This is a genomic window from Bradyrhizobium sp. USDA3516 (assembly GCF_057651995.1).
The window spans coordinates 229168-285605 of record NZ_JBYGYN010000012.1 but is presented as its reverse complement, the minus strand read 5'-3'; the positions used below and the strand labels follow the sequence as shown (position 1 = coordinate 285605).

The 56438-nt window shown below is 65.3% G+C and carries 51 protein-coding genes and 1 pseudogene (1 of these 52 running past the window's edge); 20 read left to right on the top strand and 32 right to left on the bottom strand.

The genetic code is table 11. The features are described 5' to 3' along the window. The 5 genes from AC24YW_RS32000 to sdhC form a co-directional block, all read right to left on the bottom strand. Positions 1 to 257: the 5' portion of a hybrid sensor histidine kinase/response regulator gene (locus AC24YW_RS32000; protein ID WP_487486451.1), read on the bottom strand. It extends 1897 nt beyond the left edge of the window; only the first 257 of its 2154 coding nucleotides appear in the window; the start codon lies at positions 255 to 257; its stop codon lies off the left edge, out of view. 185 nt (positions 258 to 442) lie between these two features. After that, positions 443 to 1225, bottom strand: a complete 783-nt coding sequence (locus tag AC24YW_RS31995; RefSeq protein WP_487486450.1) for a succinate dehydrogenase iron-sulfur subunit — start codon at positions 1223 to 1225, stop codon at positions 443 to 445. A 107-nt stretch (positions 1226 to 1332) separates the two neighbouring features. Continuing rightward, the gene (gene sdhA / locus AC24YW_RS31990; RefSeq protein ID WP_487486449.1) at positions 1333 to 3168 is read right to left on the bottom strand and encodes a succinate dehydrogenase flavoprotein subunit; all 1836 of its coding nucleotides are present in this window, start codon (positions 3166 to 3168) and stop codon (positions 1333 to 1335) included. Between the two features lie 3 nt (positions 3169 to 3171). Then, entirely contained in the window at positions 3172 to 3588 is a 417-nt protein-coding gene (gene sdhD / locus AC24YW_RS31985) for a succinate dehydrogenase, hydrophobic membrane anchor protein (protein ID WP_487486448.1), read from the bottom strand. After that, positions 3585 to 3983, bottom strand: a complete 399-nt coding sequence (sdhC, locus tag AC24YW_RS31980) for a succinate dehydrogenase, cytochrome b556 subunit (protein ID WP_487486447.1) — start codon at positions 3981 to 3983, stop codon at positions 3585 to 3587. Before sdhC ends, sdhD begins: the two co-directional genes overlap by 4 nt. A gap of 522 nt (positions 3984 to 4505) precedes the next feature. On the opposite strand from sdhC, the gene AC24YW_RS31975 reads away from it, so the two are divergent. Continuing rightward, positions 4506 to 5366 (top strand): sulfite exporter TauE/SafE family protein, encoded by an 861-nt coding sequence (locus AC24YW_RS31975; protein ID WP_487486446.1) that lies wholly within the window; start codon positions 4506 to 4508, stop codon positions 5364 to 5366. Between the two features lie 134 nt (positions 5367 to 5500). Here the strand turns inward: AC24YW_RS31975 and AC24YW_RS31970 are convergent, their stop codons facing one another. Together AC24YW_RS31970 and AC24YW_RS31965 are read right to left on the bottom strand one after the other, a co-directional pair. Next, positions 5501 to 5998, bottom strand: coding sequence for a DUF3658 domain-containing protein (locus tag AC24YW_RS31970; protein ID WP_487486445.1), 498 nt, complete (start codon positions 5996 to 5998; stop codon positions 5501 to 5503). Positions 5999 to 6028: 30 nt separating this feature from the next. Next, the gene (locus AC24YW_RS31965) at positions 6029 to 7558 is read right to left on the bottom strand and encodes a malonate--CoA ligase (RefSeq protein ID WP_487486444.1); all 1530 of its coding nucleotides are present in this window, start codon (positions 7556 to 7558) and stop codon (positions 6029 to 6031) included. 86 nt (positions 7559 to 7644) lie between these two features. Between AC24YW_RS31965 and AC24YW_RS31960 the strand changes: the two genes are divergently transcribed. From AC24YW_RS31960 to AC24YW_RS31945, 4 genes are all read left to right on the top strand, one after another. Beyond that, the gene (locus tag AC24YW_RS31960) at positions 7645 to 8406 is read left to right on the top strand and encodes an SDR family oxidoreductase (protein WP_487486443.1); all 762 of its coding nucleotides are present in this window, start codon (positions 7645 to 7647) and stop codon (positions 8404 to 8406) included. A gap of 327 nt (positions 8407 to 8733) precedes the next feature. Further along, entirely contained in the window at positions 8734 to 9288 is a 555-nt protein-coding gene (locus AC24YW_RS31955) for a fasciclin domain-containing protein (RefSeq protein ID WP_487486442.1), read from the top strand. 182 nt (positions 9289 to 9470) lie between these two features. Beyond that, positions 9471 to 10100 carry a cytochrome b/b6 domain-containing protein gene (locus AC24YW_RS31950; protein WP_487486441.1) on the top strand — a complete coding sequence of 210 codons (630 nt, stop codon included), beginning with the start codon at positions 9471 to 9473 and terminating at the stop codon, positions 10098 to 10100. A 14-nt stretch (positions 10101 to 10114) separates the two neighbouring features. Then, positions 10115 to 10897, top strand: a complete 783-nt coding sequence (locus AC24YW_RS31945; protein ID WP_487486440.1) for a molybdopterin-binding protein — start codon at positions 10115 to 10117, stop codon at positions 10895 to 10897. A gap of 107 nt (positions 10898 to 11004) precedes the next feature. Here the strand turns inward: AC24YW_RS31945 and AC24YW_RS31940 are convergent, their stop codons facing one another. Beyond that, on the bottom strand, positions 11005 to 12195 hold the full coding sequence (locus tag AC24YW_RS31940) for a YbfB/YjiJ family MFS transporter (RefSeq protein WP_487486439.1): 1191 nt from the start codon (positions 12193 to 12195) through the stop codon (positions 11005 to 11007). 231 nt (positions 12196 to 12426) lie between these two features. Between AC24YW_RS31940 and leuB the strand changes: the two genes are divergently transcribed. Together leuB and AC24YW_RS31930 are read left to right on the top strand one after the other, a co-directional pair. After that, entirely contained in the window at positions 12427 to 13539 is a 1113-nt protein-coding gene (leuB, locus tag AC24YW_RS31935) for a 3-isopropylmalate dehydrogenase (protein WP_487486438.1), read from the top strand. Positions 13540 to 13667: 128 nt separating this feature from the next. Continuing rightward, positions 13668 to 14306: a DapH/DapD/GlmU-related protein gene (locus AC24YW_RS31930; RefSeq protein ID WP_487486437.1), complete on the top strand. Its 639-nt coding sequence runs from the start codon at positions 13668 to 13670 to the stop codon at positions 14304 to 14306. Between the two features lie 188 nt (positions 14307 to 14494). Here the strand turns inward: AC24YW_RS31930 and AC24YW_RS31925 are convergent, their stop codons facing one another. Beyond that, positions 14495 to 14896 (bottom strand): hypothetical protein, encoded by a 402-nt coding sequence (locus AC24YW_RS31925; protein WP_487486436.1) that lies wholly within the window; start codon positions 14894 to 14896, stop codon positions 14495 to 14497. Between the two features lie 156 nt (positions 14897 to 15052). Beyond that, entirely contained in the window at positions 15053 to 15841 is a 789-nt protein-coding gene (locus AC24YW_RS31920) for a hypothetical protein (protein WP_487486435.1), read from the bottom strand. Between the two features lie 120 nt (positions 15842 to 15961). Here AC24YW_RS31920 and AC24YW_RS31915 point away from each other — a divergent pair, with 120 nt between their 5' ends. Continuing rightward, a complete protein-coding gene (locus tag AC24YW_RS31915; RefSeq protein WP_487486434.1) occupies positions 15962 to 16996 on the top strand; it encodes an aspartate-semialdehyde dehydrogenase in 1035 nt (344 codons plus the stop codon). Positions 16997 to 17002: 6 nt separating this feature from the next. Here the strand turns inward: AC24YW_RS31915 and AC24YW_RS31910 are convergent, their stop codons facing one another. From AC24YW_RS31910 to murJ, 4 genes are all read right to left on the bottom strand, one after another. Further along, entirely contained in the window at positions 17003 to 17572 is a 570-nt protein-coding gene (locus tag AC24YW_RS31910; RefSeq protein WP_487486433.1) for a NifU family protein, read from the bottom strand. A gap of 298 nt (positions 17573 to 17870) precedes the next feature. Next, positions 17871 to 18365, bottom strand: a complete 495-nt coding sequence (locus tag AC24YW_RS31905) for a universal stress protein (RefSeq protein WP_487486432.1) — start codon at positions 18363 to 18365, stop codon at positions 17871 to 17873. A 106-nt stretch (positions 18366 to 18471) separates the two neighbouring features. Beyond that, complete coding sequence (trpS, locus tag AC24YW_RS31900; RefSeq protein WP_487486431.1) at positions 18472 to 19524, bottom strand: tryptophan--tRNA ligase; 1053 nt, start codon at positions 19522 to 19524, stop codon at positions 18472 to 18474. An 81-nt stretch (positions 19525 to 19605) separates the two neighbouring features. Beyond that, positions 19606 to 21138 (bottom strand): murein biosynthesis integral membrane protein MurJ, encoded by a 1533-nt coding sequence (murJ, locus tag AC24YW_RS31895; RefSeq protein ID WP_487486430.1) that lies wholly within the window; start codon positions 21136 to 21138, stop codon positions 19606 to 19608. Between the two features lie 124 nt (positions 21139 to 21262). Between murJ and AC24YW_RS31890 the strand changes: the two genes are divergently transcribed. Beyond that, complete coding sequence (locus AC24YW_RS31890) at positions 21263 to 22264, top strand: adenosine kinase (protein WP_487486429.1); 1002 nt, start codon at positions 21263 to 21265, stop codon at positions 22262 to 22264. Between the two features lie 140 nt (positions 22265 to 22404). Here the strand turns inward: AC24YW_RS31890 and AC24YW_RS31885 are convergent, their stop codons facing one another. Then, the gene (locus tag AC24YW_RS31885; protein WP_487486428.1) at positions 22405 to 24099 is read right to left on the bottom strand and encodes an AMP-binding protein; all 1695 of its coding nucleotides are present in this window, start codon (positions 24097 to 24099) and stop codon (positions 22405 to 22407) included. A gap of 99 nt (positions 24100 to 24198) precedes the next feature. Continuing rightward, a pseudogene (locus tag AC24YW_RS31880) lies at positions 24199 to 24701 on the bottom strand (serine hydrolase domain-containing protein). Positions 24702 to 25048: 347 nt separating this feature from the next. Here AC24YW_RS31880 and AC24YW_RS31875 point away from each other — a divergent pair. Together AC24YW_RS31875 and AC24YW_RS31870 are read left to right on the top strand one after the other, a co-directional pair. After that, positions 25049 to 25369, top strand: a complete 321-nt coding sequence (locus AC24YW_RS31875) for a hypothetical protein (protein WP_487486427.1) — start codon at positions 25049 to 25051, stop codon at positions 25367 to 25369. 178 nt (positions 25370 to 25547) lie between these two features. After that, positions 25548 to 27041 (top strand): NAD-dependent succinate-semialdehyde dehydrogenase, encoded by a 1494-nt coding sequence (locus tag AC24YW_RS31870; protein WP_487486426.1) that lies wholly within the window; start codon positions 25548 to 25550, stop codon positions 27039 to 27041. A gap of 190 nt (positions 27042 to 27231) precedes the next feature. Here AC24YW_RS31870 and AC24YW_RS31865 read toward each other — a convergent pair whose 3' ends face one another. Together AC24YW_RS31865 and AC24YW_RS31860 are read right to left on the bottom strand one after the other, a co-directional pair. Next, positions 27232 to 28146 carry a phosphoribosylaminoimidazolesuccinocarboxamide synthase gene (locus AC24YW_RS31865; RefSeq protein ID WP_487486425.1) on the bottom strand — a complete coding sequence of 305 codons (915 nt, stop codon included), beginning with the start codon at positions 28144 to 28146 and terminating at the stop codon, positions 27232 to 27234. A 63-nt stretch (positions 28147 to 28209) separates the two neighbouring features. Next, positions 28210 to 29127, bottom strand: coding sequence for a pirin family protein (locus tag AC24YW_RS31860; protein WP_487486424.1), 918 nt, complete (start codon positions 29125 to 29127; stop codon positions 28210 to 28212). 197 nt (positions 29128 to 29324) lie between these two features. Here AC24YW_RS31860 and AC24YW_RS31855 point away from each other — a divergent pair, with 197 nt between their 5' ends. Together AC24YW_RS31855 and AC24YW_RS31850 are read left to right on the top strand one after the other, a co-directional pair. Next, positions 29325 to 30380 carry a helix-turn-helix domain-containing protein gene (locus AC24YW_RS31855; RefSeq protein WP_487486423.1) on the top strand — a complete coding sequence of 352 codons (1056 nt, stop codon included), beginning with the start codon at positions 29325 to 29327 and terminating at the stop codon, positions 30378 to 30380. A 312-nt stretch (positions 30381 to 30692) separates the two neighbouring features. After that, the gene (locus AC24YW_RS31850; protein ID WP_487486422.1) at positions 30693 to 32120 is read left to right on the top strand and encodes a serine hydrolase domain-containing protein; all 1428 of its coding nucleotides are present in this window, start codon (positions 30693 to 30695) and stop codon (positions 32118 to 32120) included. Positions 32121 to 32313: 193 nt separating this feature from the next. Here the strand turns inward: AC24YW_RS31850 and AC24YW_RS31845 are convergent, their stop codons facing one another. Next, complete coding sequence (locus AC24YW_RS31845; RefSeq protein ID WP_487486421.1) at positions 32314 to 33681, bottom strand: MmgE/PrpD family protein; 1368 nt, start codon at positions 33679 to 33681, stop codon at positions 32314 to 32316. Positions 33682 to 33798: 117 nt separating this feature from the next. Here AC24YW_RS31845 and AC24YW_RS31840 point away from each other — a divergent pair, with 117 nt between their 5' ends. Together AC24YW_RS31840 and AC24YW_RS31835 are read left to right on the top strand one after the other, a co-directional pair. Then, complete coding sequence (locus AC24YW_RS31840) at positions 33799 to 34914, top strand: FUSC family protein (RefSeq protein ID WP_487486420.1); 1116 nt, start codon at positions 33799 to 33801, stop codon at positions 34912 to 34914. Between the two features lie 307 nt (positions 34915 to 35221). Continuing rightward, the gene (locus tag AC24YW_RS31835) at positions 35222 to 35716 is read left to right on the top strand and encodes a septal ring lytic transglycosylase RlpA family protein (protein ID WP_487486419.1); all 495 of its coding nucleotides are present in this window, start codon (positions 35222 to 35224) and stop codon (positions 35714 to 35716) included. Positions 35717 to 35731: 15 nt separating this feature from the next. Here AC24YW_RS31835 and AC24YW_RS31830 read toward each other — a convergent pair whose 3' ends face one another. Continuing rightward, a complete protein-coding gene (locus AC24YW_RS31830) occupies positions 35732 to 36241 on the bottom strand; it encodes a DUF2867 domain-containing protein (protein ID WP_487486418.1) in 510 nt (169 codons plus the stop codon). Further along, on the bottom strand, positions 36238 to 37638 hold the full coding sequence (locus AC24YW_RS31825) for an MATE family efflux transporter (protein WP_487486417.1): 1401 nt from the start codon (positions 37636 to 37638) through the stop codon (positions 36238 to 36240). Before AC24YW_RS31825 ends, AC24YW_RS31830 begins: the two co-directional genes overlap by 4 nt. Before the next feature lie 158 nt (positions 37639 to 37796). Here AC24YW_RS31825 and AC24YW_RS31820 point away from each other — a divergent pair, with 158 nt between their 5' ends. The 4 genes from AC24YW_RS31820 to AC24YW_RS31805 all read left to right on the top strand — a co-directional run bounded on the left by AC24YW_RS31820 (position 37797) and on the right by AC24YW_RS31805 (position 40037). Beyond that, positions 37797 to 38525 (top strand): outer membrane protein, encoded by a 729-nt coding sequence (locus tag AC24YW_RS31820; RefSeq protein WP_487486416.1) that lies wholly within the window; start codon positions 37797 to 37799, stop codon positions 38523 to 38525. Between the two features lie 80 nt (positions 38526 to 38605). Further along, on the top strand, positions 38606 to 39172 hold the full coding sequence (locus AC24YW_RS31815; RefSeq protein ID WP_487486471.1) for an RNA polymerase sigma factor: 567 nt from the start codon (positions 38606 to 38608) through the stop codon (positions 39170 to 39172). Continuing rightward, on the top strand, positions 39169 to 39597 hold the full coding sequence (locus AC24YW_RS31810) for a hypothetical protein (protein ID WP_487486415.1): 429 nt from the start codon (positions 39169 to 39171) through the stop codon (positions 39595 to 39597). Before AC24YW_RS31815 ends, AC24YW_RS31810 begins: the two co-directional genes overlap by 4 nt. Next, positions 39594 to 40037 (top strand): periplasmic heavy metal sensor, encoded by a 444-nt coding sequence (locus AC24YW_RS31805; protein ID WP_487486414.1) that lies wholly within the window; start codon positions 39594 to 39596, stop codon positions 40035 to 40037. Before AC24YW_RS31810 ends, AC24YW_RS31805 begins: the two co-directional genes overlap by 4 nt. A gap of 387 nt (positions 40038 to 40424) precedes the next feature. On the opposite strand, the gene murA is transcribed toward AC24YW_RS31805, so the two are convergent. From murA to rpsT, 11 genes are all read right to left on the bottom strand, one after another. After that, positions 40425 to 41717: a UDP-N-acetylglucosamine 1-carboxyvinyltransferase gene (gene murA, locus AC24YW_RS31800; protein WP_487486413.1), complete on the bottom strand. Its 1293-nt coding sequence runs from the start codon at positions 41715 to 41717 to the stop codon at positions 40425 to 40427. Positions 41718 to 41974: 257 nt separating this feature from the next. Beyond that, positions 41975 to 42442 (bottom strand): hypothetical protein, encoded by a 468-nt coding sequence (locus AC24YW_RS31795; RefSeq protein WP_487486412.1) that lies wholly within the window; start codon positions 42440 to 42442, stop codon positions 41975 to 41977. Between the two features lie 196 nt (positions 42443 to 42638). Next, complete coding sequence (gene gyrB / locus AC24YW_RS31790; RefSeq protein WP_487486411.1) at positions 42639 to 45074, bottom strand: DNA topoisomerase (ATP-hydrolyzing) subunit B; 2436 nt, start codon at positions 45072 to 45074, stop codon at positions 42639 to 42641. 282 nt (positions 45075 to 45356) lie between these two features. Next, positions 45357 to 45932: a hypothetical protein gene (locus AC24YW_RS31785; protein ID WP_487486410.1), complete on the bottom strand. Its 576-nt coding sequence runs from the start codon at positions 45930 to 45932 to the stop codon at positions 45357 to 45359. Between the two features lie 253 nt (positions 45933 to 46185). Continuing rightward, entirely contained in the window at positions 46186 to 48345 is a 2160-nt protein-coding gene (locus tag AC24YW_RS31780; RefSeq protein ID WP_487486409.1) for a hypothetical protein, read from the bottom strand. 131 nt (positions 48346 to 48476) lie between these two features. Further along, entirely contained in the window at positions 48477 to 49211 is a 735-nt protein-coding gene (locus AC24YW_RS31775; RefSeq protein ID WP_487486408.1) for a hypothetical protein, read from the bottom strand. A gap of 123 nt (positions 49212 to 49334) precedes the next feature. Further along, positions 49335 to 50471: a DNA replication/repair protein RecF gene (recF, locus tag AC24YW_RS31770; RefSeq protein ID WP_487486407.1), complete on the bottom strand. Its 1137-nt coding sequence runs from the start codon at positions 50469 to 50471 to the stop codon at positions 49335 to 49337. A gap of 89 nt (positions 50472 to 50560) precedes the next feature. Next, positions 50561 to 50926 (bottom strand): endonuclease domain-containing protein, encoded by a 366-nt coding sequence (locus AC24YW_RS31765; protein ID WP_487486406.1) that lies wholly within the window; start codon positions 50924 to 50926, stop codon positions 50561 to 50563. 210 nt (positions 50927 to 51136) lie between these two features. Continuing rightward, positions 51137 to 52255: a DNA polymerase III subunit beta gene (gene dnaN / locus AC24YW_RS31760; protein WP_172787964.1), complete on the bottom strand. Its 1119-nt coding sequence runs from the start codon at positions 52253 to 52255 to the stop codon at positions 51137 to 51139. Between the two features lie 380 nt (positions 52256 to 52635). Beyond that, entirely contained in the window at positions 52636 to 54045 is a 1410-nt protein-coding gene (gene dnaA, locus AC24YW_RS31755) for a chromosomal replication initiator protein DnaA (protein WP_197951872.1), read from the bottom strand. A gap of 1255 nt (positions 54046 to 55300) precedes the next feature. Then, positions 55301 to 55567 carry a 30S ribosomal protein S20 gene (rpsT, locus tag AC24YW_RS31750; protein WP_487486405.1) on the bottom strand — a complete coding sequence of 89 codons (267 nt, stop codon included), beginning with the start codon at positions 55565 to 55567 and terminating at the stop codon, positions 55301 to 55303. A 422-nt stretch (positions 55568 to 55989) separates the two neighbouring features. Here rpsT and AC24YW_RS31745 point away from each other — a divergent pair, with 422 nt between their 5' ends. Next, positions 55990 to 56307: a hypothetical protein gene (locus AC24YW_RS31745; protein WP_025033220.1), complete on the top strand. Its 318-nt coding sequence runs from the start codon at positions 55990 to 55992 to the stop codon at positions 56305 to 56307. Positions 56308 to 56438: the final 131 nt, after the last annotated feature.

Sequence of the window (56438 nt, the reverse complement as noted above, 5' to 3'; positions counted from 1 at the left end):
CGTTCGCGGATGTTGCCGTCGGGAAGGCCGCGCACGACTTCGTTGAGCTCGGCGATGCTGCGGTCGATGGTTTCGAAGACCTTGAGCGCGTGCTCATGCGCGACGTCGACCGTGCGCTCGATCTCGCGGTCGGCGGTATCGTTGGTCGATGTGTAGGAGATCGCGGCGGCGACGACGAACAGCCCAACTGGCAGCGCCAGGGATGCCGCCATCATCCACTGCAGCAGTCTCAGCGAGTTGCGTTGCGCCCTCTGCACAGTCGCTCCGTCCCTGACGGGAGCTTAACTGAATCCCGCGCAAGGAAGGAAGCAGCTTGTGCCGGAACCGCTGGTTGCGAGCCGGAAATTTGCGCGTCGAGCGGGTCAGAGAAAAATTCTGCTCGAATTGACGGCAAATGCAGGACGTCCCGGCCGGTTTGGCCGGGACGGAAGCGGACTTCGTCTCAGATCTGCCGCTCGACCATCTTGAGCTTGAGCTCGGCGATGGCTTCGGCCGGGTTGAGGCCCTTCGGGCAGGCCTTGGCGCAATTCATGATGGTGTGACAGCGATAGAGCCGGAACGGGTCTTCGAGATTGTCGAGCCGCTCGCCGGTCGCCTCATCCCGCGAATCCGAGACCCAGCGATTGGCCTGGAGCAGTGCGGCGGGGCCGAGATAGCGCTCGCTGTTCCACCAATAGCTCGGGCAGGAGGTCGAGCAGCAGGCGCAGAGGATGCACTCGTACAGGCCGTCGAGCTTCTCGCGGTCCTCGTGGCTCTGGCGCCATTCCTTCTGCGGCGTCGGCGAGGTCGTCTTCAGCCAGGGCTCGACCGAGGCGTATTGCGCGTAGAAATTGGTCAGGTCGGGAACGAGGTCCTTCACCACCGGCTGGTGCGGCAGCGGGTTGATCTTCACCGCGCCGTCCTTCACGTCGTGCATCGATTTGGTGCAGGCCAGCGTGTTCTGGCCGTCGATGTTCATGGCGCAGGAGCCGCAGACGCCTTCGCGGCAGGAGCGGCGGAAGGTCAGCGACGGGTCGATGTGGTTCTTGATCCAGATCAGGCCGTCCAGCACCATCGGACCGCAATCATGGGTGTCGACGTAATAGGTGTCGACGCTCGGATTCTTGCCGTCGTCCGGATTCCAGCGATAGACCTTGAACTCGCGCAGCTCGGTCGCGCCCGCGGGCTTCGGCCAGGTCTTGCCGCCTGATATCTTGGAGTTCTTCGGAAGTGCGAATTCAACCATTGCTCTAACCTTTCGTCATTCCGGGGCGATGCGGAGCATCGAACCCGGAATCTCGAGATTCCGGGTCTGGTCCTTCGGACCATCCCGGAATGACGGCTACTGTTCGATCAATACACGCGCGCCTTCGGCGGAATGTACTGCACGTCGTTGGTCATGGTGTAGTTGTGAACCGGGCGATACTCGATCCTGACCTTGCCGGCATCGTCCAGCCAGGCCAGCGTGTGTTTCATCCAGTTCTTGTCGTCGCGTTCGGAGAAGTCCTCGCGGGCATGGGCGCCGCGGCTCTCGGTACGGTTGGCCGCCGAGTTCATCGTCACCACCGCCTGCGAGATCAGGTTGTCGAATTCGAGCGTCTCGACGAGATCGGAATTCCACACCAGCGAGCGGTCCGACACGCCGATGTCGGTGATGCCGCTGTGGACCTTCGCGATCAGGTTCTGGCCTTCGCTCAGCACTTCGCCGGTGCGGAACACCGCGCAGTTGGTCTGCATCACATTCTGCATGCCTTCCCGCAGCTTCGCGGTCGGCGTGCCGCCGGACGCGTAGCGGTAATGGTCGAGGCGGCCGAGTGCCATCTCGGCGGAGTTCGCCGGCAGCTCCGGCTGCTTGCCGTTCGGCGTGAGCTTCTCCGCAAGGCGCAGTGCCGCGGCGCGGCCGAACACGACGAGGTCGATCAGTGAGTTGGAGCCGAGGCGGTTGGCGCCGTGCACGGAGACGCAGGCGGCTTCGCCGATCGCCATCAGGCCGGGGATCACCGCGTTGTCGTCGCCGTCCTTCTTGGTCAGCACCTCGCCGTGATAATTCGTGGGGATGCCGCCCATGTTGTAGTGCACGGTCGGCACGATCGGGATCGGCTCGCGCGTCACGTCGACATTGGCGAAGATCTTGGCCGATTCCGAGATGCCAGGCAGGCGCTCGGCGAGCACGGCGGGATCGAGATGGTCGAGATGCAGGAAGATGTGGTCCTTCTTCTTGCCGACGCCGCGACCCTCGCGGATCTCGATGGTCATTGCGCGCGAGACCACGTCGCGCGAGGCGAGGTCCTTCGCCGACGGCGCGTAGCGCTCCATGAAGCGCTCGCCCTCGGAGTTGACGAGATAGCCGCCTTCGCCGCGCGCACCCTCGGTGACGAGACAGCCCGAGCCGTAGATGCCGGTCGGGTGGAACTGCACGAACTCCATGTCCTGCATCGGCAGGCCCGCGCGCAGCACCATGCCGCCGCCGTCGCCGGTGCAGGTGTGCGCCGAGGTGCAGGAGGCATAGGCGCGGCCGTAGCCGCCGGTCGCCAGGATCGTGGTCTGAGCGCGGAAGCGATGCAGCGTGCCGTCGTCGAGCTTGAGCGCGATGACGCCGCGGCAGGTGCCCTGGTCGTCCATGATCAGGTCGATGGCGAAGAATTCGATGAAGAACTCGGCCGCGTGGCGCAGCGACTGGCCGTACATCGTGTGCAGCATGGCGTGGCCGGTGCGGTCCGCGGCGGCGCAGGTGCGCTGCGCCTGGGCCTTGCCGAACTCGGTGGTCATGCCGCCGAACGGACGCTGGTAGATCTTGCCGTCCTCGGTGCGCGAGAACGGCACGCCCCAATGCTCGAGCTCGTAGACCGCGTCCGGCGCGTTGCGCACCATGTATTCGATCGCGTCCTGGTCGCCGAGCCAGTCCGACCCCTTCACGGTGTCGTACATGTGCCAGCGCCAGTCGTCCTTGTGCATGTTGCCGAGCGAGGCGGAGATTCCGCCCTGCGCCGCGACCGTGTGCGAACGGGTCGGAAACACCTTGGTGATGCAGGCGGTGCGAAGGCCGGCCTCGCTGCAGCCGACGACAGCGCGCAGGCCCGCGCCGCCGGCGCCGACCACGACGACGTCGTAGGTGTGGTCTTCGATCGGATAGGCTTTTCCGTTGGTGGCGGGAGCGCCGTTGCCCTTGCCATTGGTCTCAGCGGCCATGGGTTACACTCCGGAAGAAAGTTTCAGGATCGCGTAGGTCGAGGCGAGCGCCACCGCGGCCGAGAAGAAATTGTTGAGCATGATCGCGGTGAGCTTCAGCTTTTCGTTGTGGACGTAGTCCTCGATCACCACCTGCATGCCGATCTTCATGTGCCAGGCGCTGGCGAGGATGAAGAGGAGCAGGATCACCGCAACAGGGATGGAGCTCAGGGTCTGCGCCGCGTAGACCTGGTTGCGGCCGAGCAGCATCATGATGATCACCAGCGCGGGGATCATCAGCAGCGTCATGGCGACGCCGGTGATGCGCTGGCGCCAGAAATCGGTGGTGCCGGAATGCGCGGCGCCGAGATTGCGGACGCGGCCGAGCGGCGTGCGCATCGAGGGACGTTTCGGGGAGCCGTGGGATTCGTCGAAACTCATCGGCCGCCTCCGTTCGCATAGGCGATGATCCAGATCAGCACCGTCAGCGCGATCCCGCCGATCAGGGCGCCCCAGGTCAGCGCTTCGCGCTCATTGGGCTTGAAGCCGTAGCCGAGGTCCCAGACGAAATGCCGGATGCCGCTGAGCATATGGTGCATCAGGGCCCAGGTGTAGCCGAACACGATCAGCCGGCCGATGATGCTGCTGGAGAACGCCTGGACGTGGGCATAGGCGGCCGGGCCGGAGGCCGCGGCAACCAGCCACCAGACCAGCAGCAGGGTTCCGAGATAGAGGGCGATACCGGTGGCGCGATGGAGGATGGACAGAGCCATCGTCAGCGTCCAGCGATAGGTTTGGATGTGCGGCGAAAGCGGTCGTTCGATCCGTGCGGTCATGGGCGGCTTTTGATGTTTGTTGCGGCCCAGCATGGGGCGCGCGGGGATCGCGAAAGGTGGGCTCTATTTACGGAGTCGATTTGGCCTGCGCAATCACCAAATCGCCATAAACCGAACTGTGGTTCAGCTCTATGGCCTTGATGAACCAAGGCCAATCAGGGTCTTGGTATACCAGCATCTCGGTCCGCCAAGGAGGATAAGAATTAGCATTCACTTCTTGGGCGAGGGACGTTACGGCGCATTGAAATCACTATTGGAACGCCTCTAAGCCAGGGTGGGGCTCGTCGTCGCAACTGCCCGTGAATGATGCCGCGTGCGAACCAGCGCGGCTGTTGCCCCATTGCAGTTCTCGGCCACGTGCACCGGTTCGCGCGCTGCGGGCCGATATGCGCAGCCTGCATTCCACCCCAGCCGGGCCCCGCGACGTGTCGACCGCCGAAATCGGATCGCCTACAGCTGCCGATGCGGTCGGCTCCGAACGTGCGTATCGGGCGGGCCGACCGGGTGCCGCGCAGGTCTGGGGTGATTGCAGGTCTTGAGATCAGGGACATCGTCGAGCTCGCGCTGCTGCTGATCGCAACCGGCGCGCTCTCGGGATTCCTCGCCGGCGTGTTCGGCATCGGCGGCGGCGCGATTCTCGTGCCGGTGTTCTACGAATGCTTCCGCATCGCCGGCGTGCCGCTGGAGGTGCGGATGCCGCTCTGCGTCGGCACCTCGCTCGCCGTGATCATCCCGACCTCGATCCGCTCGTTTCAGGCGCATTACAAGCGCGGCGCGGTCGACATGACGATCCTGCGGGTCTGGTGGCTGCCGATCCTGATCGGCGTCGTTTCGGGGAGCGTGGTTGCGCGCTTCGCGCCCGAGCGGCTGTTCAAGATCGTGTTCGTCGCCGTCGCCTGGTCAGCCGCGGTCCGGCTGATCTTTGCGCGCGAGACCTGGAAGCTCGGCGATGATCTGCCGAAGGGCCCGTTGATGCGCGTCTACGGCTTCTGCGTCGGCATCCTCTCGACCCTGATGGGCATCGGCGGCGGCCTGTTCTCGAACCTCTTGATGACCTTCTACAGCCGCCCCATTCATCAGGCGGTCGCGACCTCGTCGGCGCTCGCGGTGCTGATCTCCATCCCCGGCGCGCTCGGTTACATCTATGCCGGCTGGCCCGCCGCCGCGAACTATCCGGCTGTCGCCGCGCTGCAAATTCCTTTCGCACTTGGCTACGTCTCGCTGATTGGCGCCGTGCTGGTGATGCCGATGAGCCTCGTCACGGCGCCGCTCGGCGTGAGAGCCGCGCATGCGATGTCGAAGCGCACGCTGGAGATGGCGTTCGGGTGCTATCTGTTGATCGTCGGCAGCCGGTTTGTGCTGAGCCTGGTCGGCGGGCAGTAGCCGGCACGACCTCCGTCATTGCGAGCGAAGCGAAGCAATCCAGGCTTTCTCCGCGGAACGACTCTGGATTGCTTCGTCGCAAGTGCTCCTCGCAATGACGGGTGAGAGAGCAGAGCCTAGAATCGCAAGGCTGATTAGTCCTTCAGTCGCACTTCGCTGTGGAGCCAGGATTGGATATTGCCGATGCCTTCGATGCGATCGGAATCGGAAAGCACCTTCAATCGCGCAGCAATCACTTCGCCTTCGATCGGCAATCCAAGCTCTTTGCAGCGATCCATCACATAGGTGACCATCATCGCGGTTTTTCGCCAAGTCGGCTTCATGACCGACAAGATGATTTCATCGAACTGCTGCTCGGTTACTCCCGGCGGGAGCTGCACCTCGTCCCACGTGAGCTCGCAGATATAGCTATGAGGTTCTCGATTGGACTTCGGGGGCTCTAAGTCTGGATACTGATCATAAAGCGGCTGGAGCAACTCGTCTTCCAAAGTGCCGACAACTTCGTCGAGCCAGTCACCGAGTTCGATGCGCTCGGCCTTGGCAAGCCCTGCGATCGCCGTTCGAGCTCGATCCAGTGCCGCATAAGCATCGAGGAGCTCATCGTTGATCCGGATAGCCTGTTCGCGCTTCATGCGTCTCCCCACCCCGGAGCGATTGGGCCCCTATTTCTTCGCGTAAATATCCTTGTACGTCTCGCGCAGCACGTTCTTCTGCACCTTGCCCATGGTGTTGCGCGGCAGCTCGTCGACCACGAACACCCGCTTGGGCATCTTGAATTTCGCGAGGCGCCCGTCGAGGCCCTTCAGCACGGCCGCTTCATCGATGCTCGCGCCGGGCTGGCGCACCAGCACCGCGGTGACGCCCTCGCCGAAATCGGCGTGCGGTACGCCGATCACGGCGGATTCGATCACGCCGGGCATGGCGTCGATCTCGCTCTCGATTTCCTTGGGGTAGACGTTGAAGCCGCCGGAGATCACGAGATCCTTGCCGCGGCCGAGGATGTGCACGTAGCCCTTCGCGTCGATCTTGCCGAGATCGCCGGTGATGAAGAACCCGTCGGGGCGGAACTCGGCCTTGGTCTTCTCCGGCATGCGCCAATAGCCCTTGAAGACGTTCGGTCCCTTCACCTCGATCATGCCGATTTCGTCGCGCGCCAGCTCTTTCCCTGTGTCGGGATCGGTCACGCGCACGGAGACGCCCGGCAGCGGAAAGCCGACCGCGCCGGGCACGCGCTCGCCGTCATACGGGTTCGACGTGTTCATGTTGGTTTCGGTCATGCCGTAGCGCTCGAGCACGGCGTGCCCCGTACGCGCCGACCATTCGCGATGGGTGTCGGCGAGCAGCGGCGCCGAGCCCGAGATGAACAGCCGCATGTGCTTCGTCGTCTCGTGCGACAGCGCAGGGTTCTGCAGCAGGCGGGTGTAGAAGGTCGGCACCCCCATCAGCACCGTGGCGCGCGCCATCAGTTTGATGATCAGGTCCGGATCGAGCTTCGGCAGGAAGATCATCGATGCGCGCGCGAACAGCGTCACGTTGGTCGCCACGAACAGGCCGTGGGTGTGATAGATCGGCAGCGCGTGGATCAGGACATCCTTGTCCGTGAAGCGCCAATAGTCGACGAGCGAGAGCGAGTTGGACGCGAGATTGTCGTGGCTGAGCATCGCGCCCTTGGAGCGGCCCGTCGTGCCCGAGGTGTAAAGGATCGCGGCGAGATCGTCATTTGCACGCGGCACCGTCGTGAACTCGCGGCTTGCCTTCTCGGCGGCCTCCGTCAGCGAGCCCTTGCCGTCCGCCCCGAGCGTCTCGACCTTCGCCTTCACCTTCGCGGCGATCGGCGCAAGCCCTTCCGCCTTGGAGGGATCGCAGACCACGAGCGACGGCTCGGCATCGCCGATGAAGTAGTCGAGCTCGTTCAGCGTATAGGCCGTGTTCAGCGGCAGATAGACCGCGCCGGCACGCACCGTGCCGAGATAGAGCACGATGTTGGCGACCGACTTCTCCACCTGCACCGCGACGCGGTCGCCGGGCTTCACGCCGCGGGCGACCAGCACGTTGGCCATCTGGCCCGCGCGTGCGATCAGATCGCCATAGCTGATATGGACGCCGTCATGCGTCTCGATCGCGAGCCGCTTCGGATCGGCGAGGCCGTCGAACAGGCGGGAAAACAGGTTGGCGTTGGCAGCTTGGTTCATGCAACATTCCTCGCCGGCACAGGCCGGTCAAAACCGAGGGCTGGATTAGCAAAAACCGCCCCGATGAAGCAACGGAGACAGTTTGCATGTCAAAAAGCGGGAAACGCGTGGCCTGGGTCACGGGCGGTGGCAGCGGGATCGGGGAGGCCGGCGCCGAGGCGCTGGCTGCCGACGGCTGGATGGTGGTGGTGTCTGGCCGGCGGCAGTCAGCCCTGGATACCGTGGTGGCCAACATCACCGGGGCCGGTGGGGCGGCCGAGGCCATCGCACTCGACGTCTCCGACGCGGCCGCAGCCCAGAAGGCGGCCGACCAGATCGTCGCGAAGCACGGCCGCATCGACCTGCTCGTCAACAATGCCGGCATCAATGTTCCCAAGCGCAGCTGGAAGGACATGGAGCTGGAGGGCTGGGACAAGCTGGTCCAGGTCAACCTCAACGGCGTGCTCTATTGCATGCGCGCGGTGCTGCCGACGATGCGCAAGCAGCAGGACGGTTCCATCATCAACGTCTCGTCCTGGGCCGGCCGTCACGTCTCGAAGATGCCGGGCCCGGCCTACACCACCACCAAGCACGCGGTGCTGGCGCTGACCCATTCCTTCAACATGGACGAATGCGTCAACGGCCTGCGCGCCTGCTGCCTGATGCCGGGCGAGGTGGCGACGCCGATCCTGAAGCTGCGTCCGGTGGTGCCGAGCGAGGCCGAGCAGGCGAAGATGCTGCAACCGGAAGATCTCGGCCGCACCATCGCCTTCATTGCGAGCATGCCGGCGCGCGTCTGCATCAACGAGGTGCTGATCAGCCCGACGCACAATCGCGGCTTCATCCAGACGCCGAACAACAGGGATTGATTGACCCCGTCATTGCGAGCCACCGGGTCCGCGCGAAGCGCGGCCCGATGACAGGCTGCGCGAAGCAATCCAGGATGCGTCCGCGGACACAGTCTGGATTGGTTCGTCGCAAGGGCTCCTCGCAATGACAGTGGATGGACCTCACGAAAATCACCGCCGATAGTTTCACCCATCACAAAGAATTTTTCCTCGAAACCGTCCCGCAAACCCTCCCGTAGTTCGGTCCAACGACGGCACTGCTGCATCACCCTGAACTGTCGCAGGCGCCGTTGTTGCCCAACTCAACGCCGGCCATCGCCGGTCTCAATTCAATCGGGAGACTCTCTCATGTCGAATCGCATTGCCTATCTCGCTGCCGCCGCCTTCAGCGCCCTGGCCCTCACCGCGACCGTCGTCGCGCCGGTCAGCGCCGAGGAAAAGACCGTCATGGTCGGCGGCGCCGCGATGTACCCGTCCAAGAACATCGTCCAGAACGCGGTCAACTCAAAGGATCACACCACGCTGGTGGCGGCGGTGAAGGCCGCGGGCCTCGTGCCGACGCTCGAAGGCAAGGGCCCGTTCACGGTGTTCGCGCCGACCAACGCCGCCTTCGGCAAGCTGCCGGCCGGCACCGTCGACAATCTGGTCAAGCCCGAGAACAAGGCGACGCTGACCAAGATCCTCACCTACCATGTCGTGCCGGGCAAGCTCGCGGCGTCCGATCTCACCGACGGCAAGAAGCTGAAGACCGCCGAAGGCGAGGAGCTGACGGTGAAGAAAATGGACGGCAAGGTCTGGATCGTCGACGCCAAGGGCGGCACCTCGATGGTGACGATCACCAACGTCAACCAGTCGAACGGCGTGATCCATGTGGTCGACACCGTGCTGATGCCGGCGACGTAACACCGCGCGCGCCTGTTTCATCCCCGTACAGGACGTTCTCAGACCGCGAGCCGGGGATACCCGGCTCGCTGTTTTGTGACCACAATAGCCGTGCGGCATCGATTCGATGGCGGACGGGATGTAACGAAAGCCGAAACAAGGGCGTATAATCGCTGTCACACGACCTCAGAATGGAACCCGCCATGGCGAGCCTCACAGTCACCGACGAGCAGGTCACGGCCACCAAGTCCAAAGTGATCCAGCCGGCCTGGGTGCGGGTCATGCATTGGGTCAACGCTTTCGCCATGATCCTGATGATCCTGTCGGGCTGGCAGATCTACAACGCCTCGCCGCTGTTCGACTTCCGCTTTCCGCGCGAATACACGCTCGGCGGCTGGCTCGGCGGCGGCCTGCTCTGGCATTTTGCAGCGATGTGGCTGCTGATGATCAACGGCCTCGCTTATCTCGTCGCGGGCTTTGCCACCGGCCGCTTTCGCAAGAAGCTGCTGCCGATCACGGCATCCGGCGTGCTCCACGACGTCAGGGCTGCGCTGACCTTCAAGCTCGGTCATGACGATCTCACCGTCTACAATTACGTGCAGCGTCTGCTCTATGCCGGCATCATCGTGGTCGGCGTGCTGATTGTGCTGTCGGGCCTTGCGATATGGAAGCCCGTGCAGCTCTATTATCTCGTGATGCTGTTCGGCGATTATCCGGCCGCGCGCTATGTCCACTTTTTCTGCATGGCCGCGATCTGCGCATTCCTGGTCGTTCACGTCTTGCTTGCGCTGCTCGTGCCGAAGAGTCTGCGCGCGATGATCATCGGCCGTTGATTAGGAGACCCATCATGGCCAAGCGTTCCTTCCTGATCCCAGGCGTCGACAAGCGGCTGCTGATCAAGGATTCCATCAAGACCATGCCCGACGTCACCCGCCGCCGCTTCATCGCGGGCGGCGCCAGCCTGGGCGCGCTGACGCTGCTCACGGGTTGCGACGTGATCGATTCGTCCTCGGCGGAGACGATGCTGGCGAAGGTCTCGAAGTTCAACGACGCCGTGCAGGCCTTCATGTTCAATCCCGACGCGCTGGCGCCGACCTTCCCCGAAAGCGCGATCACGAAGCCGTTCCCGTTCAACGCCTATTACGATCTCGACGACGCGCCTGATATCTCGGCCGCGGATTGGAAGCTCGAGGTACGCGGCCTCGTCGACAACAAGAAGTCCTGGACGCTGGAGGAGCTCCATCGATTACCGCAGGTCACGCAGATCACGCGTCACATCTGCGTCGAGGGCTGGAGCGCGATCGGCAGCTGGACGGGCACGCCCTTGCGCGATTTCCTCAAGCTGATCGGCGCCGATACGCGCGCGAATTATGTCTGGTTCCAGTGCGCCGACAAGGACGGCTACAACTCGCCGCTCGACATGCGTAGCGCGCTGCATCCGCAGACCCAGATGACGTTCAAATACGCCAACGAGATCCTGCCGCGCGCCTATGGCTTCCCGATGAAGATCCGCGTGCCCACAAAACTCGGCTTCAAGAACCCGAAATACGTCGTCTCCATGGAAGTCACCAACGACTACAAGGGCGGCTATTGGGAAGACCAGGGGTATAATTCGTTCAGCGGGAGCTGATTGAGTCCGTCATTCCGGGGCTCGCGAAGCGAGAACCCGGAATCCATCGGGCCGCAGCGCTGGTATTGCGCGCCATAGCTCGCGCGACGCGCGTCCCGGAATGACGGTCAAGCTTTCGGCCCCACCTTGCGCTGGCACAGAGCCGCCACCGCGCCCAACGCCAGCAGCGCCGCCGACACATTGAGCGCGTAACTCAAGCTCCCCAGCGCATCGGTGATCGCGCCGACCGCGATCGGCCCGAGCGTCTGGCCGACGCCGAACGAGATCGTCATCGCCGCGATCGCGGTCGGCCACGTCTGCGGCGGATAGTTGAAGCGGACAAAGGCGGTGGTCGAGCCGACCACGGCGAAGAAGGCGACGCCGAACACGATCGCGGAGACCGCGAGCCAGGCCGGCGAATGCCCGAGCATTGGCAGGGCCGCGCCGAGCGCGTTGGTGCCGAGAATGATCGCGGTGGCAAGTCCGCCGCGATCGAGCGCCAGCACGCCGCGCCAGGCCCAGGGCGTCACGAAGGCGGATAGACCGATCAGCCCCCAGAACGCCGCCTGCGCCGCGGCCCCGCCGCCGCCGTCGCGAACATAGGCGATCATGAAGGTCATGTAGGCGATGTAGCCCGCGCCGAACAGGAAATAGCCGGCCAGATAAATCAGCACCGGCAGGACCGCGAACGAGGCATGATCGCCTTCCGAGAAGCGGACGCCGCTTTCGATGCGGATCAGGAACAGCGGCACCGTCATCGCGACCGACAGCAGCGTCAGCGCCCACCACACGATCCACCACGAGCCCGGCCCGAAATATTGCAGCGTGAACGGGGCGATCAGCCCCGAGGACAGAATGCCGATGCCGGGTCCCGCATAGAACAGGCTCAGCAGGAAATTGGCCCGCTCCGGCCGCGACTGCGCGATGGTGGCGGCGAGCGCGCCGCCGGCGACGAAGCCGGCCGCCGCGCCCAGGCCCAGCACCAGGCGCGCCAGGCTCAGCGCGACGAAATTGCCGGTCAGAGCGCAGGTCGCGAGCGCGGCGACGCAGGCCAGGGTTCCGCCGCGGATCGCGGCGGCCCAGCCGACGCGCCGGATCAGGCGGGACGCCACCAGCGCGCCCACGAGATAGCCGACGGCATTGATCGTGTTCATGAAACCGGCCGCCGAGTAGGACCAGCCGAGGTCCTCCCGCATATCAGGCAGCACCAGCGCATAGGCGAAGCGGCCGATGCCGAGCCCGACCGTCGCTGCCAGCGACAGGGTCAGGATCAGCCGCGCGGGGTGTGCGTCGGACGGGGCGCGGTCGGGTGCGTGCAAAGGGGATACTCCGGCACGCCCAGTGTGGCAGGCCCTGCCAGCCTTGCACAGCCGCGGCGCGGCAATGGTGTCTTGCCAAGCGCGCAACGCCGCTCTAGCACTCCGGCCGAAATTCACGAGATGCCGTCATGCCCGGCCTTGTGCCGGGCATCCACGTTCTTCGCACCGCGAGCAAAGGCCGTGGATGGCCGGGACAAGCCCGGCCATGACGAAACGGAGGAAGAAACGACCATGGCGACCCACAAATTGCTGCTGCTCCCCGGCGACGGTATCGGCCCCGAGGTGATGGGCGAGGTGAAGCGGCTGATCGACTGGCTCAATTCGGCCGGGATCGCCAGGTTCGAGACCGACACCGGCCTCGTCGGCGGCTCCGCCTATGACGCGCACAAGGTCTCGATCTCCGAAGGCGACATGGCCAAGGCCAAGGACGCCGACGCCGTGATCTTCGGCGCGGTCGGCGGCCCGAAGTGGGATGCCGTGCCTTACGAGGTGCGCCCGGAAGCCGGCCTGCTCCGCCTGCGCAAGGATCTCGCTCTGTTCGCCAATCTCCGTCCCGCCGTGTGCTACCCGGCGCTGGCGGATGCCTCGAGCCTGAAGCGCGAGGCGGTCGAGGGCCTCGACATCGTCATCGTGCGCGAGCTCACCGGCGGCGTCTATTTCGGCGAGCCCAAGACCATCACAGATCTCGGCAACGGCCAGAAGCGCGCCATCGATACCCAGGTCTACGACACCTATGAGATCGAGCGCATCGGGCGCGTCGCCTTCGAGCTTGCCAGGAAGCGCAAGAACAAGGTGACCTCGATGGAGAAGCGCAACGTCATGAAGTCGGGCGTGCTCTGGAACGAGGTCATGACGGCCGTCCACAAGCGCGAATACCCCGACGTCACGCTCGAGCATCAGCTCGCCGATTCCGGCGGCATGATGCTGGTGAAATGGCCGAAGCAGTTCGACGTCATCGTCACGGACAATTTGTTCGGCGACATGCTCTCCGACATCGCGGCGATGCTCACCGGCTCGCTCGGCATGCTGCCCTCGGCCTCGCTCGGCGAGGTCGACGTCAAGACCAAGAAGCGCAAGGCGCTGTACGAGCCCGTGCACGGCTCGGCCCCCGATATCGCGGGCAAGGGCCTCGCCAATCCCATCGCGATGATCTCGTCCTTCGGCATGGCGCTGCGCTATTCCTTCGACATGGGCGATCTCGCCGACAAGGTCGACCAGGCCATCGCCGCCGTGCTGGCCAGCGGCCTGCGCACCGCCGACATCAAGTCGGAAGGCACCATTTCGGCCTCGACCACGCAGATGGGCGAAGCGATCCTGAAGGAATTGCAGAAGCTGCACGCCTAGCCAAAAGCCATCGTAGGGTGGGCATAGCGTAAGCGTGCCCACCGCCTCTATCGCGATTGCCGAAAGATGGTGGGCACGGCGCAAGGGCGCCTTTGCCCACCCTACGGCGTCTTCACCGGAGCCGCCTCATGGATGCCTCACCCCGCCCCAAGATCGCGGAGACCATCATCCACGAGACGGTGCGCCTGCGCGAGGCGCAGATCGGGCGGCGCTGCGAGGTGCTCGCGGGCACGCGCATCGAATACGCCTCGCTCGGCGACTACTCCTATCTCGGCGAGAATTGCGACGTCGCCGACGCCGCGATCGGCAAGTTCACGGCGATCGCCAACTCGGTGCGGATCGGTGCGCCGAACCATCCGATGGGCCGTCCCTCGCAGCACCGCTTCACCTATGTCCCTGAATATTACGAGGCGGGCGCGACGCGCGATCGCGACTTCTTCGCAGGTCGGCGCGGCGATCGGGTGATCGTCGGCAACGACGTCTGGATTGGGCACGCCGCCATCCTGCTGCCGGGCGTGAGCGTCGGCGACGGCGCAGTGATTGCTGCCGGCGCCGTCGTCAGCCGCGATGTCGAGCCCTATACTATCGTCGGCGGCGTTCCGGCGCGTCCGATCCGCAAGCGCTTCGACGATTCCGTCGCCGCAAGCCTGCGCCGCATTGCCTGGTGGGATTGGCCGGACGAGTTGATCTTCGAACGCCTCGCCGATTTTCGTTCCGAGGCGATCGACGATTTTTGCCGGCGCTACGATCCTGCGGCGAATGCGTGACGTCCACGCATCTCAGCCAAGCAACAGGAATTGTAGAGTGGGCAAAGCGCAAGCGTGCCCACGCACTCTTCGCGATCGAGAGAGATGGTGGGCACGGCGCAAGGGCGCCTTTGCCCACCCTACGGCACCTCGCAACCACAAAAATGGCCGGGCGTAAGCCCGGCCTTTTGATTCGAAGATATTCCGCCTCAGTACAGCGGGAAGTTCTGCGGGTAGCCGCCGACATCCTGCGGCGGGGAGAGCGGCTGGCGGTCGATCGGACGGTTGAGGTTCTCGCGGGCGAAGGACGGATAGCCCACGGCCGGCGGGAAGGCGTAGTCGGTGAACTTGCGGTCGCCCGGATTGACCTCGGTGCCGCCGTCGAGCCAGGAGCGCTTGCTCACATAGATGCGGGTGCGGCCCTGCTGGTAGACCGCGTTCGGGCCGCTCGGGCCGTAATAGGGCCGGCCGCGATCGTCATAGCGCTGCTTGGTCCTGGTGTCGGCAGAAGCCGGTGTCGCGAACGCGATGGCCATTGCGGCGCCCACCGCAAGCAATGTCGCCAGTTTGTTCGCGGCCAAGTTGTTTACACCAGCAAATTTCAAGCTCATCACGTCCCCTTCAGGCGGCAGGCCGCCAGTCGATTTCGACCCATATTAGCCCGGCCGGGGCGGAGGCAACTAGGTCAATTGGGTCACACCAGCTCGGAATAATCGAGCGCGCCGGCAAAAGTTGCATGCAAACCAGCCACTTGAGCTTGATGCAGATCAGAGCGCTCCGCGCAATTGCGCGTTCGCCGCGCCCAGCAGCCAGTCCGGCGATCCCTGGGGGGCACAGCTGCGGCGCCTGAGCTCGGCATGGGCGAACAATTCCGCCAGCCTCGGCTCGTTGCCCGAGGCCAGCAGCGTCAGCCGGTTCAGCGTGCAGGCGATCGCCGCGCGGCGGGCTGGCAAGCTGTCGCCTTGGCAGGAGAAGCCGGAAATCTGCAAGGCGGGCTCCTCAAAGCGCTTGAGATAACCGAGGCAGGACCGCGTCCCAACAGCTGCGCCGACCGGCCGGAACAGGGCCACCGGGCCGAATTTGCTGTCGATCAGGCCGGCGTGCTCGAACGGGGCATCTGCACCCAAGCCCATCCGGGCAGCCAAGCCTGCTGCCGCCGGCCGTGTCACGTCGAATTCGGCGCCTTGGCGGTAGATCTCGAGCTCGGCCACCGGCTTGTCCGCCATGTCGGTCCAGCGCAGCACGTCCCTGCGGCCGCCCTCGGGATGCCGAAAGATGACGTAAGAGGCTGATCTATCTGATAAATCGGTACGGCTGGCGGCGAAGGCCGGGTGCGAGCGGTCGGCGATGCTCCAGCCGGGCCTGTCCGCGGGACCATCGCCGCGCAGGTCGGGCAGCTGCCCCAGCGCCGCCAGGGCGAGGATGGCAAACAGGGCGAGCGCCCCCACATAGGCGACCAGATGCGCGAGCGTGCCGACGACCTCGTCGGCGACGGCCAAGAGCGTCAGCTGGATCTGGGTAGGGCTAACGGCCGTGCTGGCCTCAGGCGACTGCATCCACCACGGCCTTCAGGCATGGTCTTAACGTTGTCTTGAGGCCGGTTCTCGCATAGAAGCGCTGCTCTTCCTGTTTAAGCGTCAGCTTCGGGAATGGGCTTTTTCATCGGAGAGTGAACGATGGGTTACAAAGTCGCAGTCGTCGGCGCGACCGGCAATGTCGGTCGGGAAATGCTCAACATCCTGGATGAGCGCAAATTCCCCGCGGACGAGGTCGTGGCCCTGGCCTCGCGCCGCAGCGTCGGCGTCGAGGTCTCCTATGGCGACCGCACCCTGAAGGTCAAAGCGCTCGAGCATTACGACTTCTCCGACGTCGACATCTGCCTGATGTCGGCGGGCGGCTCGGTGTCGAAGGAATGGTCGCCGAAGATCGGCGCTGCCGGCGCTGTGGTGATCGACAATTCCTCGGCCTGGCGCATGGATCCGGACGTGCCGCTGATCGTGCCCGAGGTGAACGCGGCCGCGACCGAAGGCTTCAAGAAGAAGAACATCATCGCCAACCCGAACTGCTCGACCGCGCAGCTCGTGGTCGCGCTCAAGCCGCTGCACGACAAGGCGACGATCAAGCGCGTCGTGGTCTCGACCTATCAATCGGTGTCGGGCGCCGGCAAGGACGCGATGGACGAATTGTTCTCGCAGACCAAGGCCGTCTACACCAATGACGAGCTGGTCGCGAAGAAATTCCCCAAGCGCATCGCCTTCAACGTCATCCCCCACATCGACGTCTTCATGGAGGACGGCTACACCAAGGAAGAGTGGAAGATGATGGCGGAGACCAAGAAGATCCTGGATCCCAAGATCAAGCTCTCCGCCACCTGCGTGCGCGTGCCCGTGTTTGTCGGCCACTCCGAGGCCGTCAACATCGAGTTCGAGAATCCCATCAGCGCTGACGAAGCCCGCGAGATCCTGCGCAAGGCGCCAGGCTGCCTCGTCATCGACAAGCAGGAGCCCGGCGGCTACGCCACGCCGTACGAGGCGGCCGGCGAGGACGCGACCTACATCAGCCGCATCCGCGAGGACGCGACCGTGGAGAACGGTCTCGCGCTGTGGTGCGTGTCCGACAACTTACGCAAGGGCGCCGCCCTCAACGCGATCCAGATCGCCGAAGTGCTGATCAACCGCAAGCTGATCAGCGCCAAGAAGAAGGCGGCGTAAGGGCGCTTACATCGGCCGGACTTCGACCACGTCGGGCACGAAGTGCTTGAGCAGGTTCTGGATGCCGTGCTGGAGCGTCGCCGTCGATGACGGACAGCCGGAGCAGGCGCCCTTCATGTTGAGATAGACGATACCGTCCTTGAAGCCGCGGAAGGTGATGTCGCCGCCGTCATTGGCGACCGCCGGCCGCACGCGGGTCTCGATCAGGTCCTTGATCATGTCGACGGTCTCGGCGTCGGCCTCGTCGAAGAACTCGTCCTCGTCGTCGAGCTCGGCCTCGCCGGTGGCCGTGCCGTCGGCAAGCAGCGGCGCGCCGGACATGTAGTGCTCCATGATGGCACCCAGGATCGCCGGCTTGAGCTGCTGCCATTCACCGCCCGCTTTGGTCACGGTGATGAAGTCCGATCCGTAGAACACGCCGGTGACGCCGGGCACCTCGAACAGCTTTTCGGCGAGCGGCGAGCGCGCTGCCGATTCGCGGCTCGAAAATTCCATCGGGCTGCCGTCGACCACGACGCGGCCGGGAATGAACTTCAGCGTGGCGGGATTGGGGGTGGCTTCGGTTTGAATGAACATGGTTTTCTCCAGACGTCGCCGGTTCAAGGCCGGCGCGTGCCCTATCCCCTAGCAGATGGCGACGGCGAACGCACGGTCAAGGGGAGACGGGATATTAGCTCAGAAAAATCAGTGGGTTGGTCTTAACCCTCCCCTGGAGGGGGAGGGTCGATCGCGCAACGCGCGAGGGGGGTGGGGTGATCTCTCCCCACGGGCAGTGTCGGATGTTGAGAGACCGTCACCCCACCCCGTCTCACGCCTCGCTTCGCTCGACATGAGCCGACCCTCCCCCTCCAGGGGAGGGTAAGAGGCACCGCCGCTACGACAGCAAATCCACGCTCTGGTCGCTCAGCGCGCCCGAGATAATCGTCACCGGCACCGGGAACGTGCCGAGCGCATGCGCGAGCAGCGAAACCAGCGGTCCCGGACCCTCTGCGCCAGGATTGGCGGCGAGCACCAGCATGGCGATATCGGGATCCTCGTCGATCACTGCGAGCAGCTGTTCCATCGCGCTGCCTTCGCGGATGACGCGCTCCGGCGTGATGGCGGCAATGCCGTTGGCTCTGCCGGCGGCGCGGTCGAGCGCGGCTTCGGCTGCCTCCTGCGCCTCGGCCCGCATGATGTCGGCAACACCAAGCCATTCCTGGCTCTGCTGTTCCGGCTCGATGATGCGCAGCATCACGACGCCACCGCCGGCGCGGATCGCCCAGCGGCTGGCATAATAGACGGCGCGATCCCATTCGGCGCTGTCGTCGACGATGACGAGGCATTTGGGCTTGTGACCCGGCTCGTAGCAAAGTCGCTTGCTGGTCATGCATGTCCCGGATTGTGCAGGGCGCGCATGCTGCCACACTCCCGCAATGTTTGGGAGAGGCGAAGCGGCCGGCGCCGTGGCGCCAGCCGGCCTTGCGAAGCGCGCCTCAGCGCCGGCGGATGAAGCCGACGATGTCCTTGGTGAGCTTCATGGTCTCGTCGGCGATCGCGCGCGCCCGGTCGGATCCCTCGTTCAGGATCGCGTCGATATGGCCGGGGTCGGCGACGAGGCGCTTCATCTCGCCGGCGATCGGCGCGAGTTTTGTCACGCACAGCTCCGCCAGCGCGTTCTTGAAGCTGGAGAACTGGCCGCCGCCGAAATCGCGCAGCACGTCGGCCTTGGAGCGGCCGGACAGCGCCGCGAAGATGCCGACGAGATTGTCGGCCTCGGGCCGCGCTTCCAGGCCCTTCTCTTCGGTCGGCAGCGGCTCCGGATCGGTCTTCGCCTTGCGGATCTTCTGCGCGATGGTGTCGGCGTCGTCGGTGAGATTGATGCGCGAATTGTCCGACGCATCCGACTTCGACATCTTCTTGGTGCCGTCGCGCAGGCTCATCACCCGCGTCGCCGGACCCGTGATCAAGGGTTCCGGCAGCGGGAAGAACAGACCGTCATTCGTGCCCTGCGCGCGGATGGAATCGCCGAAATCATTGTTGAACTTCTGCGCGATGTCGCGCGAAAGCTCGAGATGCTGCTTCTGGTCCTCGCCCACGGGAACGTGAGTGGCGCGGTAGAGCAGGATGTCGGCCGCCATCAGCACGGGATAGTCGAACAGGCCCACGGAGGCGTTCTCGCGGTCCTTGCCGGCCTTCTCCTTGAACTGGGTCATGCGGCCGAGCCAGCCCATGCGCGCGACGCAGTTGAAGATCCAGGCGAGCTCGGCATGGCCGGAAACCTGGCTCTGGTTGAACACGATGTGCTTCTTGGGATCGATGCCGGCCGCGATGAACGCCGCGGTCACCTCGCGGGTGTTGCGCGCGAGCTCGACCGGCCCGCCCCAGACGTCCACCCCTTGCGTGATCGCGTGCATGTCGACGACGCAATAGATGCAATTGTGGGTTTCCTGCATCTTCACGAAGTTGACGATGGCGCCGAGGTAATTGCCGAGGTGCAGATTGCCCGTCGGCTGGACGCCCGAAAAGACCCGTTCAACGAATGGCATGGTCAGCCTTCCCATAGGTATTCGGCCGTCGTTTCCAACAGCGGCGCTGCCCCGTCAAGGGTATTTCGCCGAGGACGTGGTTCAGCCGGGTCGTTTCAGCGCGTTAACCGCCTCGCGCCAGGAGGCGGCACCGAGGATCTGCAGCAGCAGGCCGTAGACGGCGATTCCGGCCGCGATCTGCACACCCAGCGCGATGAATCGGATCAAGCCGTGGCTCTCGGCAGGTACGAAGCCCGAGGTCAGCCAGAGCAGGGCGCCCATGGCGATCGCGGCCAGCACGATCCGCGGCAGTCGCGTGCGGGCCGCCGCGTCGATCGAGAAGCCGAACTCGCGCGTGCCCTTTCGGAGCAGCGAGAGCGCGCTACTCCAGGCGCCGGCGGCGATGCTTGCGGCGATCCCGCTCGCGCCGAAGGCATGACCGAGCAGCAGCGCGAGTGCGACGGTCACCACGAAGCCTGTTACGGTCGCACGCAACGGCGTCATCGTGTCGCTGCGGGCATAGAAGGCCGGCGAAAGCGCCTTGATCAGCACATGCGCCGGCAGGCCCAGCGCCAGCCACATCAGCGCGCGCGCGGTGGCCGCGCTGTCCGCAGCGCCGAACGCGCCATGCTCGAACAGCAGCCGCACGATCGGCTCGGCGAGCACGATCAGGCCGATCGTGGCCGGCAGCGCCAGCCCGGCCGCAAGCTCGAGCGCCCGGGATTCGGCATGGGCCACCGCGTCGCGATCGGAGCTGGCGACGGCGCGCGTCAGCTCCGGTACCAGCACCGTGCCCATGGCGACCCCGACGATGCCGAGCGGCAGCTCGATCAAGCGATTGGCGAAATAAAGCCACGACACCGCCGACGGCGTCGCGGACGCGATGATCGCGCCTGAAACCATCAGCCATTGCGGCCCCGAGCTTGCGATCATGCCGGGGATCGCCTTGGCGAAGAAGCCGCGCATCTCAATGTCGAAACTGGCGCGCAGCGGCGTCGCCAGGCGCGCGCTTCGCTGCGACAGCAGCATCAGGAGCTGCAGCAGGCCGGCGAGGCCGACCGTCGCCGCCAGGATCCACGCGGCGAAACTCGCCTCTGTATGCCAGACCAGCAGCATCGCGATCGCGGCGATCAGCGCAATGTTGAACAGCAGTGGCGAGAACGCCGTCAGCGCGAAGCGTCCCTGCGCATTGAGCAGCCCCATCAACACGGTGACGGGACCGGCGAAGGCGAGGTAAGGCAGCATCAGCCGCGCGTTCTGAACCGCGAGATCGAGCGTGCCACTGCCGAGGAATCCTGGCGCGATCACCGTCATGATCAGCGGCATCAACAATGAGATCAGGAGTGAGATCGCGATGAGGGCCGTGCTGACCGTGCCGAGCACGCGCCCGGCGAACGCCGCGGCCTCCGCCGCCCCGTCGCGGTCCCGCACCCGCAGCCAGGCCGGGATCAGCGCCGCGTTCAGCGCGCCCTCGCTGAGCAGCCGCCGCACCACATTGACGAGCTGGAACGCCGCCAGAAACGCATCCGCCACGGCGCCGGTGCCGAGCAGCGCCGCAATCAGGGAATCCCGGGCGAAACCCAGCAGGCGCGAGGCCAGCGTTCCCGTCGAGACGGTCAGGAAGGAGCGGATCATGCTCTCGAAAATACCGTTGCTTGCCCGCAAAGGCCCGGTCGTGATAGGCCGCGAGCTTGGATTTCAGGCCGACAGGAAGCGGATTTCCGGTTAGATCGCAATCCGGCAAACAGGATCAAGGTGAATGGCTGACGTGAAATATGACGTTCTCGGCATCGGCAACGCGCTGTTCGACGTGCTGGTTCGGACCGACGAGGCCTTTCTGGCCAAGCATGGCATGGCCAAGGGCAGCATGTCGCTGATCGACGAGGCACGCGCCGCCGCCATCTACAAGGACATGGGTCCGGCCACGGAAGTGTCGGGCGGCTCGGCCGCCAACACCATCGTCGGCATCGGCAGCCTGGGAGCACGCGCCGCCTACGTCGGTAAGGTCAAGGACGACCAGATCGGCAAGCTCTACGTGCACGACATCCGCGCTGCCGGCGTTGCCTTCAACACGCCCGCCGCCAAGGACGGCCCCGCCACCGGCTGCTCCTACATCCTGGTCACCGATGACGGCGAGCGCACCATGAACACCTATCTCGGCGCGGCGCAGGATTTGTCGCCCGCCGACATCGATCCGGCCGAGATCGCTGCTGCCGGCATCGTCTATCTCGAAGGCTATCTCTGGGACCCCAAGAACGCCAAGGAGGCCTTCGTGAAGGCGGCCAAGATCGCGCATGACGCCAAGCGTAAGGTGGCGCTGACGCTGTCGGATTCCTTCTGCGTCGATCGCTATCGCGATGAGTTTATCTCGCTGATGCGGGGCGGCACCGTCGACATCGTGTTCGCCAACGAGTCCGAGCTGCACTCGCTCTACATGACCTCGGACTTCGACACCGCGCTGAAGCAGCTGCGCAACGACGTCAATCTCGGTGTCGTCACCCGCAGCGAGAAGGGCTGCATGGTGGTGTCCGTGGAAGACGCGGTCGCAGCGCCGGCCTTCCCGGTCGACAAGGTGGTCGACACCACCGGTGCCGGCGACCTCTTCGCCGCAGGCTTCCTCTACGGCCTCGCGCGCAACTTCGGCTACAAGCAGTGCGGCGAGCTCGGCGCGCTCGCCGCCGCCGAAGTCATTCAGCACATCGGCGCCCGCCCGCTGGTGTCGCTGAAGGAGCTGGCAGAGCAGCGCGGGCTGACGGGTTAGGGCGCGTCTCTCTCCTCGTCATTGCGAGCGTAGCGAAGCAATCCAGTCTGTCTCAGCGGAAAGATTCTGGATTGCGTCGTCGCACCAGCGCAAAATTGCTTCGCAATTTTGTCGCGGGCTCCTCGCAATGACGATGCTCCTCACGCCGTCTTTGCCGCCTTCAATCCCAGCCGCTGCTCGACGGCCTCGCGCATCAGGAATTTCTGGATCTTTCCGGTCACCGTCATCGGAAACTCGTCGACGAACTCGACGTAGCGCGGGATCTTGTTATGGGCGATCTGGCCCTCACAGAAGGCGCGTACTTCCTCAGCCGTCAGTTGCTCGCCCGTTCTGACGCGAATCCAGGCGCAGAGCTCCTCGCCATAGCGGGTGTCTGCGACGCCAAAAATCTGCACGTCCTGGATCTTGGGATGACGATACAGAAACTCCTCGATCTCGCGCGGATAGAGGTTTTCGCCGCCGCGGATCACCATGTCCTTGATGCGGCCGACGATGTTGCAATAGCCCTCGTCGTCGATGGTGGCGAGATCGCCGGTGTGCATCCAGCCGTTCGCGTCGAGCACGTCGGCGGTCTTCTCCTTCTCGTCCCAATAGCCCAGCATGATGCTGTAGCCGCGGGTGCACAGCTCGCCGCGTTCGCTCCGTTTGACGACCCTGCCCTCGAGATCGACGACCTTGACCTCGACATGCGGATGGATTCGCCCGACGGTGGAGACGCGGCGCTCCAGCGGATCGTCCACTGCGCTCTGGAAGCTGACGGGGCTGGTCTCGGTCATGCCGTAGGCGATCGTGACCTCACGCATGTTCATCTCGGTGTTGACGCGCTTCATCACCTCGATCGGGCAGGGCGCGCCGGCCATGATGCCGGTCCGCAGCGATGCCAGGTCGAAGCTGGCGAATTCGGGGTGATCGAGTTCGGCGATGAACATGGTCGGCACGCCGTAGAGCGCCGTGCATTTCTCCTGCTCGATGGTGCGCAGCGTCGTGAGTGGGTCAAAACCCTCGCCGGGATAGACCATTGCAGCGCCGAGCGTCACGGAGGCGAGGTTGCCCATCACCATGCCGAAGCAATGATAGAGCGGCACCGGAATACAGATGCGGTCCTGCTCGTTGAGGCGCATCGCGCGGCCGACGAAATAGCCGTTGTTGAGGATGTTGTGGTGGGTCAGCGTCACGCCCTTGGGTGATCCGGTCGTGCCGCTGGTGAACTGGATGTTGACGGGATCGTCGAATTGCAACTCTCGGCCGAGCGCGGCCAATTGCTGACGGTGCCGGTCGCCGCCCATCTGCGCGACCTCGTCGAAGGCAATCGTGCCCGGCGCGGCCGGGCCGCCGATCTGGATGACATTGCGCAGGGCCGGCAGCCGTGCCGCATGCAGTTGTCCGGGCCTGGCCGATGACAGCTCCGGCAACAGCGTGTTGAGCATCTCCATGTAATTGCTGGTCTTGAACGCCGTCGCGGTGACGATCGCCGCGCAGCCGACCTTGCGGAGTGCAAATTCCAGCTCGCTCAGGCGATAGGCAGGATTGATCGTGACCAGGATCAGGCCGGCCTTGGCGGCGGCGAACTGAGTCAGCGTCCATTCCGGCCGGTTCAGCGACCAGATGCCGATTCGCTGGCCCCGCTCGAGCCCGAGCGCGAGAAAGCCGGCGGCGAGCGCATCGACCCGTTCGGCGAATTCCGACCAGGTCCATCGCACGCCGTGGCTGGGCGAGATCAGCGCCTCGCGATTTCCCCAGCGCTGCGCGGCCTGATCCAAACTCCGGCCGATCGTGTCGCCGAGCAGCGGCGCATCCGAGATGCCGCAAACGTAACTGTCCGCTTTATCTGACACGTCGAAATCCTTTCGTCATGGAATGAGCAGCTTGATCCTCTTCGGTTGGCATGGCCGGGATGAGCCCGGTCATGCCGCGTGGCGAGAGCACTCAGACCCTCACGCCGCCTTCTGCCCGCTTCCGGCAGCATCGAGCCCGGCATAAACGCCGCGCTCGAAGCCTGCGAACGCCTCCAGGCATTTCGCATCCGCGAACGGCAGCAGCTGCATCAGGATCACGCCGGTGACGTCACGCGCCGGGTCGATCCAGTAATAGGTGTTGGCGAGGCCGGCCCAGGCGAGGCTGCCGGCGCTGCGGCCTTCCGCGGTCCTGGCGGCGGATTGGCGAGCTCGGGCAAGACATCGCCGATCGGCGCATCCAGCGACAGCCTGCCCTGCTCGACCAGCTGCATGGCGCCCGCTGTCGTCACCGCCTTCGTCATGGAGGCGATCCAGAACACGCTGTCGACGCTCATCGCATCGGGCTTGGACAGATTGCGCTTGCCGAACGCGCCCTGATACAGCACGTCTTGACCGCTGGCCGCGATGGCGACGACGCCGGGAATCTCCTTGGTCTCGCTCTTCTGACGCAGAATCTCGTCGATCTCGGCTTTACTTTGCATGGCGTTTCCTCGGGTTTGATTATTGTTGGAAGCGATCGATTGTCCTCCCGGATGTCCGGCGCGGCAAGCGCCATCAATCTACCTGCGCCGGTCGCGATGTCGTGACTTGACGGCTCTGGTCCCAGGCACGACGACAACGGGACTGAACCGCGGCGCTTGCTCACAATCTGCGGTGGATTGCCGGACTTCGTCCTCACCCTGGATGGGCTCGAGGCGATATGGTTCGTGAGTTTCGACGCTTGAAACATTTCGTGAGCTGCCGCGTTCAGCACCCGGTCCGGTTCATGGACCGCTCGAGATTGACGCAAATGTTGCCGGCCGTGGATGGGCGGCGAGGGGGACCTCAGATGATTTCGACCTGGAGTGAATGGAAGCGCTACCCCCGTGCCGGACGGGGCGAGAACCTGGAGGCGCCGATTTCGCCCGGCATTTACGAGGTCCGCATCGCCGGCACCGGCGCGCTCTATTCCTTCGGCGCGGTCGACAATCTGGCGCAGGCGCTGGCGTTGCTGCCGGTCGGCTCGAAGTCGTGGTTCGGCCGTCGCAACACCTCCCACGTTCCCGATCTCGAATACCGGACCTGCGCGACTTCCACGAAGGCCGACGCCAAGGCCGCGGCCGAGCGCATGATCGGCCGGCGCGAGACCTATATGAGCGGCGCGGCGTAACTGAACCGAGAATTTGCCAGGTCATGTCGGCGCGCGGCCCCACCTCTCCCCGTCGGGGAGAGGTGAAGAGACAGCGCTCCCAGCTTAACTGCCAGCAGATGTGCGTTGCGGGGCGGTGCATTGCGCATCGCTTGCTCCTATATTCCGGGCCGATCCGATCGCCCAGGGAGAGAACGCCATGACACCGACCGCCGCCGCACGCGCCCCGCAAGCCACCGCCACCCTGCGCGACCGGTTGAAGGATCCTTCGCTGCTGAAGGAGGCCTGCTACATCGACGGCGCCTGGGTCGGCACGCCGGTCTTCGCCGTCAATAATCCCGCCACCGGCGCCGAGCTCGCGAAGGTCCCGCAGCTTGGCGCTGACGACACCACCCGGGCGGTCGAAGCCGCCGAGCGCGCCTTTCCGGCCTGGGCCAAGCACACGGCCAAGCAGCGCTCCAACACCTTACGCAAATGGTTCGAGCTGATCACCGCCAACCGCGAGGATCTCGCGCTGATCCTCACCTCCGAGCAGGGCAAGCCGCTCACCGAGGCGCTCGGCGAGGTCGATATCGGCGCAGCCTATATCGAGTTCTTTGCGGAAGAAGCCCGTCGCGTCTATGGCGAGACCATCCCGACCCAGCGCGCCGACGCGCGTCTGCTCGCGATCAAGCAGCCGATCGGCGTCTGCGGGGCGATCACGCCGTGGAATTTCCCGAACTCGATGATCACGCGCAAAGTGTCGCCGGCGCTGGCGGCCGGCTGCACGGTGGTGCTCAAGCCCGCCAACGAGACGCCGCTGTCGGCGCTGGCGCTGGCCGTGCTCGCCGAGCGGGCCGGCATCCCCAAGGGCGTACTCAACATCATCACGGGTGACGCCCCGCCGATCGGCAAGGTGCTGTGCGAGCATCCGGCGGTGCGCTTCGTCGGCTTCACCGGCTCCACCGCCGTCGGCAAGATCCTCTATCAGCAGGCCTCCGTCGGTGTGAAGCGGCTCGGCCTCGAGCTCGGCGGCAACGCGCCGTTCGTGGTGTTCGACGATGCCGACATCGACGCCGCGGTCGAAGGTGCGATCGTCTCGAAATACCGCAACATGGGCCAGACTTGCGTCTGCGCCAACCGCATCTATGCCCAGGACAAGATCTACGACGAGTTCGTGCAGAAGCTGTCGAAGAAGGTCGCCGCAATGAAGATCGGCGACGGCACCGAGAGCGGCGTGACGCAGGGCCCCCTGATCAACATGAAGGCTGTCGACAAGGTCGAGCGCCACATTGCCGATGCCGTCAAGCGCGGCGCCAAGGTCGTCACCGGCGGCAAGCGCAGCGAGCTCGGCCGCTCCTTCTTCGAGCCGACGGTGCTGGCCGACGTCAAGCCCGACTCGCTGGTGTCGCAGGAGGAGACCTTCGGCCCGCTCGCACCCGTGATCCGCTTCAAGGACGAGGCCGACGTCATCGCGATGTGCAACGCCTCGCCGTTCGGCCTCGCCTCGTATTTCTATTCCCGCGATATCGGCCGGGTCTGGCGTGTCGCCGAAGCGTTGGAATCGGGCATGGTCGGCGTCAACACCGGCCTCATCACCACCGAGGTGGCGCCCTTCGGCGGCGTCAAGGAAAGCGGCCTGGGCCGCGAAGGCTCGCGTCACGGCATGGAAGAATATGTCGAGATCAAATACGTGATGATGGCGGGGGTGTGAGGCCCGACTGTCTACCCATCGTCATGGCCGGGCTCGACCCGGCCATCCACGTCTTCTCGCGGAGCAAAGAACGTGGATGCCCGGGACAAGCCCGGGCATGACGAGCACCAATGCCGTGCCCGAGTTGCGCTACGCTCCACCGGGCTACTGCCTGCGCTCGCAATGACGGAGCACACGGCAAAAGCCGCGCCTAAATCTTCAGTTCCGCTCCCGTCACGCGCCGATAGGCTTCCAGGTATCGCTTGCTGGTCGCGTCCACCACGCTGGCCGGCAGCGGCGGCGGCGGCGCGTCGCCGTTCCAGCGGCCGGCGCGGCGCTCGACATCGAGGTAGTCGCGCAGGGGCTGCTTGTCGAAGCTCGCCTGCGGCTGGCCCGGCTTGTAGGCGTCCACTGCCCAGAACCGCGAAGAGTCCGGCGTCATCACCTCGTCGATCAGGATGATGCGGCCGTCCTTGTCGCGGCCGAACTCGAACTTGGTGTCGGCGATGATGATGCCCTGCTCGCGGGCGAGCTCCTCGCCGAGCGTGTAGATCGCGCGCGTCATGCTTTCCAAGGTATAGGCGACCTCGTCGCCGACCACCGCGCGCATCTTCGCGATGGTGATGTTCTCGTCATGGCCGCTCTCGGCCTTGGTTGCCGGGCTGAAGATCGCAGGCTCCAGCTTCTCGCTCTCGACGAGGCCGGGCTTCAGCGTCTCGCCGGCCAGCGTGCCGCTCACGGCATATTCCTTCCAGGCCGAGCCTGAAAGATAGCCGCGGATCACGCATTCGATCGGGAATACGGTGGTGCGCTTGCACAGCATGGCGCGGCCGAGGATCTCGGCGCGGTGCGGTTGCAAGGCCGGCACGGCTGCAATGATAGCGTCGGTCTCGGCGCTGATCATGTGATGCGGCACCACGCCTTCGAGCTCATTGAACCACCACGCGCTGATCTGCGTCAGCACCGCGCCCTTCATCGGGATGGTCTCGCCCATCACGACGTCGAAGGCGCTGATGCGGTCGGTGGTGACGAGCAGCAGGCGGTCGTCGTCGACGGCATAGATATCGCGCACCTTGCCGCGTCCGATCTTGGCAAGCGGCAGGTCGCTGGAGAGCATGGTGGTCATCGGCAAAGCTTTCGCACAAGGAATCCAGCCGCATTTGGTTGCACGGCCGGACACCGGATTACCCTATTCCGGCAGCGGAATGAACTCGTGTTCCTGCGGAACTGCGGCGAAGCGGCCGGTTTTCCAGTCCTGCTTGGCCTGCTCGATCCGCTCCTTGCTGGAGGAGACGAAATTCCACCAGATGTGGCGCGGGCCCTCCAGCGCATCGCCGCCGAGAAACATCATCCGCGTCGCCTTCAGCGCCTTCACGGTGATGCGGTCGCCGGGCCGGAAGATCAGCAGGCGCGGCCCCTCGTAGCGCTCGCTCGCGATCTCGACCTCGCCGTCGATCACGTAGATCGCGCGCTCCTCATGATCAGGGTCGAGCGGCACGCTTGCGCCTGCGACCGCCGTGACCTCGGTGTAGAACCAGGGCGAGACCATCGAGACCGGCGAGGTGATTCCGAAGGCGGAGCCCGCGATCACCCGCGCGGTGAAGTCGCGCTCGGAGATCATCGGCAAATCGCCCGCCGCGTAGTGCTGGAACGACGGTGCGATCTCTTCCGATCCGGCCGGCAGCGCGATCCAGCTTTGCAGACCGAGCATCTTCTGGCCCGAGGCGCGCTGTGCGTCCGGCGTGCGCTCGGAATGGGCGATGCCCCGCCCGGCCGTCATCAGGTTCATCGCGCCGGGCGCGATCTCCTGGACGTTACCCTCGCTGTCGCGATGCATGATCGCGCCGTCGAACAGATAGGTGACGGTGGCAAGCCCGATATGCGGATGCGGCCGCACGTCCATGCCCTTGCCGGAGACGAACTGCACCGGGCCGAAATGATCGAAGAAGATGAACGGTCCGACCATCTGCCGCTTGCCGTGCGGCAACGCCCGCCGCACCGCGAACCCGTCGCCGAGATCGCGCGTGCGCGGCACGATGACGAGATCGAGCGCATCGCAGGACATGGGATCGCCGAGCACGGGATCGTTCGAGGGCTGCCAGCTCATGGGGGGACTCCTTTTTATTCTAGCGAGCCCGATCGTAGCAGGATTTGACGCTGCGGTGGTGACAAACCCCGGCGAGAAATCGTGTCGTAACAGCGCGACACACCCCGCTCCAGTCGCGGCAGGCGGATGGTCCTTGAAAAATCTGACGCAACGAACGATGGTCGGCTGCTTTCAACTGCGACCAATTGCATCACCCGATGACCCTCGCCGCAACCGAGCTCGCCTTCCGCGCTGCCAGCGTCGCGCTGCTGCTCGTGCTGGCCGCATCATTGCTGACCGATTTCCGCAATGTGCTCGCGGCCCGCCTCGGCGCGGCCTTCGCGCTCGGTTCGGCAGCGCACGCCGCGAGCTATTCAATCGGCGTGTCGTCGCCCGTTCCGGCCTGGCATGCGCCGCTGATTGCATTGTCGACCGGCAACATCGTCGTGTTCTGGCTGTTCACGCGCGCGCTGTTCGACGACGACTTTCGCTTACGCCGGTGGCATGGCTTGATCTGGGCCGCGGTGACCGCCTTCAGCTTGGTCGGATGTCTCTGGATCGCGCCCGGCGGCAACGCGCGATTCTCCGTGACTGCAGTGAACCTGATCGTGCTCGGCTTCATCGCGCTCGCGGTGGCGCAGACGGTTCGATCGTGGCCCGCCGATCTGGTCGAGCGTCGCCGCCGCCTGCGCGTCTTCATCGTCTGCGCCGCCGCACTCTATGGCGGGTCGAATGCGCTGCTCCAGATCCTCGTTGCCTTCAGCGCCGGCGATGTCGCCGACACGATCAATACAGGCGTGCTCGCCTGCATCGTTGCCGCGATCGCCTACGCAACGTTGCGCGTCGATGGCGCCGATCTGTTTCCGATCGCGCCAGAGCCCAGACCTGTGATCGCGCCGGTCCAGCCTGTGGCCGAGGACGTCGACCAGAAACTCATCGACGCCCTGATGCGCCTGATGGCGGACGAGCGGATCTATCGCCAGGAGAACATCACCATCGGTGTGCTGGCGGGCCGGCTGAAGATTCCCGAATACAGGCTGCGCCGGCTGATCAACCAGCGGCTCGGCTATCGCAACTTCAATGTGTTTCTGAACAACCACCGCATCGAGGAAGCCAAGGCCGCGCTCGCCGATCCCACCCAAGCCGAGGTCCCCGTCATCACCATTGCCATGGACGCCGGCTTCCAGTCGCTGGGCCCGTTCAACCGGGCATTCAAGGCAGTCACGGGCGTGACGCCGACGGAGTACCGGCGGCTGAAGAAGAGTGCGGCGTGATCTGTCTCTACCTCTCCCCGCCTGCGGGGAGAGGTCGGATCGCTCTTGCGATCCGGGTGAGGGGGTACAGGCCTCACGAAGATCGCACGTGTGGAGAGAGGCCCTCACCCCCAACCCTCTCCCCGTAAGAACGGGGCGAGGGGGCGCACCACCGTCGTGGTGACATTGTCCTTGTATGCAATTGAAATAGCTCGTTTATTTCAACATCGGCCAGCCCCGCTCCGATTTCAACCGACCCATTTTCCAAATCCGGCGAGCATCCAGCGTCGGCATCCCGCTTCCTCCCGCCAACGCCCCAGCCGGAGAAAGCCCGTGACCCGCCGCCGCAAGATCCTCCTCATCGCCTCCGCCATCGCCGCAGCCGGCCTCGCACTCGGCGCGGCCCGGGCCCGCGACGTGCCGAAGGTCGCGACCGGCTTCGTCGCCGGTATCCTGTGCGCCGAGACGTTCGTCTCCGGCCTCGATCCCAGGCGCAACTTCGCCGAGACCACCGATGCCATGCCCGGAGCGAGCCTGATCGACTGGGCGGTGGAATACGGGATCGACCGCGTCCGCAAGGACGTCACGGTGACGCTGTTCGGCATCGGCCGCAGCCATGCCGTCTATCGCGAGGGCCTCGGCTGCACGCTCGAGCACGGCGCCGGCATTGCCGCCGTCGCGTCGCCGCCTGACGACAAACGGCCCGCGCTGCTACCCGAGATCGCCGGCCCCGGAATCGTGCCGCCGCAGAGCCCCGCACTCGCCGCGGCGCTTGACCGTGCCTTCGCCGAGCCCGCGCGGCCGCCTCACCGCCGCACCCGCGCCATCGTCGTGATGAAGGCCGGCCGCATCGTCGCCGAACGCTACGCCGACGGCATCGGACCCGAGACGCCGCTGCTCGGCTTCTCCATGACCAAGTCGGTGGTCTCGGCGCTGATCGGCGTGCTGGTGCACCAGGGCAAGCTGAAGCTCGATGGACCCGCCCCGGTCGCCGCCTGGAAAGATCCCGACGATCCGCGCCATGCCATCACTGTCGATCAGCTGCTGCGCCACACCGCGGGCCTTGAGCTCGGCAGCTCGTTGCAGGCCTCGCTCGGCTCCGCCTTCGAGCCGGTCAACCGGATGAAATTCGCCGAGAAGGACATGGCCGCCTATGCCGAGAGCATGCCGCTCGCAACCGCGCCCGGCACCGCATGGAACTATCACGACGGCAACACCCTCATTCTCTCGCATCTGATCCGCGATGCGACCGGCGGCACGCCGGAAGACGCGCTGCGCTTTGCGCGCCGCGAATTGTTTGCCCCGCTCGGCATGCGGAATGTGGTGCTCCAGCTCGACGGCGCCGGCACGATCGAAGGGTCGAGCGAGATGCTCGCCTCCGGCCGCGACTGGGCGCGCTTCGGCCAGCTCTATCTCAATGACGGCGTCGCCGGCGGCAAGCGCATCCTGCCGGAAGCGTGGGTGAACTATTCGGCGACGGCCACGCCAAACGCGTGGGTCGGCATCGGCGCCGGTTTCTGGACCAACCGGGGCGACAGCTTTGGCGCAAACTTTCGTCTGGAGCACGGCTGGCCGCGCGATGCCTTCTTCGCCAAGGGAACGATCGGGCAGTACACCATCGTGATCCCGTCGGAGCAGCTGGTGATCGTGCGCCTCGGCCGCTCGCCAAACGCACCGCCGCAAGCCGACGGCGTGTTCGATCTCGTACGCGATGTGGTCGCGGCAACGCGCGAAAAGGGGAAGCTGGCCGGAGGGGATTGAGCTCTTTCTTACCCTCCCCTGGAGGGGGAGGGTCGATCGCGCGAAGCGCGAGCGGGGTGGGGTGATCTATCCACTCGGGCAGTGTTGGATGTGGAGAGACCGTCACCCCACCCCGCTACGCATTCCGCTTTGCTACATGCGTAGCGACCCTCCCCCTCCAGGGGAGGGTAAGAAGCGGCTGCGGCTCTCGCTGCTACCTCCCCAATTCCGTCGCCTGCGCCACGCGGTCGAACCGCTCCAGCGTCATGATCGCATCCGCGAACTTCTCCGCGCGCGCGTTCAGCACGGGGCGGGCCAGCGTCAAAAACTTCTGCTGCATCGCCTGCGTATCCGGAAACGAGGTCGGCTCTCCGGACGGATCGGCGTAGAGCCGCTCGTGCACGCCGTCGTCCGTGGTGATGCTCACGCGCGCGCCAAACGGATGGGTGCGGCCGATCTCGAGCCGGTCGTCCTGCACCACGTCGAACTTGTCGGCGAGCGCGTCGATGGCGGCATCGCCGAGCCGGTTGTAATCGTCCCAGCCGAATGAACCCTGGTCGAGTGCGAGCGCGCCGGTGAAGAACATCGAGAACTGGCCGCCGACGATTGAGCGCGGGTGCCGCTTGGTGGCGGCGTCGCCGGTCAGCGTGATGCCGTTGCGGTGCAGGCCGATCTCGACGCGCTTGACCTGCTCAGGCGTCAGATTGTGCTCGCGCCGCATCGCGATCAGCGCGTCGATCGCGGCATGGGTGTAGCGGCAGCTCGGATAGGGCTTCACGCCGATCTTCATCGTTTCATAGGTCTTGCCGAGCTCGGCCACCGCCTTGTCCGGATGCGCATCGTCGGTATAGCCGGCGAGCAGGCCGTGCTTGCCTTCGACCGACTCGGTCGCACCGACGAAATCGTTGCGCGCCAATGTCGCGGCGATCACGCCGTTCATCGCGGCGGCGCCGACCTGGTAGCGCTTGTTCCAGGCGCCGTTGACCAGAAATTGCAGCGAGCCCGCGGCCTGGCTTCCGGAGACGCCGAATGCGGCGATCAGCTGCTTCTCGCTGAGGCCGAACAGCTTGCCCGCCGCCGCGGCCGCGCCGTAGGTGCCGGCCGTCGCGGTCGGGTGGAAGCCGCGCGCGTAATGCGAGGTCGGGTCGAGCGCATTGCCGAGCCGGCAGCACACCTCGTAACCGGCAACGATCGCCGTCAGCACGTCGCGCCCTGACGCGCCGACCATCTCGCCGACGGCGAAGGCGGCCGGCACCACCGGAGCGCTCGGATGCAGCGAGGAATCGGCGTGGGTGTCGTCGAAATCGAGCGAATGCCCCAGCGCGCCGTTGAGCAGTGCCGCGACCGCCGGCGTCCAGGTCTTGGTATCGCCGAACACGGTGGATTCGCCCCTGGCGTCGAGCGCCAGCGCCTCCAGCATCTTCAGCATCGACGGGGTCGATTCCGCCTCGCGCCGCGCCCGGATCGCGCTGCCGAGGAAGTCCAGCGTCAGCACCTTGGCGCGCTCCAGCACCTCCGCCGGAATATCCTGGTATTTCAGATTGAAGACATAGGCGGCGAGCGTTGCGGTTTCGTGAGCCATCGTGTTTCCTCGATTTGGCGCGCAAGTTAGGCGGGCTGATTTGGCCTTTCAAGCGGCCTTGCGGGTGCGGGGACCAGCCATGCTTTTGCTTAGGCGAAAAGGATCGGGATATTCCGTATGACGCGCGCAAGGCAGCTGTTCGAGCGGGTTCGCGCGCGGCGAACGCAATTGGGGCTGGCGATCCGGGTCACGGTCGCCGCGACCGCGGCCTATGCGATCGCCACCGCGCTCCACCTGTTGTTGCCGCTCTGGGCGGTGCTGACCTCGCTGATCGTGACCCAGATGAGCGTCGGCCGCTCGCTGAAGGCGACGCGCGACTACATGCTCGGCACCATCGGCGGCGCGATCTATGGCGGTGCCATCGCCATCCTGATTCCCTATTCCAGCGAGGCGGGCCTGCTCGGCCTCTTGGTCCTCTCCGTCGCCCCGCTCGCCTTCATCGCCGCAATCAATCCGAGCCTCAGCGCCGCCACGGTCACCGCCGTGATCGTGCTCCTGGTTCCGACCCTGCATCATGCCGATCCTCTGACCTCGGCGATCGATCGGGTCAGCGAGGTCGGCGTCGGCGCGGTCACGGGATTGCTGGTCTCCTTCCTGGTGCTGCCCTCGCGCGCGGTGCGGCAGATCCGCGCCAGCGCGGCGGTTCTGCTCGAGCTGATCGCCGATGCCCTCGCCGAGCTGCTGGCGGGCCTCACGCGCGGTCGCGACAACGACGCGCTGCACCGGATCCAGGACGGCATCGGCAATGCGATGGTCAACCTGAATGCGATCGGCTCCGAAGCCGAGCGCGAGCGCGCGGCGCGGCTGTCGAGCGGCCCGGACACCGGCCCATTGCTGCGAACCATCCTGCGGCTGCGGCACGACGTCGTGATGATCGGCCGCGCCACGGTGGTGCCGTTGCCGGTCGAGGTGCAGCTGCGGCTCGCAGCTCCATTGAATGAGGTCTCGACCGTGATCGCGCGCTTCCTGCGCTCGGCTGCGGCTGCGCTACGTGAGGGCGCCGGCGCGCCGCCGATCCACCCCGTGCACGTCGCGCTCCAGCACTACGCCGAGGCGGTCGCGTCCGTCCGTCAGGACGGCCTGATCCGCGGCCACCCCAGCGACACCGCCGAGCGCTTCTTCGCGCTCGGTTTCTCCCTGGAGCAGATGCACCAGAATCTCGGCGACCTCGATCGCGTGGTCGGCGAATGGTCGGAAGCAGCAAGCGACAAGTCGGTGCGCGTTGCCGAGTGAGTTGAACGTATCCTCCTAGACTCGTTTCGACAGCACTGCATACATCGGAAGTTCAGTAGTTATTGCTGCCTGCGTGTTCTGACGCTGCGCGCGCAAGGTTCCATCGGGTCATGCTGCTGACGCAATCTCTGTCTTAATCGGCGGGAAGCTAACACGACGTGAGGACCACTTCGGTTCACACAACGGTTCCGTAGCCAGGGCTGGCTCGAATCCGCAAAACGATCGGCGCAAGTTGATGAACGCTGCTGCGTTCGCTTGACCAATTTTGCGGTTCTGGAACCGGGCAATCTAAAAAATCACAGGGCTTATGATGCTATTCCGCTCGAGCGCCGCAATTTGCGGCGCCCTGCTTGCGCTCGCCATTTCTGCTGCCGTTGCTCGAAGTGAAACGCGTGGGGGTCACTCAACTGCCGTCGTCGATGCCGCCTCCGGCGATGCGATTATTGGCGCGGCGTCCACCTATAATCCGTTCAAGCCTGGCAAGGAGGAGGGCGGTCCGAAGACGGCCTCTGGCGAACGTTATGATCCCTCCGCCTGGACGGCTGCCATCAAGACGAGTCTGCGCCGGAAATTTGGTGGGGTCGAATTTGGCGCGAGGCCGAAATATGCTCTCGTCGAGGCCGTAGGCAAGAAGGTCATCGTCAAGATAAACGACGTGGGACCACTCAGGCCTGGCCGAATCATCGACCTCAATGAGCGAACGATGCGCCATTTCGATCCGAGCATGGACCTCGGTGTCATTCCTGACGTGAAAGTCAGTCCGCTCGCTGGCGACAATTGGACTGCAGGGCCGGTGGGCTGAACACGGCGTGTTCGTTCAATGTCGGCCCGCACAGTTCATCGGGGCCGGCGCCACGATCCGTCCCATCATGTTGCGGACCACGAGCTTGTGGAAGGGCATGATCAGCGCGAGATAGGTCCGGCCGAGCAGGTTGTGCGTGCGCACGAGCGTGGTCGAGGTCACATGGCGGCCCGCGGCATCGCCTGAAACGTCGACCACGATGCGGAAGTCGAGGTGCGAATCGTCGAAGCCGGCAACGAGTTGCTCCGGCGTCTCGCTCAGCACCGGAAACAGGCCGATCAGGCCGTACGGCGCCGGCGCGCCTTCGCCCGATGTCTTCAGCCCGAACGGCCTCACCAGAATGTTGCGCAGGCGCAGCAATGCGTCGATCCAGCGCGGCCCGTGCAGCACCATCCTGGTGCAGGCTTCGCGCGCATTCACCGCCATCGCACCGATCTCGACACGAAATGCATCGGCGAACTGCGCGCCCGCGAGCACCGCACGCGGATCGATCTCGGGCGTGACTTCGTGAACTGTTGCTCTCATCCCGCCATTTTGCGCGTCAGCATCCGGAAGCGCAAGATCAGGAGCCCGGCATAGACGAACGTGCCGACGGAAAATCCGATCCAGACGCCGACCGCGCTCAGCCCCGTGTGGAACGCCAGCATCCAGCCGATGGGAAAAGAGACGCCCCAATAGCCGATCGCGGCGAACAGCAGCGTCATTCGGGTGTCGTTGATGCCGCGTAGCGCGCCGCCCATGATGGTCTGCAGGCCGTCGGCGATGAAGAAGCTGGCCCCTACCAGCAGCAGCGTTCCGGTCAGCTCGATCGTGGCCGCGCTTTCGCTGCCGGCGCCGAAGAACAGCCGGCCGAGCTGATAGCGGCCGATCACGATGCCGATCGTCAGCGCGGAGACCAGCGCGAGGCCGAGCACGGCTGCGACGAGCCCTGCGCGCTTCACCGCCGCCGGATCGTTGCGGCCGAAGGCGTGGCCGACCCGCACCGTCGCCGCCATGCCGATGCCGAGCGGCACCATGAACAGCACGGCCGTGACCTGGAGCGCGATCTGGTGCGCGGCGATCGCGGTGGTCGAGATCAGGCCCATCAGCAGCGCGGCCGAGGAGAACAGGCCGTATTCCAGCAGCAGCGAGAACGAGATCGGCGCGCCGATCGCGATCAACTGGCGCATCAAGGGCCAGTCGATCCGCCAGAGGCGGGCGAGTGGATGATATTCTGCGAACGGCTTGCGCAGGCCGGCGATCGCGAGCGCGGCGAGGAAGGTGCCGAGATTGACCAGCGTGGTCGCCAGCCCCGCGCCGAACAGGCCGAGTTCGGGCAGGCCGAACAGGCCGTGGATCAGGGCATAGACCAGCGCGGCATTGACCGGGATCGCCGCCAGCGTGATCCACAGCGGCGCCTGCGGCCGGTTCACCGCGCTCATCATGCTGCGCAGCGCGATGAATCCGAGCGCCGGTGCGATGCCCCAGGCGAGGCCATTCAGGTAGTGCTGCGCCAGCGCGGCCGAGTGCGGCGCTTGGCCGAGCGCGAGCAGGATCTGCTCGCCATAGAGCGGCGAGGCCATCATCGGCAGCGAGATCAGCAGCGCGGCCCACAGACCGACGCGCAAGGAGCGGCGAATGCGCCCGACGTCGCCGGCGCCGAATGCCTGCGCCGCCAGCGGCGACACGGCGGAGGTCAATCCGAGCCCGAACGTGAAGCTGACGAAATAGACCGTGTGGGCCAGCGCCGCCGCGGCCACGGCGTCCTCGCCGAGCCGCCCGATCATCGCGAGATCGGTCGTGATCATGGCGATCTGCCCGAGCTGGGTCAGCATCATCGGTACGGCGAGGCGCAGCGTCTCGCCGAATTCCTCGGCAAGGTGGTTCTGCGTTGCGTCCCGGCGTGCCCGGTACGGCTGTTTGGTATCCAAAAGCTCGGTCATGCCGGGGACATAGCAGCCTCGATCGGCGAAGTAACGGCAAAGAAACGTGAGGGCGCCGGCCGCTGAAAAAAGACGTCTTCAGGCGAAGGAAAGTTCGGGTCGGGCCGTATTCGTCATGTGCGGCGAATCTGGGCCGGTCTCACATTGGGAATTTGAGCATGACAACGAGATTCAGGCTGACGTTCGCCGCGCTGTTGATCGGTTCTGCCATCCAGGGTGCCGGCGCCGCTGCAGCGACCGACCTGAGGCTGCCCGCAGCGCCGCCCCCGCAGGCGGCCTCAGTAGCCCTGCTGAGCTGGGCAGGGCCCTATTTCGGCGTTCAGGCCGGCTATCTTTCGGGCCGCTCCGAGATCTCGCTGCCGGCGACGGGTGAATTCCACTTTGTCGATCCGAAGGGCGCGATCGTCGGTGCAACGGCGGGCTTCTCGGCGCAATGGGGCCGGATCGTCGCCGGGCTCGAGGGCGACGTGAACTTCGTCGATGCGCGCGCGACGATCGATACCGGCTTTGCGCCGACCCCGGCGGTCACGCAGCTTCAATCCGCGGTCAATTGGAACAGCCACCTCCGTGGACGGATCGGCTATGCTTTCGACCGCACGCTGCTGTTCGCCGCCGGTGGCCTTGCCGTCGCAGGCGTCGAGAGCAAGGCGTTCGACAATGGGATCGGGGCCGTCGCGAGCTGGAGCGAAACACGAATCGGCTGGTCGATCGGAGCGGGCGGGGAATTCCGCTTCGCACCGCAGGCCTCGGTCCGGCTCGAATATCTTTATGACAATTACGGCGCGAAGACGCTGGCCGCCCAGACGGTCGGCGCGACGACTTTCGGCGCGCGCGAGTCCAGGCTCGACACGCACACGGTGCGCGCCGGAGTCTATTGGCGGTTTTGATCTTTCTTTGGAGGCGCCGGTCGCCTGTTGGGATCGGTTTCGCAACTTTCGGCTAGGATGTCCGCAGGCCAGAGCAACAGATCGAGATGATGGAAGAGCCATCGGACGAGGCCTTGATGGTGGAGGTGTCGGCGCGGCGGCAGCATGCGTTTCGCGTCCTCATGCGGCGCCATATGCCTCGGGCGCTGCGGGTCGCCGAGCGCATCGTGCGCGATCCGGCCGAGGCCGACGACATCGGCCAGGAGGCGTTCATGCGTGTCTGGACTCACGCAGCCTCTTTCGACCCGCGTGTTGCGAAGTTCACGACCTGGCTCTACCGCATCGTCCTCAACCTGACGTTCGACCGCACGCGGCGCCGAACCTTCCAGCCCCTCGACGAGGCCGGCGATGTGCCCGACACGGAACCGCACGCCGTCGAGCGGCTCATCGCCGATGAGGAGCTTCGCCTTCTCAACCGCGCGATGGCCGGCCTGTCGGACCGGCAGCGCGGCGCGATCGCGCTCTTCCACATGGAGGGCCTGAGCGGTGAGGAAGCGGCGAAGGCGATGAATCTCAGCGCCAAGGCGTTCGAATCGCTCCTGGGACGCGCCCGCGCGGCGCTCAGGGCAAATGTTCAGAAAATACAGCAGACGGGGAGCTACGCATGACGCCCGAACAGTTCAGACAATTGGCCGAGACATGGGGAGGTGACGTCGAGCGCTGGCCCGCACCGACGCGCGAGGCCGCGCGTCGGATCGCGGCGACCGCGGAAGGCGCTGCGGTCCTGGAGGGGCAGTCGTGCTTCGACCGGCTCCTTGCCGCCGCTCCGGAGATCGAGACCGCGCGGGCGGAGCGTTCGAGCCTTCTCGTCCTGCAGAGGCTGGCCGCTGTCCCGCAGCAGCAACGGCCGGCATGGCATCAGCGCCTGTTGCGCTGGCCCGCGCTCGTTCCCGCCGCAAGCCTCGCCTGCTCGCTGATGGTGGGCGTGTGGCTGGCGGGAGCGCTGCCCTATGCCCATGCGCCGTCGGATCCCTTGTCGGTCGTGAGCGGCGTCTTCGATGTCTACGCAATCGGCTTTGGATCGGTGCGATGAAGTTCTGGCGAGAATGGTCCTTTCCCTGGCGGGCGCTCATGCTGCTGTCGCTGTGCGTCAACGTCGTCCTGTTCACCTATGTCTCGGCGCAATGGCTGCGGCCCGGCGGCTTCATGCCGGGCGCGGGCGTGCCGCTGCGCATGATCGAGCGTGTCGCCGAGAGACTTCCGGCGGAAGACGCGGAGATCCTGTGGAGCATCTATCGCGGCAAGGAGGCGGAGCTGGCCCCGCTCCAGGCCGAGTATCGGCTGGCGTTGATGAAGGCGATGAAAACCGCCGCGCAGACGAATCTCGACAAGGCCGAGCTGGAGGCCGCCGTGAAGGATGCCCGCGACAAGCGCGTGAAGATTGGCGATCTCGTCGTCGGGACCTTCGTCGAGATGCTGGAACGGATTTCAGCGAAAGGACGTCGACAACTCGTCGGCGGCTATTTTCGCTGAGCCGCGCAGAGTGAACGAAGGATTCGGTCCGTCCAGGCGTATCACCTACATCGATGTCTGCGAATTGATGGAGGTGACATGGTGCAACGATTTGGCCGGACGGCAAGCGGACCGGTGGTGAGCTTCTCGCGGCGGTCGGCCGTATACGTCCGTGCTGCTCTCGCAGCCGCGAGTTTGATCGGGTTTCTCGTGCTGTTTCTGTCGCATGCCTCTGCGGAGGACGCGCGCGGTGATGCGAAGCAGGCCTGCAAGGCCGATTATTCCCGCCTCTGCGCGGGAACGCGGCCCGGAGGCGGGCGCGTTCGAAAATGTTTCAGCGACAATTACGCTGAATTGTCTGCGCCCTGCAAACAGGCTCTCGACGCACGTCCGCCGAAATAGGCTGGCCTAACTCCGCTCCGGCACGCGCGTGATCCTGGCGCCAAGCGCGTTCAGCCGCTCTTCGATGCGCTCATAGCCGCGCTCGATCTGGTCGGCGTTGTTGATGGTCGAGGTGCCCTCGGCGCAGACGGCCGCGAGCAGCATCGCCATGCCGGCGCGGATGTCGGGCGAGGTCATCGTCGCGCCGTGCAGGCGGCTCGGGCCGGCGATGATGGCGCGGTGCGGGTCGCACAGCACGATGCGAGCGCCCATCGCGATCAGCTTGTCGACGAAGAACATCCTGGATTCGAACATCTTCTCGAACATCAGGATCACGCCCTCGCATTGCGTCGCCGTGACGATGGCGATCGACATCAGGTCGGCGGGGAAGGCCGGCCAGGGCTGGTCCTCCAGCTTCGGCACATGGCCGCCGAAATCGTCCTGAATCTTCAAGGTCTGGTTGGAGGGCACGATGAGGTCGTCGCCCTCGATCCGGCAGACGATGCCGAGCCGCTCGAAACCCATGCGGATCGAGCGCAGATGCTCGACGCCGGCGCGTGTGATGCGCAAGGGGGAGCGCGTCACGGCGGCAAGCCCGATCAGCGAGCCGACCTCGATATGGTCGGGCTGGATCCGGTAGGTCGCCCCGCCGAGCGTCGCTGGACCATGGATGATCATGGTGTTGGTGCCGATGCCTTCGATCCTGGCGCCGAGCGCGACCAGGAAATTGGCGAGGTCCTGCACATGCGGCTCGGACGCCGCGTTGCGCAAATAGGTGACGCCGTCGGCGGCGACCGCCGCGACCAGCGCATTCTCGGTCGCGGTGACGCTCGGCTCGTCAAGGAACACGTCCGCGCCCGCGAGCCTTGGCGCGCGGAATTCGAGCCGGTCGGTCGCGGTGACCTTGGCGCCGAGCTGCTCCAGCGCGAGCACATGCGTGTCCAGTCGCCGGCGGCCGATGACGTCGCCGCCGGGCGGCGGCAGCATCACCTCGCCGCAGCGGGCGAGCAGGGGCCCGGCGAGCAGGATCGAGGCGCGGATGCGCACACACAGCTCGGGGTCGAGGTCGGCGGCGCGGATGCTCTTGGCGTGGATGTGAAGCGTGTTGCGCGCGGACCATTCGGCCGACGCGCCGACCGAGCGGACCAGCTCGACCAGCGTCTCGGTGTCGCGGATCCGCGGCACGTTCTCCAGGACGACCGGATGCTCGGTCAGCAGCGCGGCGGCGATGATCGGCAGCGCCGAGTTCTTGTTGCCGGACGGCTCGATCGAGCCCGAGAGCCGGTGACCGCCCTCGACGATGTATTGGATGGGCGCCACTGGGTTCTCGCTGTCCTGTTGGGTGGGAGGGCCTGTTTCGGGCGGAAACTACAGAGATTTGAGCGCGGGAGCAATTGTACTGGGCGCTGGTTCGTGGCCGGTCCGTGAGCGCAGGCGAGGCTGCTGATCCCTCATGGTGAGGAGCGCGGAACGCGTCTCGAACCATGCAGGCCCCGATGTCGCTGGTGGCCATCCTTCGAGACGCCCGCTTTCGCGGGCTCCTCAGGATGAGGACGGGAGCTTGTGACAAGCGGCCCTCAAAACAGCCCGATGATATTCCCGATCACGTACAGGATCGCGATCAGGATCAGAACTCCCATCATGACGAAGGAGATTTCGATGGCGATGGCGCCGGTGCCGAGCGTTGCGGCGACAGCGGCGAGGAGCCGTTCCTCCCGGAAGATCAGGGAGAGTACCGAAAGCAGGATGGCGAGCAGGCCGAGCGAGATTGCCGTGACCGACGCGGTTTCACTCCAGCTTCGTCCAGCCGACTTCTCGACCTTCGGAGCCTGATACTCCACGCCCTTCACCTTCGCGGCGATGCGGTCCTTGATGCGATGTCCGGTGTCGACGATTACCTTGTCCGCCGGCGGCGGCGGAAACACGATCGGCACGACCCAATGCGGCAGCACCGCCGCCATCAGCGCCAGCACGCCGACGATGCTGCCGATGATGCCGAGGCGGCGTGAGGGCGCGGCGGAGCTGGTCGTTGCAGAGGCGGTCATGGCGCGACACTTCCCGGCCGGAATTGGCCTTGCGGGCATGCCGTTTCGTCGCGACGGCGGGTGGAGAGGTTCAGGGCCGGACTGGTGCGGCCGTCATGCCCGGGCTTGTCCCGGGCATCCACGTTCTTTGTTCCGCGGGGCAAGACGTGGATGGCCGGGACGAGCCCGGCCCTGACGCCGTGGAAGCAGCGAGGCCTCAAATATCGATCGTCGCGCTCAGCGAATGTTCCTGAATGAAATCGCGGCGCGGCTCGACGACGTCGCCCATCAGCTTGGTGAAGATGTCGTCGGCCTCATCGACCTCCTTGATCTTCACCTGGAGCAGCGAGCGTGCCTCGGTGTCCAGCGTCGTCTCCCAGAGCTGCTCCGGGTTCATCTCGCCGAGGCCTTTGTAGCGCTGCAGGCTGATGCCCTTGCGGCCGGCTTCGGTCACGGCCTCGAACAGATCGACCGGGCCGTGGACCACGTGCTCGGAATCCTTGCGCCGCAGCTTGCCGGAGCGGGCGTAAACGTCCTGGAGCTTGGTCGTGTATTCGTCGAGCTTGCGGGCCTCGGCCGAGCCGAGCAGCGCGTCGTCGATGACAGCGGCTTCCTTGACGCCGCGCACGGTGCGCTCGAACAGGAAACCCTGGCCCTCGACGAATTGTCCGACCCAGCCGCGCTCGACCTCCTCGGCCTGGTTGTCCAGCCGGTTCGCGATGTATTGCGCGGCCGCCGCCGCCTTCTCGGGATCGCCGTAGATCTCCTTGTTCAGCACGCCGGTGATGGCGGCCTGCTCGACCACCTTGCGGTTATAGCGGCTGTGCAGGTTGCGCAGGACGCTGCGGACCACGCGGGCGTCGTCGACCAGCGCGCGCAGATCGCGCCCGGAGCGGTCGCCGCCGGTGCCGGGGATGTACACGCAATCATCGAGGCCAGCGTCGATGAGATAGTCTTCCAGCGCCCGCTCGTCCTTGAGGTACTGCTCGGATTTGCCTTTGCTAACCTTATAAAGCGGCGGCTGGGCGATATAGAGATAGCCGCCGTCGATGAGGTCGCGCATCTGCCGGTAGAAGAACGTCAGCAGCAGCGTGCGGATATGGGCGCCGTCGACGTCGGCGTCCGTCATCACGATGATCTTGTGATAGCGCAGCTTCTCGATCGAGAATTCGTCGCTGATGCCGGTGCCGAGCGCGGTGATCAGCGTGCCAATCTGCTCGCTCGACAGCATCTTGTCGGGACGGACGCGTTCGACGTTGAGGATCTTGCCGCGCAGCGGCAGCACGGCCTGGAATTCGCGGTTGCGGCCCTGCTTGGCGCTGCCGCCTGCCGAGTCGCCCTCGACGATGAACAGTTCGGACTTGGCCGGATCCTTTTCCTGGCAGTCGGCGAGCTTGCCGGGCAGCGAGGAGACCGAGAGCGGATTCTTGCGCGTCAGCTCGCGCGCTTTGCGCGCAGCTTCGCGGGCGGCTGCGGCCTGGATCACCTTGCCGACGATCATCTTGGCTTCGGAGGGGTGTTCCTCGAACCAGGCCTGGAGCGCCTCGTTGAGCACGTTCTCGACCACCGGGCGCACTTCCGAGGACACCAGCTTGTCCTTGGTCTGCGACGAGAATTTCGGATCGGGCACTTTCACCGACAGCACGGCGGTGAGGCCTTCGCGGCAATCGTCGCCGGTCAGCGCGATCTTTTCCTTCTTGGCATTGGCCTCGGCATAGCCGTTGACCTGGCGCGTCAGCGCGCCGCGGAAGCCGGCCAGATGGGTGCCGCCGTCCCGCTGCGGGATGTTGTTGGTGAAGCACAGCACGTTCTCGTGGTAACTGTCGTTCCACCACAGCGCCGCCTCGACGCCGATGCCGTTGGCCTCCGAGCGGACCATGATCGGCGCCGGCACGATCGGGCTCTTGTTGCGGTCGAGATATTTGACGAACTCCTCGACGCCGCCGGAATAGTGCATCTCCTCGCGCTTCTCGACCGCATGGCGCATGTCGGAGAGGGCGATGTGAACGCCGGAATTGAGGAAGGCGAGCTCGCGCAGCCGGTGCTCGAGCGTGGCGAAGTCGTATTCGATGTTCTTGAAGGTTTCGGGCGAGGCCATGAACGTCACTTCGGTGCCGCGCCTGCCCGGGGCGTCGCCGACGACCTTCAGGGGCGCGACGGCGTCGCCATGCGCGAACTCGATGTAGTGCTCCTTGTTGTCGCGCCAGATGCGAAGCATCAGCTTGCTGGATAGCGCGTTGACGACGGAGACGCCGACGCCGTGCAGGCCGCCGGAGACCTTGTAGGAGTTCTGGTCGAACTTTCCGCCGGCGTGCAGCTGGGTCATGATGACCTCGGCCGCCGAGATGCCTTCGCCCTTGTGGATGTCGACGGGAATGCCGCGGCCGTCGTCGCGCACGGTGACGGAATTGTCGGCGTTGAGGATGACGTCGACGCGCGTGGCATGGCCCGCGAGCGCTTCGTCGATCGCGTTGTCGACGACCTCGTAGACCATGTGGTGCAGGCCCGAGCCGTCGTCGGTGTCGCCGATATACATGCCCGGGCGCTTGCGGACGGCATCGAGTCCCTTGAGCACGCGGATTGATTCCGCACCGTATTCACTCGGATTGGAGGGCTCGTTTTCGGCAGCGGGCTGCCGAGCAGGTTCTGTCATGAGAGGCCTTCGAGATGTCGCCCGAATCAGCGGCGCAAAGGCGCTGATTTGCAGGGCCATTTGTGCCATGAAAGACCGCTTGCGCCTAGCGCAAAGTATCCTCCGGCAACCTATTGAGCAGATAGGGTTTTTTGGCCGGTTTTCAAGGCTTTTGCGGGGCGTTTTTGGGCGCTGCAGAAAGCGTGATTCGAGGCGCTGCTTGGGGCCCTCTAGGGCGTGGTTTTTGCGGCGATGCGGATACCTGTTCCGAGACACCGCGGTGCCTGGAGACGGCCGCTGGGTTCAGTAGATCTGATCCGGCTTCCTGCCGTCGTCATCCAACCCGAGGCTCCACGTTTCGCCGGCGGCCACAGTAATGGTGTCGGTGCGCACCCGACGGCCCGACACGAGCAGCGCGTAGGAGTACGTGCCGGGCGGCAGATCCAGCATTTGTGGATGGTTGACGCCGCCTGCGATCGCGATGGTCTGGTCGTTGATCGCGAGCGAGGCCACATCAGGGACAAGATAACCGAAGATCAACCGCGCGTGTCCTGCTCTCGGCAGGAAGTTGGCCTCGGCCGCGACCGCGGTATTTCGTTGCACGAGGTCGACTGTGGTCTCGCCCTTGGCACGGTCGAGCGTCAGCATGCCCGGCCCCTTCGGGGAGGCGAAGACGAGCCGCGCGTGATCGGCGGCGACCATCGCGCCACCAGGCCTCTCCTGCCAGCCGCGCTTTCCGAGTTCCGCGCGGTAGAAGGCCAGGACGTCGCTGAGCTCTGCGGGTACACGGGCTTTGAGCTCGAGCCGGAATGGGACATCGATGCCGGAGGCGTGCGTGGTGCCGAAGCTTGCGTGACTGGCTCGCGTCGGCACGGGCATGTCGGCGTGGGGATCTGCTGCGGTAAGTGGCTCCGGCGAGCAGCCTGCAAGAAGCGTAAGGCCGCACATCAACAGCCACCACCGTGCCGGGACCTTCGTCCCGCGCCATGCCCTCGTCATGTCCACGCTCCAGGAATACCGCGGTCTTCGCGCGATGCAGCGGCTGCGACAGGGCCGCCGACGCCTTCTCGACGACTAGTCGCCCCATGAACCAGGCGGGTTCAACCAGGCCGATCCATCCGCGGACATGAGATCAGTACATCTGCAGCGGCAGCACGTCGCCGCTCGGGCCCACCAGGAGGCCCCAGGCCTCGCCGGCGGCAACGGTCAGGGTCTCGTTACGTGCAGGGCGGCCGGGCAGGCGCAACGCGTACGCGTACTTGCCGGGCGGCAGATCGAGCATCGGACCCTTTGGGGATTGCGGGCCGCCGGCGCCGGCTGCGATCTTCACCGTCTGCTTGTTGATCGTCAGTGCGGCCTCGTTCGCCGCCATGTTTCCGAGCATGAGCCGTGCTTGTCCTGCCTTCGGCATGATCTCGGTCTTGGCCGCGACATCGGCATTCTTGTGCGCCAGGCTGACCGTGGTCTCGCCCTTGGTGCGGCCGAGCTTGAGCACGGCGGGGCCTTGCGGCGAGGCGAATTCGATCTGCGCGCGTTCCGCGGACACGGCCGCGCCGTCGGTCTTCTCCTGCCAGCTGAGCTTTGCAAGCTCGGCCCGGTAGAAGGCAAGGACTTCGTCGAGCGAAGCGGGGATGCGGGCCGTCAGTTCGCTGCGGAGCGGCGCTTCGCCGCCGGGCACCTTCGTGGTCTCGAGCGTTTTGGACGAACGCTGCATCGGCACCGGCAGCGGGGACTCGGGATCGGGCTTGAGCGGCTCGGCGGATTTGGCCTGAACCTCCGCCTCCGCACCGGCCGCAGGCTTGGCCGCTTCCGTCACCAGGCCCGATCCGTCGGCGCGGACATTCACCTTCGGGCCCATCTGCATCACCGTCATCGAGATCGACTTGCCGCCTTTCGAGAACGCCATCACCGCCATGTTCGGCTGGTTGATGACGGAGGGCTGCTCCTTCCAGCCCGAGCTCTTCAGCGCGGTCCGATAGAAGCTGCTGAGCGCCTTCACGCTCGACGCCGAGGAGAATTCCAGGTGGCCGTCGCCGCCTTCGAATTTGATGCCTTCGGCGTTTTCGGGCAGCGGCACCGGCGTCTTGCTGTCAGCGAGCGCGGTGAGCGGGGCGTCCGACAGGGAGGCGGCCTGGGTCTTGCGCCTGATATCGTCGGCCGCGATGAGCTGCTGAGCCGTACCCAAGGCATCGCTCAGGAACCTCGCGTCGGCCTCCTTCTTCGCCTTGGCGCGGGCGGCGAGCGCGGATTCCTTCACCTGCGCGGTCAGGCCGACCATGGTGAAATCATATTTGCGGCCGAGCCGCAGCACACCGGTTTCATCGGTGCTGGAGAACTTGATCGCGACTTCGTCGCCGGGCGCGAGCGGCGCGCGGCCATCCTCCTGCCAGCCGCGCGCGGCGAGCTCGCGCTGGTAGAAGGCGAGCACGGCGGGCAGCTCGGCCATCGCGGCGGCCGACATTTCTCGCTTGTTGGAGCTGGCGCTGCCGAGGCCCCGCGCGGATTTGGTCGGCTTGGGCCGCGGCAGGCCGGCCATGTCGTCGTCGGCCTCGAGCACCTCCGGCAGCGCGAACGGCGCGACGCGGATCTCGACATTGGTGCGGCCATCGTCGCGGCGGGTGAGCGTCAGCATCACCGGCTTCTGCTTGGTGAAGCCGGTCTCCGGGCTATCGGGGTGCACGTAGTACGCGCGCAGACCGTTGGGGACGGTCTCGTCCAGGCTGCTGGTCCAGTGCGCCGCGGCCTCCGGTGTGAGCTTTTGCCAGCCGATCGCAGCCATCTCGCGGCCGAAGAAATCCGACGTCGCATCGAGCGCGGTGGGCGCGATGCAGCCGAGATAGGGCCGCGTGCCATCGAACATGATGTCGGTCGCGCCATCGGGGAACGGCACGTTGCCGTAAATCCGGTCGGCGGAGTAGGTCACCACGGATTGGTCGGGGCGGCCGAGGCCTTGCGTGAAACGAACCGACAGGCCCTGACGTCCCTTCTTGAAATTCAGCGTCGTGCTCTTTTCGTCCAGCGGCCGCAGATAGGGCACCCAGCCGTCCGCGCCGAGGAGCTTCTTCAACGCCGGCGCCGTCACGGCTTCCGCCGTCGGCATGCGATATTCGAGGCGCCAGGATTCGGGACGCGAGGTGTTCTCCACCGCGCCCTCGAGCTTCGGCAGCGCGTGGACGTCGACGATGCCCCCGTCGGCGGCAGCCGCGATTCCGCAGCTCGCCAACAGGACGAGGCCGCAGGCCAGCAGTCGCCAGCGTGCCGGGACCTGCGTCCCGCGCGAGATCATCGACATCGTCAAGCTCCTGGATTGGCGCGGGGGGTGTCATGCCCGCGCAATTGCAGGCTGCGCCCCCATCGGCGCGCCTCAGACGAGAAGTCGCGGCAGGAACCGGCGAGGTTCAACAGCCATGGGCGAACACGGGCTCAGTACAGCTGGAGCGGCGGCCAGGCGTCACCGTCGCGCCCGACCGTGAGCTCCCAGGTCTCGTCGGTGGCAACGGTGAGGACGTTGGTGACGGCTGGAATGCCCGGCACCGCCAGCCTGTACGAATATTCGCCTGGCGCGAGGTCCAGCGCGACGGCGTTCGCGCCGGCCGGGCGCGGGATGGTCCGCTCGTTGATCTCGAGGACCGCTTCCTTGTTGCCGATATTGCTGAACACCAGCTTCGCCTGGCCGGGCTCGGGCAGCACGTTCGCTCTGGTCGCGGTGTCCGCGTTCTTCTGCACCAGATGAACCGCTGTGCCGGAATCCTTGCGGTCGAGCTTCAGCGCGGCCGGCCCCAGCGGCGAGACGAAGGCGAGCCGGACGTGATCGGCGTTGATCACGGCGTCATCATGCTGCTCTTGCCAACCGAGCTTGCGAAGCTCGGTCCGGTAGAAAGCGAGCACGTCGCTGAGCCCCGCTGGCACGGTGGCCTCCAGCCTGACGCGGAGCGGCGCGTCGACGCCCTGCATCAGCGTGGTGTGGATCCCTCTGTAAGTGTAGCGGGTCGGTGCGGGCAGCCTGGCATCGGAATCCAGCGTGAGCGTCGTCGGAAACAGATGCGGCAGCGAGGCACCGGCGCTGGCCGCGAGCATGCACATCGCAAGCAGAGCGAAGCCGCACGCAAACAACTGCCATCGTGCGGGAGCTTGCGCCCCACGAGCCACCGTCGCCATTGCTCATGCTCCAAGAATATCGCGAAGGATGTAACGCCAGTTGTGAAATCCCGCGCGACGGCCGCTTCTTGCGGCCTCAAGCGGCTAGTCGCGATCTGAAACAGGCGGGTTCAATGCGGCAGCCTAGCCGCGGGCCGAGACTCGTCCGCTCTCGACGTCAAACACTTCGCCCCCTGCGCCGATCTCGGCGAAGGCGGCAGGATCCGCGCCGGTCAGCCACACCTGGGCGCCGAGCTTCTTCAGCTCATCGAACAGCGCCGCCCGGCGGTTCGGGTCGAGATGCGCGACCACCTCGTCGAGCAGCAGCAGCGGCACGATGCCGGTCATCTCGGCGACCAGGCTCGCATGCGCCAGCACGAGGCCGATCAGCAGCGCCTTCTGCTCGCCGGTGGAGGCATCGCGCGCCGGCATGCTCTTGGGCGCGTAGATCACCTGGAGGTCGGTGAGATGCGGGCCGTCGGTGGTGCGGCCGGCGATCGCATCGCGCGGGCGGTTGTCGCGCAGGATCTGGCGGTAGCGGTCCTCGACCGAGGTCGCGGTCTCCTGAAGCAGCGCGTTCTCCATCCAGCCGTCGAGCGCGATCTGAGCGGACGGAAATGCGGAGGCTTGCGCGCGCGCGTTGAGCATGCCGGTGAGCCTTGCCGCGGTCTGCCCGCGCGTGGCCGCGACCGCGACCGCAAGCTCGGCCGTCTCGCGCTCGATCGCGTCGCACCAATGATCGTCGTAATTGCGCGTCTCGAGCAGGCGGTTGCGCGAACGCAAGGAGCGCTCGAGCGCGTTGATGCGGCTGGAATGCTCGCTGTCGATAGCGAGCACCAGGCGGTCGAAGAAGCGGCGCCGTTCGGACGCAGCCCCCATGAACAGCCCGTCCATCGCCGGCGTCAGCCACACCATGCGGATGTGGTCGCCGAAGGCGCTGGCCGAGCCCACCGGCTCGCGGTCGATGCGGCAGCGCCGGCTCACCGCGGTATCCGCGCGCGGCGCATCGATGCCGGTGCCGAGCGTGGCGAGCCCCAGCGCGCCCTCGACCTGCGCCGACACCGCCCAGGAGCCGTCGCCCTGGTTGTCGGCGACATCCTCCAGCGTCGCCCGGCGCAGGCCGCGGCCCGGCGACAGGAACGAGATCGCCTCGATGCAATTGGTCTTGCCCGCCCCGTTCGGCCCGACCAGCGCCACCAAATCAGCCGCCGTCGCGAGCCCCGCCGCTCGGTAATTGCGAAAATGCGTCAGCGTCAGGCGATGAATGCGGGAGGGGGTCATGAGATCTTTGTCATGGACTCGATACTTCCCCTCTCCCCTTGTGGGAGAGGGTGGCGCCTCACGCAGTGAGGCGACGGGTGAGGGGTATCTTACCGCCCGGCAAGCTTTGCAAGGATGTCCTCCAACACAGAGGTGGGCTGCTGCAGCACGTCATTGTTCCAGTAGCGCAATGTCCAAAACCCTTCGGCAGCAAGCGTCGCCTCACGCGTCGCATCCCGCTGCGATTCCGCGTGCTGGCTTCCATCAATCTCGATCACGAGGCGTTTCTCGAAGCAGACGAAATCGAGGATGTAGTTCTTGAACGGTACCTGTCGACGAAACTTGAAAGTGGAGAGCCGACGATCCCTCAGCAAGCGCCACATCGCAGCTTCAGCATCGGTCGGTTCGTGCCGCATGTTCTTCGCGAATTGGCGGAGAGGCTTGGCGACTGGACGATGGGACGGATCCTGCGGCACCAACCCCTCACCCGACTGAGTATGCATCCGCTGGCGGAGATGCCCTCTCCCACAAGGGGAGAGGGCACAGCAACGCGCATCGCGCTTGTTTCGACGAGGAGAGCTGCGGCTTCACCCTCTCCCCTTGTGGGAGAGGGTGGCTTCGCGCAGCGAAGCCGGGTGAGGGGTCTCTCCGCGTACGAGGTGTCGCGAGAGGAGGAACACGCCCCCTCACACCCGCATCGGCATCAGCACGTACAGCGCGCTCTTGTCGTCGCGGTCCTGCACCAAGGTCGGCGAGCCGGGGTCGGCGAGACGGAGCGTGGCGACGTCGCCTTCGATCTGGGCGGCGATGTCGAGCAGATAGCGGGAGTTGAAGCCGATATCGAGCGCGTCGGAGGCGTATTCGACCTCGAGCTCTTCGGTCGCGCTGCCGGAATCCGGGTTGGTCACCGACAGCACCAGCTTGCCTGCCGACAGCGACAGCTTGACCGCGCGGCCGCGCTCGCTGGAGATGGTGGAGACGCGGTCGACCGCATTCTCGAAATCCTTCTTGTCGACGACGAGCTCCTTGTCGTTGTTCTGCGGAATGACGCGGCCGTAATCGGGGAAGGTCCCGTCGATCAGCTTCGAGGTCAGCACGACGTTGCCGATGGTGAAGCGGATCTTGGCCTGCGACAGCTCGATCGTCATCTCGGCCTCGGTATCCTCGATCAGGCGCTGCACCTCGCCGACCGTCTTGCGCGGCACGATCACGCCGGGCATGCCCTCGGCTCCCTTGGGCTGCACCAGGTCGAGCTGGGCGAGGCGGTGGCCGTCGGTGGCGACACCGCGCAAGGTGGCGGCCTTGGCCGTGCCGGCAGCATGCAGGTAGATGCCGTTGAGGTAATAGCGCGTCTCTTCGGTGGAGATCGCGAACTGGGTGCGGTCGATCAGCCGCTTGACGTCCTTGGCGGCGAGCGAGAACGAATGCGACATGTCGCCGGCCGCCAGATCCGGGAAATCGTTCTCCGGCAGCGTCTGCAGCGTGAAGCGCGAGCGGCCGGCGCGGATGGCGAGCACGGCGCGGTCGCCGTCGGCTTCCAGCACGATTTGCGAGCCGTCCGGCAGCTTGCGGACGATGTCGTAGAACATGTGCGCCGGCACGGTGGTGGAGCCCGCGGTCGCCGTTTCCGCCGGGAGCGTCTCGGTCACTTCGAGGTCGAGGTCGGTCGCCTTCAGCGACAATTTCGCGTTCTCGGCGCGCACCAGCACGTTGCCGAGGATCGGGATCGTGTTGCGGCGCTCGACCACGCGGTGGACATGGCCCAGCGACTTCAGCAATTGTGCGCGTTCGACCGTAACCTTCATTGCACTACTCGCCCGATCCCTTAGGAAAACACAGCGTTGAGAAGGCCGGGCGGCGGGACGCGCGCCACGGCACCGAAGACCCCGGCAAGGCCGGATCATTCCTGCCGATATGACCAAAGCCGTCTGGGTCGCGCAAGGTGCCGCGGATGACCCGCGGATTCAAGGCATTGCAGCCAGTTCCCCACGATTTACCGCGCCAAAACGAAGACCGCCGCCCAGGCGTAGGTGCGCTCCCTCGCCCCGTTCTTAGGGGAGAGGGTTGGGGTGAGGGGCTTCTCTCCGCGGGCGAGCCTGCCGTTGGATCGGTACCCCCTCACCCGGATCGCAAGCGCGATCCGACCTCCCCGCAAGCGGGGAGAGGTGAAAGAAGAAATAGGCCTTTATTCCTGAAGCTGGCGCTTCAGCGACTCCACTTCCTCCGACAGCGCGGTGTCCTTGGAGACCAGCGCCTCGATCTTGCGCACCGCGTGCAGCACGGTGGTGTGGTCGCGACCGCCGAAGCGGCGGCCGATCTCGGGCAGCGAGCGCAGCGTCAGCGTCTTGGCGAGATACATCGCCACCTGGCGCGGCCGAACCACGTTGGCGGTGCGGCGCGAGGACAAGAGGTCGGAGCGGCTGACATTATACTGCCGCGCCACCACGCGCTGGATGTCCTCGATCTTGATCCGCTTGGGCTCCTGCGGCCGCACCAGGTCGCGCACCTCGTGCTCGGCCATCTCCAGCGTCACCGGCCGGTTGTTGAGCTTGGAATGGGCAAGCAGCCGGTTGATCGCGCCTTCGAGATCGCGGCCGTTATGGGTGATGGTGCGCGCCAGATAATGCAGCACCTCCTCGGGGACCTCGAACGTGGCGTGATGGGCGCGGGCCGCCGCGACGCGCGACTTCAGGATGCCGTGGCGCAGCTCCTCGCCGAGCGAGCCCATCTCGACCACGAGCCCGCCGGCGAGCCGCGAGCGCACGCGATCGTCGAGGCTTTCCAGATCCGACGGCGGACGGTCGGCCGCGATCACGACCTGGCGGCCGGCGTCGATCAGCGCGTTCAGCGTGTGACAGAACTCGGCCTGGGTCGACTTGCCCTGCAGGAACTGGAGATCGTCGATGACGAGCACGTCGATGCCGCGCAGCGCCTCCTTGAAGGCCAGCGCCGTCTGCGTCTTCAGCGCAGCGACGAAGCCGTACATGAATTTTTCGGCCGTGAGATACAGCACCTTGCGCTCGTTGCCGGAATTGCCGGCCCAGGTCACCGCCTGCAAGAGATGCGTCTTGCCGAGGCCGACGCCGGCATGGATGTAGAGCGGGTTGAACATCACGGGGTCGCCGCGCCGCCCTTCGGCGACCTGGCGCGCGGCCGCATGGGCCAGCGTGTTGGAGCGGCCGACGACGAAGCTCGCGAAGGTCAGGCGCGGATCGAGCGGCGAGCCGCCGAGCGCATCGTGACTGGCGGAGACTGGTGCGGTCGCTGTCGAGCGCAATTCCGGCGTCGGCGCGCGGCGCGCCTCGACCGGCGCGGGCGCTTCCTTCGGCTGCGCCGAGGGGCGCACGGCGGATCGCACCGTGAGGTCGATGCGATGCACTTCCGGCATCTCGGCCTGCCAGCACGACAGCACGCGCTCGGCATAATGGGCCTGGATCCAGCTCTTCAGGAATCGCGTCGGCACCGAGAGCCGCACGCTCTCGTCCTGCACGCCTTCCAGATCCATGCGTGCAAACCAGCTTGTGTAGACGTCCTCGCCAACGCTCGAGCGCAGCCGACCCTTCACGCGTGACCAGCGATCCTGTTCCATTGTCATCGTCAGAAAACTTCTCTTGAGAGATATAGTTGCGTTGTGAGCGCCATGCAGGGTTCCTGCCACGGTCCCTGAACTTGGCGCGACCTCGAGCGAGTCCATCGTCGGGCATGGCTCGACCGTTAGGCGCGAACGCCGCGGGTCAGATCAGCAATGTCAGAGATGGAGGGGTCGCGAGGTCAGCGCGTACTCGGCGCTCCGTCACACGCGGGAGGCTGGAGATCCGACGGAGCTGAAACGGCATCGTTGGAAAAGGAAACGTGCTGCAATACCGCGTTGAGTCCGTAAGACATGATACCTCCCCGTCCTGCCGTGATTGCTCACGACAAGGTCCTGCGTGTCCTGAAGACAACCGCGCCGTACTCCTGTCGCGGATGCCTGCCCAAATGTACTAGCCGTCCGCTCGACTTCGCCACCTTGTGTGCCGGGATAGCTTCGCGATGTCTCTCTTGTACGCCTTGGCGCGACGGGATGGATAAGAACCCGCTTGGAGACATTCAGACAAAGTACTACCCTTCCCACATTGCTGTGGGTTCGTCCGACAATCACTTGTTGAAGCGTCGCCTACGTGCACATCGCCGCCGATTTGCACGCTCGCCCCGTTTCCGATACCGCGCTGGTCTCAAGATCGTGGGCGCCGCTGACGACCTAAGGAATACACTAAGCGGAAAGACTCGCAACGAATTGATTCACACTTGAGCCAGCAAAAAAACTTGACGTCAGTTAACGTCGCACGTGGGTTGTGCACAGGCTCGGAGCAAGTTTTTGGATTCGTGCACAGAATCGAAAATGCCGGACCTCATGTGACAATTCTCCGCCACCGCCGATTTTTTTTACAAATTTGTCACGCGTTCGACGCGCGGGCCGAATTTTCCAAATGCTTGCGGTCGCTATGTCGATAAGTGATTAACGAGACATCGTTTTTTGAGTCTCGTTTCACAGGGTAACTCCATCGTCACACGCATTCCTGTGAATCTACGGTGTGCAGAACTCTCGTCCGCCACCGATTCAATTCGCGCCCGCCTCACAGGGGTTTTTTGCAACGCAGTGAAGTTTCCGCTGTTGCAGAACATCAGCAGGTAAAATTACGGAACGAAGACTGACGGACGATGCAAATCGTCCAAGCGACGCGTGAGCCTCGCGCGACTGCTTGCGTAAATATGACAGCCAACGAAAAAGCCCGGCGCGATGGCCGGGCTTTTCGACGCGCTGACCGGATCGACCGATCAGACGATGTCGCCAGGATTACTTGGCAGGATCACTTCGCGAGCTTGGCGATCTGCGCGGTGAGGCGCGAGACTTTGCGGCTGGCGTTGTTCTTGTGAATGATGTTGCGCTGGGCGGCGCGCATCAAGGCGGGCTCGGCCGAGGCGAGCGCCTTCACGGCAGCGGCGCGATCGCCGCTCTTGATGGCTTCCTCGACGTTGCGCACGGCGCCACGCATCTGGGTGCGGCGCGACTTGTTGACGGCGGTGCGGCGGGCGATCTTGCGCGTCGCTTTCTTGGCGGAAGTGGTATTGGCCATGGTCTCAATGTCCTTTGCGGGTACCGGTCGCGTCTTGGTCGGTGGCGCCGGCTTGCTTGACCGCGGAATCGACGCTCGGATTTAGGGTGTTCGGTTGCTGGGCCGTTCCCGGAACATGAGCGACCGCCTTGCGGCTGTCTCTGAGGCTCCAAGATGTCTTCAAGCTCGGATGAGTCCTGAAGCCCGTGGTGCCTGCAACTGTTCAAAGAACAGCGGCGGCGGGATTGCGCCCACCGCCAGTTGGCGCCCTTATAGAGAGGGTCTTTCGCACCGTCAACGCTTTCGGGCGCCGGAAACGCGTCTTTGGCGGCCTGGATGAGTGCCGTAACGCCCTGAAGAGGTTGAATTTCTGCCGTCGCCCGGCTATTGGCTGGCATCGTTCCGAAAAGGTCGTCCGCTCGGACGGCCATCGTAGGTGAGGCATGATCCGCGGCTTTTTTCGACTGATTGGGCTATTGCTGCTCGCCGGCGGGTTCATCTTCATGGTCTATGACGGCGCCCGCTGGGTGGCCGACCAGACCCTCAAATTCACCCGCTTCGGCCAGTTCTGGAACGACATCAATCAGGCCAGCCAATCGGCCTTTCGCACCTGGGTCGAGGCCAAGGCGCCCTGGCTCTGGACCTCGGTGATCCGCCTCGTGCTGGAGCAGCCGGTCTTCGCCGTCCTCGGCATTTTGGGCATCCTCCTGATGATCCTGTTCCGCCCGCGGAAACCGCTGATCGGCTATTCCCGGGATTGAGCTCGCGTGAGCGCGTAACCGAGCTGCCTCTTACCCTCCCCTGGAGGGGGAGGGTCGGCTCACATTTGAGCGCAGCGAAAATGTGAGACGGGGTGGGGTGACAGTCTCTCCACGTCCACACTGCCCGAGTG

Bases quoted from the DNA above. Each gene is read 5' to 3' on its own strand.
- AC24YW_RS31995 (WP_487486450.1), bottom strand. From the start codon at position 1,225: ATGGTTGAATTCGCACTTCCGAAGAACTCCAAGATATCAGGCGGCAAG.
- sdhA (WP_487486449.1), bottom strand. From the start codon at position 3,168: ATGGCCGCTGAGACCAATGGCAAGGGCAACGGCGCTCCCGCCACCAAC.
- sdhD (WP_487486448.1), bottom strand. From the start codon at position 3,588: ATGAGTTTCGACGAATCCCACGGCTCCCCGAAACGTCCCTCGATGCGC.
- sdhC (WP_487486447.1), bottom strand. From the start codon at position 3,983: ATGACCGCACGGATCGAACGACCGCTTTCGCCGCACATCCAAACCTAT.
- AC24YW_RS31970 (WP_487486445.1), bottom strand. From the start codon at position 5,998: ATGAAGCGCGAACAGGCTATCCGGATCAACGATGAGCTCCTCGATGCT.
- AC24YW_RS31965 (WP_487486444.1), bottom strand. From the start codon at position 7,558: ATGAACCAAGCTGCCAACGCCAACCTGTTTTCCCGCCTGTTCGACGGC.
- AC24YW_RS31960 (WP_487486443.1), top strand. From the start codon at position 7,645: ATGTCAAAAAGCGGGAAACGCGTGGCCTGGGTCACGGGCGGTGGCAGC.
- AC24YW_RS31955 (WP_487486442.1), top strand. From the start codon at position 8,734: ATGTCGAATCGCATTGCCTATCTCGCTGCCGCCGCCTTCAGCGCCCTG.
- AC24YW_RS31950 (WP_487486441.1), top strand. From the start codon at position 9,471: ATGGCGAGCCTCACAGTCACCGACGAGCAGGTCACGGCCACCAAGTCC.
- AC24YW_RS31945 (WP_487486440.1), top strand. From the start codon at position 10,115: ATGGCCAAGCGTTCCTTCCTGATCCCAGGCGTCGACAAGCGGCTGCTG.
- leuB (WP_487486438.1), top strand. From the start codon at position 12,427: ATGGCGACCCACAAATTGCTGCTGCTCCCCGGCGACGGTATCGGCCCC.
- AC24YW_RS31930 (WP_487486437.1), top strand. From the start codon at position 13,668: ATGGATGCCTCACCCCGCCCCAAGATCGCGGAGACCATCATCCACGAG.
- AC24YW_RS31925 (WP_487486436.1), bottom strand. From the start codon at position 14,896: ATGAGCTTGAAATTTGCTGGTGTAAACAACTTGGCCGCGAACAAACTG.
- AC24YW_RS31920 (WP_487486435.1), bottom strand. From the start codon at position 15,841: ATGCAGTCGCCTGAGGCCAGCACGGCCGTTAGCCCTACCCAGATCCAG.
- AC24YW_RS31915 (WP_487486434.1), top strand. From the start codon at position 15,962: ATGGGTTACAAAGTCGCAGTCGTCGGCGCGACCGGCAATGTCGGTCGG.
- AC24YW_RS31910 (WP_487486433.1), bottom strand. From the start codon at position 17,572: ATGTTCATTCAAACCGAAGCCACCCCCAATCCCGCCACGCTGAAGTTC.
- AC24YW_RS31905 (WP_487486432.1), bottom strand. From the start codon at position 18,365: ATGACCAGCAAGCGACTTTGCTACGAGCCGGGTCACAAGCCCAAATGC.
- trpS (WP_487486431.1), bottom strand. From the start codon at position 19,524: ATGCCATTCGTTGAACGGGTCTTTTCGGGCGTCCAGCCGACGGGCAAT.
- murJ (WP_487486430.1), bottom strand. From the start codon at position 21,138: ATGATCCGCTCCTTCCTGACCGTCTCGACGGGAACGCTGGCCTCGCGC.
- AC24YW_RS31890 (WP_487486429.1), top strand. From the start codon at position 21,263: ATGGCTGACGTGAAATATGACGTTCTCGGCATCGGCAACGCGCTGTTC.
- AC24YW_RS31875 (WP_487486427.1), top strand. From the start codon at position 25,049: ATGATTTCGACCTGGAGTGAATGGAAGCGCTACCCCCGTGCCGGACGG.
- AC24YW_RS31870 (WP_487486426.1), top strand. From the start codon at position 25,548: ATGACACCGACCGCCGCCGCACGCGCCCCGCAAGCCACCGCCACCCTG.
- AC24YW_RS31865 (WP_487486425.1), bottom strand. From the start codon at position 28,146: ATGACCACCATGCTCTCCAGCGACCTGCCGCTTGCCAAGATCGGACGC.
- AC24YW_RS31860 (WP_487486424.1), bottom strand. From the start codon at position 29,127: ATGAGCTGGCAGCCCTCGAACGATCCCGTGCTCGGCGATCCCATGTCC.
- AC24YW_RS31855 (WP_487486423.1), top strand. From the start codon at position 29,325: ATGACCCTCGCCGCAACCGAGCTCGCCTTCCGCGCTGCCAGCGTCGCG.
- AC24YW_RS31845 (WP_487486421.1), bottom strand. From the start codon at position 33,681: ATGGCTCACGAAACCGCAACGCTCGCCGCCTATGTCTTCAATCTGAAA.
- AC24YW_RS31840 (WP_487486420.1), top strand. From the start codon at position 33,799: ATGACGCGCGCAAGGCAGCTGTTCGAGCGGGTTCGCGCGCGGCGAACG.
- AC24YW_RS31835 (WP_487486419.1), top strand. From the start codon at position 35,222: ATGATGCTATTCCGCTCGAGCGCCGCAATTTGCGGCGCCCTGCTTGCG.
- AC24YW_RS31830 (WP_487486418.1), bottom strand. From the start codon at position 36,241: ATGAGAGCAACAGTTCACGAAGTCACGCCCGAGATCGATCCGCGTGCG.
- AC24YW_RS31825 (WP_487486417.1), bottom strand. From the start codon at position 37,638: ATGACCGAGCTTTTGGATACCAAACAGCCGTACCGGGCACGCCGGGAC.
- AC24YW_RS31820 (WP_487486416.1), top strand. From the start codon at position 37,797: ATGACAACGAGATTCAGGCTGACGTTCGCCGCGCTGTTGATCGGTTCT.
- AC24YW_RS31810 (WP_487486415.1), top strand. From the start codon at position 39,169: ATGACGCCCGAACAGTTCAGACAATTGGCCGAGACATGGGGAGGTGAC.
- AC24YW_RS31805 (WP_487486414.1), top strand. From the start codon at position 39,594: ATGAAGTTCTGGCGAGAATGGTCCTTTCCCTGGCGGGCGCTCATGCTG.
- AC24YW_RS31795 (WP_487486412.1), bottom strand. From the start codon at position 42,442: ATGACCGCCTCTGCAACGACCAGCTCCGCCGCGCCCTCACGCCGCCTC.
- gyrB (WP_487486411.1), bottom strand. From the start codon at position 45,074: ATGACAGAACCTGCTCGGCAGCCCGCTGCCGAAAACGAGCCCTCCAAT.
- AC24YW_RS31785 (WP_487486410.1), bottom strand. From the start codon at position 45,932: ATGCCCGTGCCGACGCGAGCCAGTCACGCAAGCTTCGGCACCACGCAC.
- AC24YW_RS31780 (WP_487486409.1), bottom strand. From the start codon at position 48,345: ATGTCGATGATCTCGCGCGGGACGCAGGTCCCGGCACGCTGGCGACTG.
- AC24YW_RS31775 (WP_487486408.1), bottom strand. From the start codon at position 49,211: ATGGCGACGGTGGCTCGTGGGGCGCAAGCTCCCGCACGATGGCAGTTG.
- recF (WP_487486407.1), bottom strand. From the start codon at position 50,471: ATGACCCCCTCCCGCATTCATCGCCTGACGCTGACGCATTTTCGCAAT.
- dnaN (WP_172787964.1), bottom strand. From the start codon at position 52,255: ATGAAGGTTACGGTCGAACGCGCACAATTGCTGAAGTCGCTGGGCCAT.
- dnaA (WP_197951872.1), bottom strand. From the start codon at position 54,045: ATGACAATGGAACAGGATCGCTGGTCACGCGTGAAGGGTCGGCTGCGC.
- rpsT (WP_487486405.1), bottom strand. From the start codon at position 55,567: ATGGCCAATACCACTTCCGCCAAGAAAGCGACGCGCAAGATCGCCCGC.
- AC24YW_RS31745 (WP_025033220.1), top strand. From the start codon at position 55,990: ATGATCCGCGGCTTTTTTCGACTGATTGGGCTATTGCTGCTCGCCGGC.